We start from the raw sequence: 57671 nt of genomic DNA, 5'->3' as shown, positions 1-57671 counted from the left end.
ATCTCGAGAGACTTGGTGTAACCCACCGTCACCCCGATGATCTGGTTTGCGATCAGCGTGCGAGTCAGTCCGTGCAGCGAACGCGAGTTGCGCTCGTCGTTCGGGCGTGTGACGACGACGTGGCCGTCCTCGATCTTGACCTCGATGGGGTTCGCGACGGTGAGCGCGAGCTCGCCCTTCGGACCCTTGACGTTGACGCGCTGGCCTTCAGTGGCGACCGTGACATCCGCGGGAATCGGGATGGGAAGTCTTCCAATACGTGACATTGTCGGCTACCACACGTAGGCGAGAACTTCTCCGCCTACGCCCTTCTTCTCAGCCTGGCGGTCGGTGAGCAGACCGCTGGAGGTGGACAGGATGGCAACGCCGAGACCACCGAGAACGGTGGGGATTTCGGTCGACTTCGCGTACACGCGCAGGCCGGGCTTGGAAACCCGCTTGATGCCGACGATGGAACGCTCGCGGTTCGGACCGAACTTGAGGTTGAGCGTGAGGGTCTTGCCGACCACTGCATCCTTGACATCCCACGCCGAGATGTAACCCTGGGCCTTGAGAATGTCTGCGATGTTCGCTTTGAGCTTGCTGTGCGGCATGGACACGGTGTCGTGGAACGCCGAGTTAGCGTTGCGCAGTCTGGTCAGCATGTCTGCGACCGGATCTGTCATTGTCATTTGTGGTGCCTTTCTCGCCTGGTTTCGTTCATCCGTTACACGGGTGACGACCTTGGTCGTGGTGGGGCTGGACGGTTGTCCAGCCCCGGATTTGTACTACAAGAGCCAAAGAGCTACTTTACTTGGTGTTTTCGGCCGTCTTGAACGGGAAGCCCAGCGCCTTGAGCAGCGCGCGGCCTTCTTCGTTGTTCTTGGCCGTCGTCACAACCGTGATATCCATACCGCGGATACGGTCGATCCGGTCCTGGTCGATCTCGTGGAACATGACCTGCTCGGTGAGACCGAAGGTGTAGTTACCGCTGCCATCGAACTGCTTGTCGCTCAGACCACGGAAGTCGCGGATGCGCGGAAGCGCCAGGCTCAGGAGCCGGTCGAGGAACTCCCACATGCGGTCACCACGAAGTGTGACGTGCGTGCCGATGGGCTGTCCTTCACGCAGTTTGAACTGCGCGATCGACTTACGGGCCTTGGTGACCTGCGGCTTCTGACCGGTGATCTTGGTGAGGTCGGAGACGGCGCCATCCATGATCTTGCCGTCGCGTGCTGCCTCGCCGACACCCATGTTCACAACGATCTTGACCAGGTTCGGAATCTGGTGAACGTTGGTGAAGCCGAGGTCCTTGCTGAGCTGGGCCATGATCTCATCGCGGTACTTCTGCTTGAGACGCGGCAGGGCGGCCTCAACGGGCGCTTCTGCTGCTGCAACTGAAGTGTCGGTCATCAGAGGTCCTTCCCTGACTTCTTGGCGTAACGGATGCGGACTGTCTTGGTGACGCCGTCTTTCGTTACTTCTTCGAGGCGGAATCCGACGCGAGTCGGCTTCTTGGTCTCCGGGTCGACGAGGGCCACGTTGGACACGTGAATCGGCGCCTCCATGGTCTCGATGCCGCCGGTCTTGGTGCCGCGCTGGGTCTGGCCCACGCGAACGTGCTTGGTGACGAAGTTGATGCCCTCAACGAGGACCCTGTTCTTCTCCACCAGGATGGCAATGACCTTGCCCTGCTTGCCACGGTCTCCGCCGCGGGCCTGGGTGCGGCCGGTGATGACCTCTACGAGGTCACCCTTTTTGAGTCTGGCCATGATTTAGATAACCTCCGGTGCCAGCGAGATGATCTTCATGAACTTCTTGTCGCGAAGCTCGCGACCGACCGGTCCGAAGATTCGGGTGCCGCGGGGGTCACCTTCGTTCTTCAAAATCACTGCGGCGTTCTCATCGAACTTGATGTACGAACCGTCTGAACGACGGGTCTGCTTTTTGACGCGAACGACGACGGCCTTGACGACGTCGCCCTTCTTGACGTTGCCGCCCGGGATCGCGTCCTTGACCGTGGCGACGATGGTGTCGCCGAGGCCTGCGTAGCGACGGCCGGAGCCGCCGAGCACGCGAATGGTCAACAGCTCCTTGGCACCCGTGTTGTCGGCAACCTTGAGTCGTGATTCTTGCTGAAGCACTTTTTATACCCTTCTATCAAGTAAGCGCGAGGCTTACTTGGCCTTCTCGAGGATCTCGACCAGGCGCCAGCGCTTGGAGGCGCTGAGCGGACGGGTCTCACTGATCAGGACCAGGTCGCCGACGCCGGCGATGTTCGCCTCGTCGTGAGCCTTCAGCTTGGACGTACGGCGGATGACCTTGCCGTACAGGGGGTGCTTCACGCGGTCTTCGACCTCGACAACGATGGTCTTGTCCATCTTGTCGCTGGTCACGTAACCACGCAGCGTCTTGCGGTAGCCGCGAACGAGAGCCTCAGCCTCGGCAGCGACGACCTTTTCGTCAGTCTTCGCCATGACTAGGCCTCCTTCGTCTGGGCGGCGTCGGCCGCAGCGGAGTCGTCGACGGACTCCACTGCAGGCTTGGCCTTCTTGGTCTTCTTCTCAGCCTTGGCCGGAGCCTCGACTGGTGCGGGAGTCGGACGAATGCCCAACTCGCGCTCACGGAGAACCGTGTAGATGCGAGCGATGTCGCGCTTGACCGCGCGGAGGCGGCCGTGGCTCTCGAGCTGGCCGGTGGCCGACTGGAAGCGAAGGTTGAAGAGTTCTTCCTTCGCTTTCTTCAGCTCATCGAACAACCGCTCGTTTTCAAAAGTGTCGAGCTCGACTGAGGCGAGCTCCTTGGATCCGATCGCCATTATGCGTCGCCCTCCTCGCGCTTGATGATGCGTGCCTTCAAGGGCAGTTTGTGGATAGCGCGGGTCAGCGCTTCCTTTGCGACGATGTCAGTGACACCGCTGAGTTCGAAAAGCACGCGACCGGGCTTGACGTTGGCAACCCACCACTCGACGGAACCCTTACCGGAACCCATGCGGGTTTCGGCCGGCTTCTTGGTGAGCGGGCGGTCCGGGTAGATGTTGATCCAGACCTTGCCGCCGCGCTTCATGTGACGGGTGATCGCGATACGAGCGGACTCGATCTGACGGTTGGTCACATAGGCGGGCGTGAGGGCCTGGATGCCGTACTCACCGAACGACAGCTCGGTACCACCGGTTGCGTGGCCGGTACGGCCCGGGTGGTGCTGCTTGCGGTGCTTGACTCTGCGTGGAATCAACATGGTTATGCCTCAACTCCTGCTGCAACCGGTGCCGCTGCCTCTGCACGGGGCGCACGACGCGGTCGGTCGTCACGACGCTCGGGGCGGGTCGACTTAGCGTTGGCCTGCTCGCGAGCGAGTTCCTTGTTGGTGATGTCGCCCTTGTAGATCCAGACCTTCACGCCGATGCGGCCGAAGGTGGTCTTGGCTTCGTAGAACCCGTAGTCGATGTTCGCGCGCAGAGTGTGCAGGGGCACACGGCCTTCGCGGTAGAACTCCGAACGGCTCATTTCGGCGCCACCCAGGCGACCGGAGACCTGGATGCGAACACCCTTGGCACCGGCGCGCTGGGCACCCTGCAGGCCCTTACGCATCGCGCGGCGGAATGCCACGCGAGCGGAGAGCTGCTCGGCGATGCCCTGAGCGACCAGCTGAGCGTCGACCTCGGGGTTCTTCACCTCGAGGATGTTCAGCTGGATCTGCTTGGCGGTGAGCTTCTCGAGGTCGGAGCGAATGCGCTCAGCCTCCGCGCCGCGGCGACCGATCACAATGCCCGGACGGGCGGTGTGGATGTCGACGCGAACGCGGTCACGAGTGCGCTCGATCTCGATGCGGGACACGCCGGCGCGGTCGAGACTGGTGCTCAACAGGCGGCGGATCTTGACGTCTTCAGCGACGAAGTCGCTGTAACGCTGGCCCGGCTTCGTGCTGTCAGAGAACCAACGCGACACGTGGTCGGTCGTGATTCCCAGACGGAAGCCATAGGGGTTTACTTTCTGACCCATTACTTCGTACCCTCCTCAGGAGTGGCGAGCACAACCGTGATGTGGCTCGTGCGCTTCTTGATCTGGAATGCGCGACCCTGTGCACGGGCCTGGAAACGCTTGAGGGTCGTACCCTCGTCAACGAACGCCTGGCTGACGAACAGGTCCTGCTCGTCGAGGAAGGTGTTGGCTGCATCAGCCTTGACTCGCGCGTTGGCGATTGCCGAGGCAACCAGCTTGTACACCGGGTCGCTCGCGCCCTGCGGCGCAAACTTCAGAATTCCCAGGGCCTCGAAGGCCTGCTTGCCGCGGATCAGGTTGACAACGCGACGAGCCTTCTGGGGGGTAACGCGGATGTGACGCACGCGTGCGATCGACTCCACCATTTCTTATCCTCCTTCACGTCCCCGCGTTAGCGGCGACGGCCCTTCTTGTCGTCCTTCACGTGTCCACGGAAGGTGCGGGTGGGCGCAAACTCGCCGAGCTTATGCCCGACCATGCTCTCGGTGACGAACACCGGGATGTGCTTGCGTCCGTCGTGCACGGCGATGGTGTGCCCGAGCATGCCGGGGATGATCATCGAACGGCGCGACCAGGTCTTGATTACGTTCTTGCTGCTGGCTTCGTTCGCCTTGACAACCTTGCGAAGCAGGTGGTCGTCAACGAACGGGCCTTTCTTGAGACTGCGTGGCATCGTCTACTCCTACTTACGCTTCTTGCCGACGGTACGGCGACGAACGATGAGCTTGTCGCTTTCCTTGTTCGGGTGGCGGGTACGCCCTTCTTTCTGGCCCCAAGGGCTGACGGGGTGACGTCCACCGGACGTCTTACCCTCACCACCACCGTGCGGGTGGTCAACCGGGTTCATGGCGACACCACGAACGGTCGGGCGAACGCCTTTCCAGCGCATCCGGCCGGCCTTACCCCAGTTGATGTTCGACTGCTCGGCGTTGCCGACCTCGCCGATCGTGGCGCGGCAGCGGGCGTCGACGTTGCGGATTTCTCCGGACGGCAGGCGCAGCTGGGCGTAGATGCCATCCTTCGCAACGAGGCGAACGGATGATCCGGCGGAGCGGGCCATCTTGGCGCCACCGCCCGGACGCAGTTCGACCGCGTGGATGATGGTACCGGTCGGGATGTTCTTCAGCGGCAGGTTGTTGCCGGGCTTGATGTCAGCGCCGGCGCCCGACTCTACGATGTCGCCCTGGTTCAGCTTGTTCGGGGCGATGATGTAGCGCTTGGAGCCGTCCATGAAGTGCAGGAGCGCGATGCGCGCCGTGCGGTTGGGGTCGTACTCGATGTGAGCAACCTTGGCGTTGACGCCGTCCTTGTCGTTACGACGGAAGTCGATCAGACGGTACTGGCGCTTGTGTCCACCACCGATGTGACGGGTGGTGATGCGACCCTGGTTGTTACGGCCACCGGTCTTGGACAGGGGGCGAAGCAGGGACTTCTCCGGCGTGGAGCGGGTGATCTCTGCGAAGTCTGCAACAGATGAACCGCGACGACCGGGAGTCGTGGGCTTGAACTTACGAATAGCCATTTCTTATTCCTCTAGTCCGCGCCGCTTAGCCGACGGCCGTGAAGATGTCAATGGAACCGGACTTGAGCGTGACGATGGCACGCTTGGTGTCCTTGCGCTTGCCCTGACCGAACTTCGTGCGACGCGTCTTGCCGATGCGGTTCATGGTGTTGATCGAAGCGACCTCCACCTTGAAGATCTTTTCGATCGCGAGCTTGATTTCGGTCTTGTTCGAGCGCGGGTCCACGATGAAGGTGTACTTGCCTTCGTCGATCAGGCCATAGCTCTTCTCAGAGACGACCGGAGCGATGATGACGTCGCGGGGATCCTTGTTGATCGGGGTAGCCATTATGCGGACACCTCTTCCTTCTTGGTCTTGCTCGCCACGAACGCGTCGAACGCGCCCTTGGTGAAGACGATGTCGTCGCTGACGAGAACGTCATAGGCATTCAGCTGGTCCCACGGCAGAACGTGCACCGTCGGCAGGTTGCGGATGCTGCGCAGCGTCAGTTCGTCGGTGCGCTCCAGGACGACCAGCACGTGCTTGCTGCTGGCGATCTGGCTGAGCAGCTCGATGGCGCCCTTGGTGCTGGGCGTCTCGGCACTGAAGAGTGCGGTCACGACGTGCAGGCGGTCGCCACGGGCGCGGTCGGAAAGGGATCCACGCAGTGCTGCCGCGATCATCTTCTTGGGGGTGCGCTGTTCGTAGTTACGCGGGGTCGGTCCGTGGACGATTCCACCACCGGTCATCTGAGGGGCGCGGATCGAGCCCTGACGAGCGCGACCGGTTCCCTTCTGCTTGAACGGCTTGCGGCCGGAACCGGAAACCTCGCCACGACGCTTGGTCTTGTGAGTTCCCTGACGTGCGGCAGCGAGCTGCGCGACGACGACCTGGTGGATCAACGGGACGTTGGTCTGAACGTCAAAGATTTCGGCGGGCAACTCGACGGAGCCGGCCTTCTTACCCTTGGCGTCGATGAGATCGAGTGAGGTAGTCATACGACTAGGCTCCCTTCACTGCATTGCGGACGAATACGAGGCGGCCCTTGGCGCCGGGAACGGCACCCTTGACCAGCAGGAGGCCCTTCTCGGCATCCACGGCGTGAACCTTGAGGTTCAGCACGGTGACGCGCTCGCCACCCATACGACCGGCCATGCGCATGCCCTTGAAGACACGGCTCGGGGTCGAGGAAGCACCGATGGAACCGGGCTTGCGGTGGTTGCGGTGCGAACCGTGAGAGGAGGAAACACCCTTGAAGTTGTGACGCTTCATAACACCGGCGAAACCCTTGCCCTTGCTGGTGCCCATGACGTCGACCTTGGTACCGGCAGCGAACACACCGTCAACGGTGAGCTCCTGACCCAGGGTGTAGTCAGCGGCATCCGCAGTGCGGAGCTCGGTGAGGTGGCGGCGAGGCGTGACGCCTGCCTTTTCGAAGTGTCCGGCGGAAGGCTTGTTGACCTTGCGCGGATCGATGGCCCCGGCAGCGATCTGGACGCCGGCGTAACCGTCGATGTCCTTGCTGCGGATCTGGGTGACAACGTTGGGCGAGATTTCGATGACGGTGACGGGAACGAGCTTGTTGTTCTCATCCCACACCTGCGTCATGCCGAGCTTCTTGCCGAGGAGACCCTTGGTGGTCTTGGTATCTGAGTAAGACATCGCGGGCCCTAGAGCTTGATCTCGATGTTGACGTCGGCCGGCAGGTCGAGACGCATGAGCGAGTCGACAGCCTTCGGGGTCGGGTCAATGATGTCGATCAGACGCTTGTGGGTGCGCATTTCAAAGTGCTCCCGGCTGTCCTTGTACTTGTGAGGGGAACGGATGACACACACCACGTTCTTCTCGGTCGGAAGCGGCACGGGGCCGACGACAGTCGCACCCGCGCGGGTCACTGTGTCGACGATCTTGCGCGCCGAGATGTCGATGACCTCGTGGTCATACGACTTAAGTCGAATGCGGATTTTCTGTCCCGCCATGTCGAACTCGCTTTCTTGTCAAGGCTTCGTACATCCCGAGGGGCTGCATTGGACGCCGTAGTAGCACTGCTGCTGTCGCACCACTGTTCATCTGTCAATTTCGGCAGGGCCGCGGAGCGGTCATGCCGAGCCAACCCGCTTCTCCACACTCGCGCGTGGGGGAAGGCATGGATTTACCCAGCTGTCCCGGCTGTTGGTTTGAGCTATGTTCTGCTACCCGCGGCCTAACTGTGCACCTGGCGCCTTTTACGGCGAACGGCACAAGCTATGCACTGCCTGGCAGTGATCCCGACACCGCGTGCAGCGCGGCAGTCGAAAGTGTTGAACTAGAAGAGTCTGCCACAGGGTTGGGTCATTGTGCAACCCGGGCGTGTCGCGGGCGGCGTGTCGCCACATCCGCGTCGTTCCGCGGCTCGGCCGGCTCTCGCCCCGGGCGCGTCGCCGCCGCCATTCACGCCTCGCGCGAGTGCTGCGCCGCTCCGCGCGGGGCACGCCACCAGCGCAGCGGCGCAACACCCGCGCACCACCGGCACCTCACCGAAACTGGAGTCGCGGGCGCCCGAACGGCAGCCCCAACTGCAGCAGCCGAGTGCGCAGCCGACTCTGACTCATCCCGACCGGGAAGTCCCACCGGGTGAACGCGTGCACCTGGTGCCGCACGCCATCGTCACGGCGTTTCTCGTCGTAGAACACCTCGGCGGTGGTGCGATCGCCTCGCAACACGGGGTCGAAGTATTTGCCCTTGCCGTCGGCCTCCCCCACCGAGTTCTCGTCGATCCAGTAGAAGTCCGTGAAGACGGTCTTGCCTTCGACGACGAACGGATGCTGCAGCACCGGCTCCGGAAATCCGTTCAGCGCCACGTTGACGCGGCTTCCGGACACGTTGGGGGAACCGGACAGCGTCGAAGAGAAGTCGATCACGGCCCGCGCCCGCACGGACACGCGGAAGGGAAGCAACCCTTCCCAGGTCTCAAGCAGCCTGGCTCTGGTGGTCAGAGGCAGAATGCGCCCCCTGCGATCCACCGCAATGGAGCGGTCGGCCATGGCGACCGCGGACTTCAGATCCAGAGTGGCGGCGAGGTCGACGACCGTGCGTTCGACGCTGGTGACCGGGAGTCCGTTCACCACGGCGATATCCCGCGTGTCGAGTCCCAATGCATGCTTGCGGATACCCGGCGTCGAGCGTCCGCCGCGGGTGCGTTCGGGGAGGGACTGGACCTCGGGCGGTCAGCCGGCGAGAGTGGGGAGTCCCCACAGGACAGCCGCGGACCCGTTCGCAGGTGGCATGCCACGCGCGAACCGGCGCACGACCCGCGCCACGGTGCGCTCGGTCACCGAAGTGAGCTCGACCAGCGGTTACCTGCCGTCGGGGCCAGTGCCTCGAGCGTCGCGGTCGGTCGGACCGTCCCCGCGACCGAGGTGTTTGTCCGCCGCCGCTCGGGCATCCTTGATCTTGTCGGCGTGCTTGTTGCCGGTGACCTTGTTCGCGGCGGCGGCGCCCCCGTCGAGAATCTTGTCGGCGATCTTCTCGCCCTTCTCTGTTTTGAGGAACTCCTGCGCTTTGCGGCTGATGTCGTTGAAATTCACGGGGTGCTCCGATCTGGGGCTGTTGAGGTTCATGTCAAGGCTAGTTCCTGGGCGATTCGGGATCAACTGGCCCCGCAAGTCGGGCACGAAAAAAGGGCCGGCCCCGAAGGACCGACCCCATTTTCTGAAGGGGACTACTTGACGATCTTGGTCACCGTTCCGGCGCCAACGGTGCGGCCACCTTCACGAATGGCGAAGCCGAGGCCCTCTTCCATGGCGATCGGCTGGATCAGCGCGACGTTCATGTCGGTGGTGTCGCCGGGCATGACCATCTCGGTGCCCTCAGGCAGCGTGATGACGCCGGTGACGTCCGTGGTGCGGAAGTAGAACTGCGGGCGGTAGTTCGCGTAGAACGGGTTGTGACGCCCACCCTCATCCTTGGACAGGATGTACGCGGTGCCCTCGAAGTCGGTGTGCGGCGTGACCGAACCCGGCTTGACGACAACCTGGCCGCGCTCGACGTCTTCGCGCTTGGTGCCACGAAGAAGAAGGCCACAGTTCTCGCCGGCCCATGCCTCGTCGAGCTGCTTGTGGAACATCTCGATACCCGTGACCGTGGTCTTGATGGTCGGGCGGATGCCGACAACCTCGACCTCGGAGTTGATCTTGAGGGTTCCACGCTCGGCGCGGCCGGTGACGACGGTTCCACGACCGGTGATCGTGAAGACGTCCTCGATCGGCATCAGGAAGGGCTTGTCCTTGTCGCGGACGGGCTCCGGGAAGTAGTCGTCGACAGCCTTCATGAGCTCAAGGATGTTGCCGACCCACTTCTCGTCGCCTTCAAGCGCCTTGAGTGCGGAAACGCGCACGACGGGAGCGTTGTCGCCGTCGAAGCCCTGGGCGGAGAGGAGTTCGCGAACCTCGAGCTCAACGAGCTCGAGGATCTCTTCGTCGTCAACCATGTCGGACTTGTTCAGTGCCACGAGCAGGGACGGCACGCCGACCTGCTTCGCGAGCAGGACGTGCTCACGGGTCTGAGCCATCGGGCCGTCAGTAGCGGCAACCACAAGGATCGCCCCGTCCATCTGAGCAGCACCGGTGATCATGTTCTTGATGTAGTCAGCGTGGCCCGGTGCGTCTACGTGCGCATAGTGACGCTTTTCGGTCTCGTACTCAACGTGCGAGATGTTGATCGTGATACCGCGCTGGCGTTCTTCCGGAGCAGAGTCGATCGACGCAAAGTCGCGCTGAACGTTCGTCTTGGACGGATACGTGTCGGCAAGGACCTTGGAGATCGCTGCAGTCAGCGTGGTCTTTCCGTGGTCAACGTGACCGATCGTTCCGATGTTTACGTGCGGCTTGGTCCGCTCGAACTTGGCCTTGGCCACTGTGGGTCCTCCTCAGGACTCATGGCTCCATCGACCGCTGGTTTGCGGCCGGTGAAACTGCTGGATTTGTGTACTTATGCTACTCGGGCCGGGAGGCCGAAGCGATTTCGGCCCGAAGGCCCGGAGAGACCGGAAGCCTCAGGCTATTCGCCCTTGTTCTTCTGGATGATCTCTTCGGCCACGGCCCGGGGGACCTCCGCGTAACTCTCGAAGGTCATCGAGTACACCGCGCGGCCCGAGGTCTTCGACCTCAGGTCACCGATATATCCGAACATCTCCGACAGCGGCACGTTGGCGCGAATTACCTTCACGCCCTGAGCGTCCTCCATGGTCTGGATCTGTCCACGACGCGAGTTGAGGTCGCCGATGACGTCGCCCATGTACTCCTCGGGCGTACGAACCTCGACGGCCATCAGCGGCTCGAGCAGAACAGGGTCAGCCTTACGAACGGCTTCCTTGAAGCCCATCGAACCGGCAATCTTGAACGCCATCTCCGAGGAGTCGACGTCGTGCGCGGCGCCGTCAAGCAGGCTTGCCTTGACGCCCACCATCGGGTAGCCGGCCAGGACGCCAACGTGCAGCGCATCCTGGATTCCTGCGTCCACCGAGGGGATGTACTCCCGGGGGATGCGGCCACCCGTGACCTTGTTGACGAACTCGTAGCTCTTCTCGGCAGTGATCTCGAGCGGCTCGATCGCGATCTGAATCTTCGCGAACTGCCCGGATCCACCGGTCTGCTTCTTGTGCGTGTAGTCGTGACGCTCGACCGCCCTGCGGATGGTCTCGCGGTAGGCGACCTGAGGCTTGCCGACGTTGGCTTCGACGTTGAATTCACGTCGCATCCGGTCGACCAGGATGTCCAGGTGAAGTTCACCCATCCCCTTGATGACCGTCTGACCAGTTTCCTGGTTCTGCTCGGTGCGGAAGGTCGGGTCTTCTTCGGCCAATTTCTGGATCGCAAGACCCAGTTTTTCCTGGTCCTGCTTCGTCTTCGGCTCGATCGCAACCTCGATGACCGGGTCAGGGAACGTCATCGACTCGAGCACGACCTGCGCGTTCGGGTCGCACAGGGTGTCACCTGTGGTGGTGTCCTTGAGGCCGATGACCGCGTAGATGTGACCGGCGGTCACGAAGGCCACCGGGTTCTCCTTGTTGGCGTGCATCTGGAAGATCTTGCCGATGCGCTCCTTCTTGCCCTTGGTCGAGTTGACGACCTGGGCGCCGGAGTCAAGGTGACCGGAGTACACGCGAACGTAGGTCAGACGACCGAAGAACGGGTGAACGGCGACCTTGAACGCGAGGGCCGTGAACGGCTCCGTCGCGTCGGGGTGACGCATGATGACCTTTTCCTCGTCGCGCGCGTCGTGGGCTTCGATGGCCGGCACGTCGAGCGGGGTGGGGAGGTAGTCGACGACTGCGTCAAGCATCGGCTGAACGCCGCGGTTCTTGAACGCGGAACCGCAGAGGACCGGATAGATCTCGCTGGAGACCGTGAGCCCCCGAATCGCGTGCTTGATCTCGGAGACGGTGAGCTCTTCGCCGGAGAAGTACTTCTCCATGAGGTCGTCGTCGGTCTCGGCGACGGTTTCAAGGAGCAGCTTGCGGTATTCCGCGGCCTGCTCGGCAAGGTCGGCCGGGATCTCTTCGATGGCGTATTTGGAGCCCATCTCGACGTCACCCTTGGAGTCGCCGCGCCAAGTCAGTGCACGCATTTCGACGAGGTCGACAACACCTTCGAAGGTGTTCTCGGCGCCGATGGGCAGCTGGATGACGAGCGGCTTCGCACCGAGGCGCTTGACAATGGTGTCGACCGTGTAGAAGAAGTCGGCGCCGAGCTTGTCCATCTTGTTGACGAAGCAAATGCGGGGCACGTCGTACTTGTCGGCCTGGCGCCAGACGGTCTCCGACTGGGGCTCAACGCCCTCCTTGCCGTCGAACACTGCGACGGCGCCGTCGAGGACGCGGAGCGAACGCTCCACCTCGACGGTGAAGTCGACGTGGCCGGGGGTGTCGATGATGTTGATCTGGTTTGAGGCCCAGAAACAGGTAGTCGCGGCAGACGTGATGGTGATGCCACGTTCCTGCTCCTGCGCCATCCAGTCCATGGTCGAGGCGCCGTCGTGCGTCTCGCCGATCTTGTGATTGACACCCGTGTAGTACAGGATGCGCTCAGTGACGGTGGTCTTGCCAGCATCAATGTGAGCCATGATGCCGATGTTGCGGACCTTACTCAGGTCGGTGAGCACGTCAAGTGCCACGGGGGTCCTCCGGAAGTTTGCTTGTGGATCTTGGGGCGAAACAGGGCATCCGGTCGCCGGGCCCATCGAGATCTGCTCTCGACAAGCCCGGATTCCGGAGCGCGACTACCAGCGGTAGTGAGCGAAGGCCTTGTTCGCCTCGGCCATCTTGTGCGTGTCCTCGCGGCGTTTCACAGCGGCGCCGAGGCCGTTGGATGCGTCGAGAATTTCGTTGGTGAGACGCTCGGTCATCGTCTTCTCGCGACGAGCCTTGGCGTAGCTGGTCAACCAGCGCAGAGCCAGGGTGTTGGCGCGGTGCGGCTTGACTTCGACGGGCACCTGGTAGGTGGAACCACCGACGCGGCGCGAACGCACCTCAAGGGTCGGGCGCACGTTGTCGAGTGCCTTCTTCAAGGTGACGACGGCATCCGCACCGTTCTTGGCAACGACGCCTTCGAGTGCATCGTAAACGATGCGCTCGGCGAGGCCCTTTTTGCCGTCGAGGAGGATCTTGTTGACGAGCTGGGAGACGATGGGGGCGCCGTATACCGGGTCAGCGATAACGGGACGCTTGGGCGCTGGGCCTTTACGAGGCATTACTTCTTCTCCATCTTGGCGCCGTAGCGGCTACGAGCCTGCTTGCGGTTCTTGACGGCCTGGGTGTCCAGTGCGCCACGAACGATCTTGTATCGAACACCGGGGAGGTCCTTCACACGACCACCGCGGACGAGCACCATCGAGTGCTCCTGCAGGTTGTGACCCTCGCCGGGAATGTAGGCGGTGACCTCGGTACCGTTCGACAGCTTGACGCGGGCGACCTTGCGGAGGGCCGAGTTCGGCTTCTTCGGCGTGGTCGTGTAAACACGGGTGCACACGCCGCGCTGCTGGGGGTTGGACTTCAGGGCGGGCGCCTTGGTCTTGGTGACCTTGGGGCTGCGGCCCTTTCGTACCAACTGCTGAATGGTGGGCACTAATTACTCCTTGTTTTTGCTGCACGGTGACAGCTCATTGATGGTTAGCATTCGAATCGCTCCGTTTCCGGCCCGATCGAGTTCATCTGGACCCACCGAAACACGCGGAATGAGTTACGCGGGCCGTAGTGGGTATGCCGTGGGGGCTGCTCGGAGAGCACACCCTGTGTGAGTGCCACATCAAGGCGCCTAAGGTGCGGCACGACAAGATCGCGGTGGCATGACTCAAGCGCACGACAAAGCGCACACGTACAAAGGATATCCCGGAGGTGACCGCTGGGTCAAATGGATCACGCGGCCCCAGGGGTTCGTTCAGGTGCTGTTCACGGGCCGCGCGGCCAGAGCGGGGAATCGAGCGCGGTATCGAGGTCGGCGAGGAGAGCGAGCACCCAGGGTTCGACGAATTCGGTGACGGCGCTGCGCATCCGTTCACGGTGCCGGGACAGTTCGGCGCAGACCCGACCGCCGACCAGCGCCGCGTGTTCGTCGGCGCGTGTGACCTCGGCGCGGATGGCCGCCTTCTCCTCGTCGGTCAAGGGAGGCGGGTCAACGGGCAGGGCCACGGATGCCTCGGGCCGGGCGAGTTCGGCGAAGGTGAAGAGGTAGGGGGCGTCGGGCATGGCCGGCGGGTCGAGGTCGAGGCCGGTGTAGGCCGGGTCGAGGCCCTCAGCGGGGCGGTAGGTCAACGCGGCCTGCTTGCGCTCCTCGTTCAGGCGGATCTCCCGGAGCAGCAGGGGGAGGTGCGTCTCGGTGAACTCGTCGACCTCGGCGTCGATCAGGTGCTTCAGGCGCATGGCGAGGGCGTGCTGCACGGCGTGCGGGACATCCGTGGCGAGGCCGGCGGCGGCGATGACCGGCGACCCGAAGCAGGTGCGGCAGAGGCGTGAGCGGCCGCGATGCGTGCCCGGGCGCCAGCGAGGCAGCCAGTTGAGCCAATCGTCAACCTGTTGGCTGACCCGCAACTCGATGGAACCGCCCATGAGAGTCAAGGGTACCCGATCGGAGTGCTCCGCAGTCAGCGACTTTCAGGCCGGCGGGGTTTCAGTCTTCGCCTTGCTCCCACGGCCACTTCGGGGGGCCGCGTTCGGGCATCCGTGAGGCGAGGACCAGCGAGTAGAGCAGGGTGACGATGAAGGAGAGGATGCCGGTGGTCACCGCGAACGGGCCCAGCAGCACGGAGGCTGCGAACCCGACGCTGTCGCCCGGGAGCCCGGCGGTGTCGGTCGGCACCCCGGTGCCGAGCGCGTAGAGCACCCCGCCCACCAGAACGAAGACGACAAGCGCGGCGACCCCGGTGCCGAGGGAGTACCCGACGGCGATCCGCTGGTTCTCCGGTCTGGTGCGCAGCCCGAGCAGCAGCATCAGGGTGAACACCAGCACCACGGCGGCGGCGGTCATGAACGGGCCGACGAGAGGTCCGGCGTTGGGGTCACTGATGACATCCGTGTCGGTCAGCAGGCTGATCATTCCGAAGGCGGCGACGAGGAGCGCGGCAAGGAGCACTGCCGCGAAGACGGCGACGACCGTCGCGTACTTCTGGTAATTTCGCATCGCTCCCCCTTGATGGCGTACCTGCTGGGGCCCGGCACGCTGAGCGCCGGGCGTCGACCGACTAGTTGCTGCGGATGCCCTGCGGTCCGGCGGCGAGGACGCGGTCGTATTCGGCCTTCGCTGCAGCGTTGCGTTCGGTGACGGCACGGCCGTTGCGGGCGATCCAGGCGCCGGCCCAGATCGGCACCTCGCGGGCGACGACCGCAGCGGCGATGGCCCCCGGGTTCAGCCACTGCTGGCTGATGAAGCGCGCCGCCTGGTCGGGCGTGAAGTTCCAGGCCTGCACGCTCAGCAGCGCCGCCCCGATGTAGGAGAAGTAGACGACCACGGCCACCAGGAAGCCGAAGAGCACGTAGGCCCACCAGCCGCCGCGGTTCACGATCAGCACCAGAAGGGCGAACGCGACGAAGAAGAAGAAGACCGGCACGTAGAAGATGGGCAGCACGATGAAGTCGGTGAACTTCGAGGCCGTGTCCGCAATGGACAAGCTGCCGATGCCGGACAGCACGAACGCGACCACGGCGTAGAGGGCGGCGAAGATGACGGTGGAGAGCAGGGCGATCAGCACGCCGGGGCCGCGGTTGCTCTTGTAGCGGGGAGCGGTCGGCGCCTGGATGTAGACGGGGGGCTGCGCCGTGGTGTTCGTGGGGGCATAGGCCTCGGCGGGCGGGGCCTCTGATGGGGTCGCAGTCGGGTTCTCGCCGGGCTCGATGCGCCGGGTCTCGGCGGTGGTGTTCACCGGGGCGATGTTCACGGAGGCGGCGGGCACGTAGGTGGGCGTCGCGGGCTCGCGGGAGGTCGCGGGGGTGTCATAGGAGATCGGCTCGCCGACGGGGGTGGCCGGGTAGTGCGCCGGTGTCTCAGCGGCAGCATCGGTCGCGTCGCCGGACTCGGCCGGAGCGGAGTGGGAGCCGGTGCCGGTGTAGTCCGGGGCATCCGTGCGCTCTTCATGGCCGGCGTAGTCGACCGGTTCAGGATTCGAGTCGTTGTTACGGTTGCGGTTGCCCTCAGGGGACGATGTGTCGCTCATGGTGCGCTCCTTGTGGCCTAGGCCGTGACTGTCAGATGCAACTGTAGCAACGACGGTGCCCGGAACTGCAGACGGCGCGTCGGGCGGCGCGACTAAGCCGCGGGGGTCGGGGCCACGGCAATGTCCTCGGCGTTGAGGAGCACGTAGACGAACGCGGAGATTGTTGCGGTGACGTTGCCGGACTCCGCGGGCGTTGACGTGGTGAACGTGGTTACCATGACCAGTCTTTCGCCCTTCTGGACGCCCTCGATGAAATTGAGCACCTCGTCATAGCCCCCATCAACGGCGAGTGTGATTGGCACCGCGACGAAGTTCGCAGCGGTAATGAGGTCATTCACCACAGGAGCAGCGGCGGCAGGTGTCGCGGGGGCAACAGGAGCCGCTTCGACTGTCGGCGCCGGCTCGGTTCCGGCTGATGCTGCTCCCTCGATGGGCGCTGCGTCGACCGGGACTGGGGCCACGACCGGCGCATACGGTTGCGCATCACTGACGGTGATCGCGGTCAGAGTCACACCATTCAGCGCTGCAATCTCGTCGAGCTGGCCGACGAGGACGGGAATGTCTGCTCCTTGTGGAACCGCTCGACGTAACTGTGCCAGGTCTTCCTTCAGGTCGCCGATGCTCTCGAACTGTTCCTTCAACACAGAAAGCTGGAGTTCGAATCCAGCGTTCTGTTCCTCGACGGAAGCTCGTTCCGCCTTCGTTGCGGAAACTTCATTCAGCTTGGGCGAGATGCCCAACGACCAGCCAATGACCACCGTGATGCCCATTACCAGGATCGCACCGAGCACCCACAACCTGTTCTTGTCCATGGCTACTTCTCCTCCGTGCTAATCACAAAACGGTTGGAGTACGCGCTCTCGTTGATGTGCAGAGTCAGGTCCACCAAATACGCTCCAGTATCAGTTCGCGTTATCGAGCCGGGGTTGCCGTCCGCGAAGCCTGGCAGCGTCCCCATGGCCTTGAGCCACTCCGGCACGGTCGGCAGGTTCGGGCTGGTCATCGAGATCATGATGGTGGCGACGCGGGAAGCCTGCAGCGGGACGGTTGGCTGCTCGTACAGCACGAGCGGTGAGGCAGAGTCGATATCGACCGTGTCGATGGTGACGTCTGCAGGGAGCACTTCCCGCACATCCTGGAGATAGGCCCTCCAGTCGATCTCGGTCGATGCCCCTACCTCGCGCGCAGCAAGGGACGTGGCGAGCTCGTCTTGCACGCGGCGCACCTCGATGTATTTCGTCTGTTCCGCCAGCAGGTCCCCGGTTCGAGTTTGGGCGACCGCGAGTTCCGACCGTCCCTGAGCCGCGCCCCAGGATGCGGCGGCAACCCCCGAGCCTACGAGCACTACCACTCCAAGCATGCCTGCTGCAAGGCCTCGCCGCAGGATCTTGCCCTTCTGCCTGGCCCTGACTTCGGGAGGGAGAAGATCAACCCGGGGTTCCCCGCCGACGACCAGATCGTCGATCTTGCTCGTTCGACTCATGCTTTTCTCCCAAGGGCGAGTCCCAGCGCAACCAGGAAGGCGCCACGGGTCTGTTCGAGCGCGTCTGCATCGACGCCGCGTCCGAGTACGACCGAACTAGAAGTCAGGGGCGCCAGGACCCGAAGTCTTGTCATCTCCCCAAGAGCGTCGGCGAAACCGCCCAACCGCGATCCGCCACCGGTCAACACTATTCGGGTCACCGTCACGTTGTGGCGGGTGTTCGTAAAGTAGTTCACGGTATTCCGCAGGCTGCTGAGCAGCTCGGTCGTGACCTCCCGAATGACAGTTATCGCAGCCTGGTTCTCAAGTGTTGGTTGTGCCGAGAGACCGACGGATCGCTTCAGCGCCTCAGCCTGCTCGGCATCAACGGCCAGTCGCAGAATTAGCGCCTGGGTGAGGTCCTCCCCGCCGGTCGGAATGAGACGCACGAATTGCGGCACGCCCGCGATCGTGATGACGACGCTCGTGGTCCCCGCGCCGACGTCGATCTGAACGAGCGCGCCATCCGTACTTGATCCGTCATGAATTGCTCGAGCCAGTGCAAAGGGAATGAGGTCCACCTCGACCGGGGTCAGTCCGGCCAATTCGACGGCCCTGACGTTCCCTAACACGGCCTCCTTGACCGCGGCGATCAGCAGCCCGTTTATCTGCGGCCCGGTGTCGCTCTCGCTCTCGGAGATCGGATAAAAATCGAGGAGGGCGTCAGCCACCGGAACGGGAAGCATGTCTTGCACCTGGAAGGGCAGCGACTCCCTGATGCGCTTCATCGACGCTTTCGGCACCGCGAGGTCCCGAGCGAGGACGCGATGGTTTCCCATGCCCAAGACGACGTTCTTGCTCTTGAACCCCCCCACGGACCACAGTTCCTTGAGCGCGTTCGCGACCGTATTCGGTTCGAGCACTTCTCCGCGGCTCACGGCTCCCTCTGGGAGCCGAACCTCATGGAAGCGCGCGAGGGTCGGCATCGCCTTACCCGAGTCGCTCACTTCGACAGCGCGCAAGGCGGCCCTGCCGATATCGATTCCGACGACACTTGCAGTCATTGCTTCTCCCCTACTCGCCGTGCCGTCATGCCAAGCCAAAAAGTGAAAGATAGCGGATGGCTATCACCTCGCCGCAAAAAATCCCCAGCCACGCCCCAACCAGCATCCAGGGGCCGAAGGGTATTCCGCTCTTCCGGTTTGCTTTGCGCGTGATGACAAGCACAAGACTAAACAGTCCGCCGAGCAAGAACGCGCTGAACGCGCCGACTACCAGCGGCGCCCAGCCAAGCCAGCCCAGATACAGGCCCAGCAGCCCGGCTAGTTTCACATCGCCGAGCCCCATGCCGCCCGAGTAGGCGAGGGCGAGGATGAGGTATAGGCCGAAGAGTGTCGCCGCACCCACTAGTGCCGTCAGGAGTCGCCCAGGAGATTCTGTAAGCAGCGCACCGCCCGCGAGCAGCACCGCCGCGACCGGGTAAGCCGGCAGCACGATCCGGTTCGGCAGCGTGTGCGTGTCCAGGTCGATCATGGCAAGGGCAACGCTCACGGAGGCCAGGTAGAGAAATGCCACCAGCGTGACTAGCAGCCCGCCAGTCGCGGAGGGCCCACCTGTCCCGACCACTACCCCGCCCGACAACACCCACCAGGTAACAACGGCGAAAGACACCGCCGTCCCCAACTCAACCAGCGGATACCGAATCAAGATCCCTGCCGCACAATCCCGGCACCGCCCCCGCAACCACAGCCAGGACAGCACAGGCACATTGTCCCACGGCCGGATACGACCCCCGCAACTCCCGCACGCGCTCGGCGGGGCCACGATCGAGCGCCCGGCGGGCAGGCGAAAGATCACGACATTGAGAAATGATCCGATGAGCGAGCCGAGGACCCCCGCCACACCGGCCAGAGCACCAACCATCAGCTGCTCAGGTCGCGGAAACTCGTTCGGCTCCCTAAGTGAGCGCCGGAGGGGGGCGTCGGCGCTGGTCCTCCGAGGTTCACGCCTGGGATACCCACCGGGGCAAAATTCATTTGGGCCTGCTGGTTGAACTGAACCTTTGCCCCGTAGAGCTGGCCGCGCCAGTTATTGCGGTCGATCAGGATATTGCAGGGCGTGTAGACCATCACGGACAGAGTCGGGTCGGTGTTCGTCTCGTTGTTGAGGTAGATGTCCCCCGGTGGCACGCAGGTCGGGGCGTGGTTGGCGGTGTTGTCGGGCACAACGAGCCAGAGCTTTCGGTTGCCTCCCGACCCGGTGGCCTCGAGCTTGGTGATCGTGAAGCTCTTAGCGATGATGGCGACATTGGCGTGCAGGGCGATGGGCTTGATGCTGCTCTCTGTTGTGATCCCGTTCGGGCAGTTCAAGGCGTTCACCACCGTGGGTACGACAATGTCCTCCATCCACGCGGCTTCAAGGCCTTTGACCGAACAGCTGGCGGGCGCACCAGCCCAGGGGATCTCCACATACCCCTGACCCTTCCAGGTTGAGGAGACGAACCACGCCGCCGAGGCGGGAGAGGGGTAGGGGTACGGCACATCCACCCAACTGGGAATAACTGGTACTGGCGGCGCTGTCAGACCCCCCACACCGGTGCGCACGGTGCCCTGCACCGCGCCGGTCGCAACGGTGGCCGTGCCGCTCGAGAGCACGTCCCCCATGACCGCGGACCCCGTGGTCACAGTCGCATTGCTTGCGGCGGTGCCGGCCACAATGATCGTCTGCTTCACCGTGCTGCCGGTCACCGTTGTGTTGCCGCCCGACCAAACGCTGCCATTGACGGTGCCGCCCACTGCGACCGATCCCGCCGCGATCACGTCGCCAGCGACGGTCCCGCCGGAGAGAGTGACGTTTTTCGACGAGTGAATGGACCCAGTGACGTTGCAGTTCTTCAGAATGACGGACCCGTTACCGGTCATGACGCTGCCGGCGATTCCACCGTTGGTCTTACAGTCGATGTCGATGTCACCTTGCCCGACCTGGACGTCCGCCAGGATGCTGTCCGTGATGATGGGGTCGACAAGGCCGAATTGGTTGTGTGTGGCCGCGAAAGTTTCCGCGTAGATCGCCGCGCCCGTCAAACCGATCTGCGGAATGCCGGGGTAGGCCGGAATGTAGTCGTACAGGGCCTCGACCCGTTCGGAGTCGCCCGATGTCGCACCCGCGACACCTCTCGCCTGAGCATCCCCCGTAGAAATGATGCGAACCTTCGAGCTGGTCGTGGTGGGGCAGCCGGCTACCCAGCCGCCGCCGGCCTGGTACTCGATCGTGGCCCGGTAGCTCGGCACCGCGCCGACCGCGGACTTGTACACATGGCCGACCGCTGCGCAGCTGCCCGTCGTCTGCAGGCCGGCCACGGCGACATCCACGCCTGCCTCGGCCGCCGCACGCGCCTGCACCGAGGCCCTGCTGCTGCTCGTCACTCCGAGTCCGTTGACCGTGGCGGCGGTGATGGTCATCCCGATCACGATGGTTACCGCCATGACGCCGAGCACGGCCATCAGGGCACTCCCGCGCTCGTCGTTCCGGAGATTGCGCATTCCTGGACTTAGAAACATGGCAGGCTCACTTCCACTCCGGTCGCCGGCACGGGCTGCCGGCTGGTTGACGAGGTGCTGATGCGCACGGGTTGGCCCTCGCCGGTGTCGACGTCGACGAGGAGAGCTGCGCTACGGCCTGCCTTGGTGAAAACCGGGGAGCCCGAGACGGTCTCCATTCCACCACCCAGGAGAGTCCAGGTCGCGATATCGGCCGCCGTGGTCGGGATGAGCCCCGTGGCCGTCCTGGTGCGAATCTCGCCGTCATCAAAGGACCACGCCTGGCACGACCAGCTCGGGGTGACGCCGGAACCGGCGGTTCGAACGACGAGCAGTTCCGGTTCGACGCCGGCCGCGCTGTGCCAAATAGCACTTGCATTGCGTACGCCGTGACCGACGGACTGAGAAACAAGCTGACCGGCACTGCTCGCCTGTGTGGCGTCACGCACGGTGCGCTGAGTGGTCAGTGAATTGATAAGCAGCCCACCCACAATCAAGAGCACGACGACAGCGAGAACCATGTAGATCAGCAGTTCGACAAGAGTCATGCCGGCCTCAAAGCGTTCGCGCCTCTCCGGCACCTTGTGCTCAGCCATCAGGGAGCCCTCAGATAAACCAGCGTTGTGGCTGTGACGGGCGAAGTGGGCGACCCCGGCACGGACACCGATACCGATACCGATACCGATACGCTCACCGTTCTGGGGTAGCCGGTGGCCGCTGTCGGGCACGAGGCCACGGTGCGTGCCGGCTGGTAACGTGTGCCCCTGGCGTCGGTCACCGATGCAAGGGTGGCACTGCCGTAGGTGCTGAGGGCAGTGCAGGTGTTGCCGGCCGCACGAGCCTGCTCCATTTGCTGGTTGACCAGCTGGGTTGCGGTGGCAATGGTGGAATTCCGGACAGTAGTCTGCATTGACGTGATGAGGAGCGGGAGGAATGCGACGGCGAGGAGTCCGAGGAGGAACATGGAGATGACAATCTCGATCAGGCCGAATCCCGAATCCCCGAGCTCGAGGCTGGCTTGGTCCTTCGTCATCACTGGCGCCTTTCGCGGGGACTGTGTGCCACAGACGAATGCGGATAGGGAGTCGCCATTCACGACGCCCCATCCGCACTCAGCTTCAGCTAAGCGGGAGGAGCGGTAGGAGCGGTAGCCTTGAAAGCTCCGCTGCACGTTCCGACGATAACTCCACTGGAGTCGTCAGCTGCGAATGACTTCACGGTCGTGCCCGACGAGAAGACCTCCGAGTGGCTGCCCGCGATGCAGAATGCCCCTGCTCCGCCCGTGACGGCAAGCGTGATTTTCGTGTCGCCGCCCTTCGCCGCGGTTGCGATTGCTCCGAGTGCTGTTGCATCAGGAAATACGCCCTTCTCGGTGACCGAGGCGACGACCTGGATCTTGGCGTTAGCGATCGCCGACTGCACAGCGCTGCCCTTGGCCTGGGCCTGCTGGCCGAGGAAGATCGGGATGGCGATCGCGGCGAGGATGCCGATGATGATGACGACGACGAGAAGTTCGATGAGCGTGAAGCCCTTTTCCTTCTGGCCGAACTCCGAACGCTTGTGGGCGAGCGCCCCCGAGATACTTTTGATCATGTGAGAAGTCCTTTTCGATGTGGGGGGACAGTGCAGGTTTTCGGCCTTCGGGTGCCTGATTTGAGCTTATGGGTCAGGGAACACAGCGGCATCCCACATACAGGGGTATCCTGAGCGATTCATGACCCCAGTCAGGGGGTTATTTGATGTACTCGAAGATGCTGAACATGGGCATATAGAGGGCGACGATCATGCCGCCCACCACCACCCCGATGAAGGCGATCATGAGCGGCTCGATCAGAGCGGTGAGCTGCTCGGCGGTCGCCTGCACCTCTTGGTCGTAGAAGTCCGCGATCTTGGCGAGCATGGTCTCCAGGGCTCCGGCGTCTTCACCGACAGCAATCATCTGGGTCACCATGGCAGGGAAGACCGGTTCGAGGCTGAGGGGGCCGGCAATCGATTTGCCTTGTCGCACCGACTCCTGCACCTTACGCAGGGCCGACTCGATCACCCAGTTGCCCGAGGTCTCTCCGACGATGTTAAGCGACTGCAGGATGGGCACGCCGGCCCCGATCATCGTCGAGAAGTTGCGCGTGAAGCGCGCGATGGCCAACTTGGTCATGAGTGGCCCGAAGACCGGTAGCTTGAGCTTGAGCGGGTCGACGACCTTGCGCACACGCTCGGTGTTCTTGTTCTTCTTCCACCACACCGTGAACGCGATTCCACCGACCACGAGCACGGGCAGCAGCCAGACCATGGCCTTCGAGAGGAACACAAGCACCATGGTGGGCGCCGGGAGCTGGCCCCCGAAGCCAGCAAACATCTTCTCGAAAACGGGCACGATGAAGGTGAGCATGCCGATCACGGCGACCACAGCCATGATGAGCACGATAGTCGGGTAGGCCATCGCCGATTTGATGGTGTCGCGCAGCTTTCCCTCCGCCTCGAAGTTTCCGGCCACCGAGTTGAGCGACCCCTCAAGGAATCCGCCGGTCTCGCCGGCCTTGACCAGGTTGATCATGATCGGGGGGAACACGATGGAGTGCTTCTCCATCGCGTCCGACAGTGAGATACCCGTCTCCACGTCATTACGGATGGTCGTGAGGATCTTGGCGAGTTCCTTGTTCTCGGTCTGCTCGGCGAGGATGTTCAGGGTGCGCAGAAGTGACAGACCGGCCGACGTCATCGTGGCCATTTGGCGGCTCATGATGGCGAGGTCTTTGAGTCCGATCCCCTTGCTCATGCCGGGGATCTTGATCTCCGTGCTGAGCCCGGTGCCGACCGACACCTCGGACACCGAGATCGGCGACAGCCCCATGGCGCGCATCCGAGCGGTTGCCGCCGCCTCCGAGGCCGCATCGAGGCGCCCCTTGACGAGCTTGCCGGCGGTGTTGCGGCCCTTGTAGGCGAAGGCCAGGCTCGTGGGCATCTACTTCCCCCGGGACGAGAAGGCGTCGCCGAAGTCGATGCCGCTGGCTTCCATCGGATCGGACGGATCAACCCGGCGGATGAGCTGCGCCAGTCCCTCGAGGTCCTGCGCCTTCTCTTCCGCCGAATGCCGGGTGATCAGGCCCGCGTTCACCAGCTCGGCAAGGTGCTGGTCCATGGTGTGCATGCCCAGCGCACGACCGGCCTGCATCGAGGAGGCGATCTGGTAGGTCTTGCCCTCGCGGATCAGGTTGGCGACGGCCGACGTGGTGACGAGCACCTCAGTGGCGACGACGCGACCGCCACCGATCTTCTTGACGAGGGTCTGGCAGACCACACCCTGCAGGGTGGCGGCAAGTTGTGCACGCACCTGGCCCTGCTGGTGCGGCGGGAACACGTCGATCACGCGGTCGATGGTCTGGGCCGCCGACTGGGTGTGCAGGGTGGCGAAGACGAGGTGGCCGGTCTCTGCCGCGGTCAGGGCGACCGAAATAGTTTCCAGGTCACGCAGCTCGCCGATCAGAATGACGTCGGGGTCCTGGCGCAGCACGTGCTTGAGTGCGGAGGCGAAGCTCTTCGTGTCGTGGCCGACCTCGCGCTGGTTGACCAGCGACTTCTGGTGCTTGTGCAGAAACTCGATCGGGTCTTCGACCGTGACGATGTGGTCGGCACGGGTGCGGTTGACCAAATCGATCAGTGCCGCCAGGGTGGTGGACTTGCCCGAACCGGTGGGGCCGGTCACCAGAACCAGGCCGCGAGGAAGCTTGGCGAATTGACCGACCGTCTCAGGGATGCCGAGGTCTTTCAGCGGCTTGATCTCGCGCGGGATCAGACGGAACGCCCCTCCGATCGAGTTGCGCTGGTAGTAGTAGTTCACGCGAAAGCGCGCGCCGCCGGCCGTGTAAGCGAAGTCGAGCTCGAGCTCCTCCTCGAACTGCGCACGCTGCTTCGCCGAGAGGATGCTGTAGAGCGCAGAGGTGACCTTGTCACCCATCCACTTGCTCGCGCCCTCAATCGGCCGCAGGCCGCCATCGACGCGGATGCTCGGCGGCGCTCCGACGGTGATGTGCAGATCGGAGGCGTTCAGGTCGAGAACCTCGGCCAGGGCGTTCAGCAGGTCAAGGTCGGAGACCTCGTTGTCGCCGGTGCGGTTGGCGCGGGCGCGGCGCCCGGTCGTCTCGACCGTGCCGGTGTCCACCGGGAGGACCGTTGTCGGCGGCTGTGCGGCATCCGTCACATTGACGATATCGAACTCCGCCGAGTCAGGAGCGGCCGGCGCGGCATCGTGCTCCGTCGGTTCGGCACCACGACGCTCGGGATCGCCGAGGCTCCAGCTGCCCCCGGCGGCCCCAGGAGGCGTGACCGGAATTTCATAGATGGGCTGGCTCATGCAGATATCCCCTTTTGCACTATGCGACCACTCGCAAGATTTCTTCGATCGATGTCAAACCCATTTGGGCCTTGGCCCAGCCATCCTCGCGGAGGGTGATCATGCCCTGTTCGCGCGCCACCCGGCCGATTTCGGCGCTCGATGCTCGGGCCACGGCGAGCCGCTCGATCTCCTCGGTCACGGTCATCACCTCGTGCACGGCGATGCGCCCCCGGTAACCGGTCTTCGAACACTGCGTGCAGCCGACCGCCTCGAAGATCGTGGGCAGCGGGCGCTCCGGGTCGAACGCGAAGCGGAGGCGCGTCAGGTAGTCGACGGTCAGCACGGATGGCGTCTTGCACTTGTCGCAGAGGCGCCGCGCCAGGCGCTGGGCGACCACGCAGTCCAGGGCGGAACCCACCAGGAAGGGCTCGATACCCATTTCCGTCAGCCGGGTGATGGCGCTCGGCGCGTCGTTGGTGTGCAAGGTGGAGAGCACGAGGTGGCCGGTCAGCGAGGCCTCGATGGCGATCTGTGCGGTCTCGTGGTCGCGGATCTCACCCAGCAGAACGACATCCGGGTCGCTTCGCAGGATGGAACGCAGCGCACTCGCGAAGGTGAGACCTGCCTTCGGGTTCACCTGCACCTGGTTGATGCCGGCCATGCGGTATTCGACCGGGTCTTCGACCGTGATCACGTTGATCTCGGGGCGAGCGACCGCACCCAGGGTCGTGTAGAGCGTGGTGGACTTGCCCGAGCCGGTCGGACCGGTGATGAGGATCATGCCGTAAGGCTTGGAGTAGGAGGTCTTGTAAGCCTCGAAGTTGTGCTCGAGCAGGGCCAGCGCGCGCACGTCGAGAGTCGTGTTCGAGTTGTCGAGAATTCGCATGACGACCTTCTCGCCCCACACGGTGGGAAGAGTCGCAACGCGCAGGTCGATCTGACGGCCGGCATGGCGCACGGTCATGCGGCCGTCCTGCGGTTTGCGCCGCTCGGCGATGTCGATATCGCTCATGATTTTGAGCCTGGAGATAACACCGTTCTGGATGCTCTTGGGTGCGGTCTGCATCTCGTGCAGCACGCCGTCGATGCGGTAACGCACCCGCAGGCTGTGCTCGCCGGGTTCGATGTGGATGTCCGAGGCCAGGTCCTGGATGGCCTGGCTGACCAACAGGTTCACGAACCGCACGATCGGGGCATCGTCGTCGATGGAGTCCGAGACTCCGAACGAGGAGCTCTCCGTGGCGGCGTTCTCTTCCTCGAGTGTGGAGGTGAGGTCACTGAGCTCGTCGTCGGCGCGGTGGTAGCGGGTGATGGCGGCGAGCAGATCGCTGCGCTCGGCGACAACCTGGGTGACGCGCATCCGTGATGCTTCGCGCACGTCGTCGACAGCGAAGACATTGCCAGGGTCGACCATGGCGAGGATGAGGCGGCCGTCGTCGACGGCGATCGGGAGCACTTCGTGGCGTTTGCAGACGGCCACCGGCACGAGAGCCACGGCCAGGCGATCGACCGGGTAGTCGATCAGCTCGACGAAGGGCAGGTTGGCTTGCTGGGCCCGAGCCTTGGCAAACTGAACCTCGGTGATGACGCCCTTGGCGACGAGGGCGCGGACGGCGCTCTCATCGGCGGGGTCGCCGGCCATGAGGTGGTCGAGCTCCTCGATCGGCAGCAGACCGTGCAGGATCAAGATTTCGGTGAGGCTGGCCACGCGATCCTCTCGAACAGGCTCGGTAAGTAAGTAACGGACAACGCTATCTCGGGGGCAGGGAATCCGGCCAGACCCACAATGAGGGGGACACGGTTCGAAAAATGCCTCTGTTCAGTGATCCTAACGGGGCGGGGCTTCGACCCGACATAGACACGGCATCGACCCGGCTTCGACCCGGTTGCGGCCCGGCATCGACACGGTTGCGGCCCGCAGAACGGCAGGCGGAATACGGCCGCTGCTGGGCGATGCCCGGGCCGGTCTCGGCCTGCTCGAAACGGTCTAGACACCCATCCAAAGGTTGTCGATGATGTTCTGTGTGTAGCCCAGCGGGCCGGCATTCGTGTACTTCGTGGCGAGCCAGATGCCGCCCCTCAGAAAGTGGGACTCACCGAAAGCGCCGTCTGCCGTGTTCGTCTGGATGATCCAGCGGCGGCCCTCCGACTGGGTGAAACACTCCAGTCCGTTTGCGACGAGCCGGGCCTCCACCGCGACGGTCTGTTCCAGGGTCACCCAGACCACAGTGGTGATGATCCCGGTGTCGGATCCCCCGTACGGGCTCGCCCAGACGCAGGTCAGGTGGTCGAGAGCGTCGATCTGGACGCGCAGCTCGGCATTGTCGGTGCCGTGGGACACGCCGGCATCCGGGTCCTGGCTCCAGACGGGATTCAGGGTCAGGTCGCCGAGCGCCTCGACCATGGCCGGGCTGTAGAGCTGCGTGCACGCGGTTGAACGTGGATCGCCCGGCGCCGCGGTCTGCCCGGGTGCGGATTGCGTCGGCTTGAGGGTTGCCGGGGGCGTGGTGGTGGTCGGAGAATCTGTAGCGGTGGGTGCGTTGGTCGGGGCGGGCGTCACGGTGGCGGTTCCGGTGGTCTCGCCTGCGCCCGGGAAACCTTCACCGCCCCGGGGTCTCCATTGAGGCAACCGGCGGCCTTGGACGGCTTCGGAGCGGCCGGATTTGCTCAGAGATAAATTCGATTATTCTCTTAAATTGTGTGAGTAACTCTCGACACTGGGTGCGAGTTGAGGTATTCTCGTAACCTGACCAACCTCGCGGAAGACCTCAGGCAGGCGGCCGATTCCGTGGCCCTGCTGGGCTCGTCATGCGCTGACTTCTCGGCCCTTCCTGATGCCGAGGTGTTGGCCGGTCAGAAGCGAATCGCTTCGATCCGCCGTCTCGTCGATACCTATGCTGCCTGGATGGCGGCGACCATCGCCAAGCGTTCCCGACCGGAGCTCGGGCACTCGGGTTTGGCGGCGCAGCAGGGGTATCTCTCCCCGGAGGCCCTGATTCAGAACTCGACCGGCTCGTCGAAGGGCGACGCGTACAAGCTGGTCGCAGTCGGCACCATGATGGCCGATGCCGAGGCGGCCGACAGGCTCGTCGAGGCGGCGCTGTCCTCGCCCGACGCGGATGCCGCCGAGGTCGCCGAGGTCGAGGCGAAGGTGCCCTGGCAGGCGCCGATCGCCCGGGCCGTCACCGCCGGCACGCTCTCGGTTGACGCGGCCGAGTCGATCCGGGCCGGGCTCGGCCAGATCGATGCGGCAGTTACCGCGGAGAAGCTCGGGGTGGCCCTGGCGGCGCTGCTCACCGAGGCGTCGTCACTGAATGCCGATCAGGTGTTCAAGCAGGCGAGACGGATGCGCGACCGGCTCGATGAGGCCGGCATCGCCGCCCGCGAGAAGCAGGCCTACGACGACCGCTACCTGCGGGTCTACCGGCTGGGCAACGGCACCGTACGACTCAGCGGGCTGTTCGCGCCCGAAGACGGCGAGTTCGTGCTCTCCACCTTCGACTCGATCACGGGCCCGCGCCGCGGCGGGGTGCGATTCGTGGACGCAGAGCGGGCAGCCTGGGCAAAGAAGATGCAAGACGACCTCCGCACGACCGAACAGATCGCCGCGGACTCCCTCGTGCAGCTGCTGAAGATCGCCGGCGAGGCCGACCCAGGCCGGGTCTTCGGCGGACGCCGACCCTCGGTGCGCGTGATCGTGACCGAGAAGGCGCTCAAGCCGGAAGCAGCCGCGCAGGAAGCAGAGGCGCGGCAGCCGGCCGCACCGGTCGCTCACGGGCAGATCGAGGGCAACCCGGTCCCGATCTCGCAGGAGACCATCGACCGACTCCTCTGCGACACCGGAACCCGCGGCATCAAATTCGACGCGGACGGCCAGATCATCAACGTCGGCCGCGACGAACGACTCTTCACCGAGCACCAGCGCGCCGCAATGGCAGTACGCGACGGTGGATGCCTCTGGATCGACTGTGACAGGCCACCGGCGTGGACTGAGGCCCATCACGTCAACGAATGGTTGAAGGAAAACGGGTACACCGATCTGGCCGACGGAGTGCTGCTGTGCCATCCGCACCATTTGCTACTGCACAACCAGCACTGGACGTTCATTCGCACCGGAACGCGGTACTGGCTGAGGCCACCGGTCGAGGTCGATCCAGAGCAGACGCTGGTGGCGTTGCCGAGTAAGAGGTCGGGGCTGTAGTCCAGTCACACTTCTCGACGACGGACAATGCGTCAACATCGGCCTCGCGCAGCACCTCATTCACCGAGAAGCAGCGCGCGGGGATCGTGGCCCGCTACGTCGGATGCCGCTGGCTCGGCTACGAACGCCCGCCCGCCCGGACCGAAGCCCACCACCTCGACCAATGGCTCGCAGACGCCGGCGGCCCTGCCCGGCAAGAACGCCCTCCTGCAATCACCAAAACCCCCGGGAAACCGAAAATTCTGATGCTCACCGAATCTGAACCAGCACTGCTAGGTTTTCCCTAGGAACGACCAGGGGGCTGCAAGATGATTGAAAATTGGTACTGGATGCTTGTCTATCCGGCCTTGATACTGGTCGTGATGGAAACGCTTTGGATCGGTTCACGCCGGCGCCCCGGCTTCGGGCACAAGACTGCCATCGTGATCACCATTGTCGTGCGAATCATCTACCTCACGTGGCGCGTGTTGTTCACCATCCCGTCCGACGCCTGGTGGAACACTGCGACCGGCATTCTGCTGTTAACGGTCGAAGTACTCGGATTCGCACAATCGCTGGCGGTGTATGTCACCCTCTGGACCCCATACGCCGGGCGCACTGTGCCGTTGCCGCCAGCAGACGAGCTCCCGCGGGTCGACGTGTTCATTGCCACCTACAACGAGCCCGTGTCAATGCTCCGGATGACCATTGCCGGCGCCGTGGGCATGCGCTATCCGACCGACGGCGTTCGCGTTTTCGTCTGCGATGACGGCGCGCGTGAGGAAGTGCGCCAACTTGCCGAAGAGTACGGGGCCATCCATCTCATCCGGCCTGACCACGCTCACGCCAAAGCCGGCAACCTCAACAATGCGCTTGGGCGGAGCGACGGGGACCTGATCGTGACCCTGGACGCGGACATGGTTCCCCGGCCGGACTTCCTGGAGCGCACCGTCGGTCGTTTTCAGGACCCCGAGCTGGGCTTCGTCCAGGCGCCCCAGGCGTTCTACAACGAGGACCCGTTCCAGTACAACCTGTTCTCCGGTCAGGCTTTGCCGAACGAGCAGGACTTCTTCATGCGTACCCTGCAGGCAGGCAAATCACGCTTCAATGCGGTGATGTACGTGGGGAGCAACACGATGTTCCGCCGCTCGGCTTTGGAAAGCGTGGGCGGATTTGCAGTGGGTGTGATCACGGAGGATCTCGCCACGGGCCTCCTGATCCAGGGGGCCAAGTACCGGACCGAATTCGTGCCGGACATCATTGCGGCCGGGCTGGCCCCGGAGAACCTGGCCGACATGCTCAAGCAGCGTGACCGCTGGTGCCGCGGCAACATCCAGACGGCCCGCAAGTGGAACCCACTGACCCTGCCCGGACTCACACTGATGCAGAGGTGGCTCTATTCCGATGCGGTCGTCTACTGGTACTTCGGGGTTTTCAAGCTGATCTACATCATTACCCCGCTGCTCTTCCTCCTCTTCGGGGTGGTCGCCCTGGACACGAGCGTGGAGGCCCTGCTTATCTTCTGGCTGCCCACCTATCTCTGCGTGATGCTGTGTTTTGCCATCATCGTCGGACGTCGCCGGAGCCATTCCTGGAGCAACATCTACGAATTGGCTCTGACCCCCGCCATCGCGCTCTCCGCGGCAGCTGAGACGCTGGGCCTGCGAGTCAAAGCCTTCAACGTCACCCCCAAGGGCGTTGGCCTGAAAGAACAGGTCTTCCACTGGCGAATCGCGCTCCCCCACCTGGTGCTTCTGACCCTGGCGGCCGTCGGCCTGGTGCGAGGAATCTTCCTCAGCCCGGAACTCGCCAACACGAGCGCGCTGTACATCAACGTCTTCTGGTGCCTGTACTTCGTGGTCGGCCTGGTGCTGGCCGTCACTCTGTGCGTTGAGCGTCCACGCCTCCGGTCAGCCGAGCGCACGCCGATGAGTACACCGGTGACCGCGGCCTTCCAGAATTTTGGCGCTCACCCGGGTGAACTCGTCGACCTGAGCCTGATGGGGGCACGCATATCCATTCCCTGGTCGGAGCGGCTCGACCCGAAGGGCTTCGCCTCCAAGGCATCGTCGGTCACCGCTCTTCAGATCCCTGAGGTCGGCGAACTGCCCGGAATAGGCAGCTGGATCGTGAACTCCTCGGACGGTGTGACGATCGGCTTCCGTTTCGATCCGCTCACCCCAGAGCAGACCGTGGACCTGGTACAGGTGATCACCGAATCACCGAGCTGGGTCCGGGGAGACGAGGAGGAGAAGGCCTACCTCGCCACTGCCGGCTGGCGTGCAGTACGTGGGGCCACAACGCCCACGCTTCCCTGGCGGCGCGCCCAGGTTCGGATGGCTACCAACTCGTCGGCTGTTTTGCATCCCGTCACCCTCTTCGAGCGCGGCCCAGCTCTCGAACTCGCCCGGGAACGTGAGGCCGCGTTCGCCGTCGACCGCGTGCCCACCGCCGCGGCGGGAGGGCTGGCACTCGACGTCGTCGATCATCCGGAAGCGGAATCCCTGGATCGGGATCCCGGGGCGCTCACGGCAGCGGTCGAGGACATCGGCTTCGGCGGGTGCCGCCTATCGCTCCGCCACCGACTGGAACCGGGAGCGCTCGTCATCGTCGAGATCCCCGGAAGCCTGGCACAACCGGAGGTGGCCGAGGTGCGGTGGGTGAAACGACGCTGGGTGGGCTACGAGGCCGGCCTTCAATTCGACCGGGCGAACCCGACGGGATAAGGCCGAGCGGTGGCACTCTCATAGGGCGGCTGCGACATCACCCTCCGCCCCGGGCACCGCAGAGCGCCAGGGCTAGTGGGCGAACTGCACTTCGGGATGCACGGACGGCGTGGGCTTGGAGAAAAGATAGCCCTGGCCGAAGCGGCAGCCCATGGATCTCAGCAGGTCCCGCTGGCTCGTCGTCTCGATGCCCTCGGCGACGACATCCAGGTTCAGGGAATCGGCCAGACGCAGGATTCCCTCCACGATCGCGCGATCGTGATCGGAGCTCTCGACGTCGCGAATGAACGTCAGGTCGATCTTGAGCAGGTCAACCGTGAACGCGCGCAGGTGCGTGAAAGATGAATACCCCGTGCCGAAGTCGTCGATGGCCAACCGCACGCCCAGGCTCCGCAGCTCCTGGAAGGTCCGGGCCGCGGAATCGATGGCGTCGAGCACCGCGCTCTCGGTCAGCTCCAGCCAGAGCTGTTCCGGCGGCAGACCCGACTCGGCGAGGGCCCGCTTGACGACGTCACCGAAGTCATCCTGCACGAATTGCCGCGCGGACACGTTGACGCTGACCGCCACTCCCTGAGCCAGCCCCCTGGCCGCCCGGCACGCCTGGCCGAGCACCGTCGATCCGATTCCCTTGATCAGACCCACTTCCTCGGCGAGAGCAATGAAGTCACCCGGCATCACGAGCCCGCGCTCGGGCCTCCGCCAGCGTGCCAAAGCCTCGGTCGCCACCACCTTGTGGTCCTGCAGATCCACGATCGGCTGATACCAGGATTCGATCTGGCCCAGTTCCACCGCGTCGCGCAGGGCCAACTCGCTGTCGAGCCGCTGATGGATGCGGTACCGCAGGTCGTCGTCGAAGACCTCGTAGCGGGCGCGCCCGCGGTCCTTCGCCAGGTACATGGCCTGATCCGCATTGCGCAGGAGCAGTTCGGCATCGTCGTGCCCGAGGCCGAAAGCAATCCCGATGCTGGCGTCGACGGATGCCGACTGGTCGCCGATCGTGATCGGCCGCGCGATGGCCGCCTGGATCGAATCGGCAATCCGGTGCACATCCTCGCTGCCACCGACATCCGGGCAGATCACGACGAACTCGTCGCCTCCGATCCGGGACACCGTGTCGCCGGCCCGGATGCTTTGCCGGAGGCGGATGGCAACCTCGTTCAGCACTGTGTCACCGGCGTGGTGCCCAAGGCTGTCATTGACGAACTTGAACCGGTCGAGGTCGATGAATAGCACCGCAACGCCGCGACCCTGGCGCGACGCCTGCAGAAGCGCCTGCTTCAACCGGTCGAGCAGGAGCAGACGGTTGGGCAGGTTCGTCAGCGGGTCATGGAATGCCAGGTGCTCAACCCGCGCCTCGGCCAGGCGTCGGGCGGTGATGTCCTCCAGCTGGTACAGCAGTCCCCCGGCCTGGTCGCCCTCGAAGATCTCGGCGATGCTGACCTTGACCCAGGTTTCCTGATTGCCTTCGTGGCGCATCCGCCGGTCGATGCGTTGTCGGGTCGACGGACCTTCCAGGCCAGCGCTCTCCATCTCCTCATCGTCAGCGTCCTCAGCCGGCATGAAGATCGTCTCGATATGGGCGCTGACAAGCGGGTTCTGGTGACCCGCCAGTTCCAGGAGCCGCCTGTTGGCGGCCACTACCTGTCCGTCAAGCGTCACGATGGCCGTTCCCAACGGCGAGGAAGCGAAGGCAGCCTCGAACCGGGCCGCGGCGGCCGTGGCCGCGTTCTCGGCCTCACGCTGCGCGGTGACATCGGTGACGCTGGCCAGGTGCCCGATGATGCCCTTCTCATCACGCATCGGAGCGGTGTTCACCTGCACCCAGTTGATGTGGCCCTCAGGGGTGCGAAACCGCAGGGTGGTTTCGTAGGGCTCGCCGGCTGCGGCGCTCGCTTCCCAACCGAGGAGCACCCGTTCTGCGTCATCCGGATGGAGCGCGGTGGCCCAGCCGTCGCGGCGCGACTGACTCTTCGTGAGGCCGCTGAGTGCCAGCCACTGGTCGTTGGCGGACACGAGCCCGCCCGCGGCATCCATCTGCACGATTCCAACGGGTGCGATCTTGATGAGGGTGTGCAGCGTGTCGGCCGTCTCCGCGAGCTGGCGGGTTCGGTTCTCGACCGTCGCCTCCAACGTGTGGTTGGCCTCAGCGAGAGCCTGCATCGCGCCATCACGCTGACGATCGAGGTCACGCAGCCGGCGGGCAGCGACCCACGCCAGCGCGCAGCTGAGCACTGTCATGCCGAGGATCAGGATGGCGACGCCGAAGGCCGTGTCGTACCAGCCCTGGCGCTGTCCCCACAGCCGCAGCCAACCGAGGATGAACGGTCCCAGAACTAGGAATGGAATGACCTGGCGGAGGAGCCGACCCGCACTGCCACCGTCTCGGAAGAGGCCGATCAGACCGGCATTGGGGCGCTGAATCAACAGGGCCGTGGCGAGGATTCCGACGCCCAAGGCCGTCTGCCAGGCCATACTCGTGTAGCCGCCCAGCGAATACAGCGAGGAGACGCCATAGGCATAACCCAGGATCGCGACCAGGCTGACGCCCAGAGCCGCGAATGCGAAGCCGAGCATCACGGCGGATCGAGCGGCCCGGCTTGCGATGACGGACGCACCGAGCAGGACCAGCGCCAGCGACGTGGACGGCGCCATCCGCTCCGACCGCCCGCCGAACTCGATTCCCGGCAGGAGCACATCGATGCCGAGTGATCGGCCGACGACGAACTCCGCGATCGTGAGAGCGCCGATCATCAGTGCCAGCAGACCCAGGGTCACGGTCAGCCTGCGACGATCGACGGCCAGCACGGCAACCGCCACCAGCACGAGCCCCAGGGCTGCCATCGGCTTCATCGCCAGCAAGTCGCGGAGCACGGGCGGCAGGGCGTCGACTCCGACGTACCAACTGACCAGTACCAGGAGTCCCATGGCACCGACTAGCGCCCCACCGAGCTGCCCGACCAACCGCATACTGTTCCTCTGCTTCCGAAAAGCAGGTCTGCCGGTCGTTGCTTCTACCCTACTTTGTGCGCGGATTGCGGATCTCCCCGGCGACTACTCGTCGGCCCACACGTTGGCGATGATGTCGTGCGTGTAGCCGTCCGGTCCGGTATTGACATATCTGGTGGCCAGCCAGATGTCGTCGCGCAGAAAGTGCGACTCACCGACGAGTTCACCATCCTTCGTTGTCTCGATGAGGCAACGCATTCCGCCGAGTTCCTCGTAGCAGTTCATACCTGCGGCGGTCAGCCGGCTTTGAATCTTGGTCGACTGTTCCGGGGTCACCCACACCAGCTCCGTGGTCAGTCCCAGGCCGGACCCGCCGTTGGCGTTCGCCCACACGCAGGTGAGGCGCTCCCCGGCAGCGTCGATCAGGGCGATCAACTCCGGGTCCCCGGACCCGCGGTTGACGTCCGAGTTCTCGTCAGCGACCCAGGCCGGGTTGAGCACCAGGTCATCGAAAGCGGCCACGATCGCCGGGCTGTAGAGCTCATCACAGGTCGACGGATGCGGCCCATCCGTCGTGGCCGTCGGAGCAGGCACACTCGCGAGGGCCAGGGGCGCAGGGGACGAGTGCGGCTGCGGCCGCCCGACCGCCTCTCGCTCCGGCGCGCCCGCGCCGCCCCGCCAGACAATGAGCAGGACAATGAGGGCGATGACCAGCATGGAGCCGACGGCGCCGAGGAGCACCCACATCCGTCGACGCGTCATTGCCGAAGCGGACACCGGACCTGCACCCATGCGATACCCCCAGAAAGATTCTGGACCAGCCTATCGCGGGTCTCGACAGGCTCGGGTTTCGACAGGCTCGACCAGCGGAGGCGAACGGGCTTAACCGAGGACGGCCCCCTGCCGAGGCAGGAGGCCGTCCGTGGAACCTATCGCTAGTGACTAGTTGTAGGTGCCGGGGGTGAAGTCATCCGACGAAAAGCTGTCGAAGTCGACGAAGCTCAGGTCACCCTCGTTGAACGCTGCATCATCGGTGAAGATGCGGTTCGGGTAACGCTCAGCCTTGGCTTCATCCGTTGCCTCGACGGTGACGTCGCGGTAGCGGGGAAGACCGGTGCCGGCCGGGATCAACTTACCGATGATCACGTTCTCCTTGAGGCCCATCAGCGGGTCGCTCTTGCCTTCCATGGCCGCCTGGGTCAGAACCCGGGTGGTCTCCTGGAAGGAAGCGGCCGACAGCCAGGATTCGGTCGCCAACGAGGCCTTGGTGATACCCATGACTTCTTGACGAGCCGACGCCGTCTTCTTGCCCTCGGTGAGCGCGGTGCGGTTGAGGTCGTTGTACTTCAACCGGTCAACGAGCTCGCCGGGGAGCAGGCCGGTGTCGCCGTGCTCGACGACGGTAACCTTGCGCAGCATCTGGCGAACGATGACCTCGATGTGCTTGTCGTGAATCGGCACACCCTGCGACCGGTAGACATCCTGCACGCCACCGACGATGTGCTTCTGCACGGCGCGAACACCCTTGACGCGAAGAACTTCCTTCGGGTCGACGGCGCCGATGATGATCTGCGTGCCGAGCTCGACATGCTGGCCATCCTCGACGAGGAGAGTGGAGCGCTTGAGCACCGGGTAGGCAATCGGCTCATCGCCGTTGTCGGGGGTCAGGATGACCTTCCGGCTGCGGTCGGTGTCCTCGATGGTGATGCGACCGGCGGTGTCGACGATCGGCGACGCACCCTTGGGGGTACGCGCCTCAAACAGTTCCTGCACACGAGGCAGACCCTGGGTGATGTCGTCGGCGGATGCCGATCCACCGGTGTGGAAAGTACGCATTGTGAGCTGGGTGCCCGGTTCACCGATGGACTGTGCGGCGATGATACCGACGGCCTCACCGATGTCGACGAGTAGCCCGGTGGCGAGCGAGCGGCCGTAGCAGACCGCACACACTCCGACGGCCGACTCACAGGTCAGCACCGAGCGCACCTTGATGGTCTCGACACCGGCCTCGACCAGCTTGTCGATGAGCACGTCACCCACGTCGTCGCCGGCGTCAGCCACGATCTCACCCTTGGCGTTGACCGCCGGGGTGGCCAAGCTGCGAGCGTAGACCGCGTTCTCCACGTTGGGGTGGCGGACGAGATCGCCCATCGGGTTGACCTCGGCGATCGGCAGTTCCAGGCCCTTGGTCGTGCCACAGTCGTCTTCGCGGATGATGACATCCTGCGAGACGTCCACGAGACGACGCGTGAGGTACCCGGAGTCGGCGGTACGCAGAGCCGTGTCGGCCAGACCCTTACGAGCACCGTGAGTAGCAATGAAGTACTCGGCGACGGACAGGCCTTCGCGGTAGCTTGAAATGATCGGGCGAGGAATGATCTCACCCTTCGGGTTGTTGACCAGGCCTCGCATACCAGCGATGTTCCGCACCTGCAGCCAGTTACCACGGGCACCAGAGGTAACCATGCGGTTGATGGTGTTGTCGGCCGGGAAGTTCTCCTGCATGGCCGCGGCAACGTCTTCGGTTGCCTTGGTCCAGATCTGGATGAGCTCCTGGCGACGCTCGAGGTCGGTCGTGAGACCCTTCTCGAACTGCGACTGCACCTTGGCGGCCTGCTTCTCGTAGCCGGCAACGATCTGCGGCTTGTTCGGCGGGGTCAGGATGTCGCTGAGCGCCACGGTCACACCGGACCGGGTGGCCCAGTAGAAACCGGCGTCCTTGACGCGGTCAAGCGTCGCGGCGACTTCCACCTTCGGGTACCGTTCGGCGAGGTCGTTGACGATCGCCGAGAGGGTGCCCTTGTCGGCGACCTTTTCGAAGTACGGGTAGTCAACCGGCATGGCCTCGTTGAAGATCGCGCGGCCGAGCGTGGTGGTCACCAACACGGTTCCGACGGCCTGGCCGTTGACGAGTTCGACGCCTTCGGGCTGCGTGCCCTCCTCGAAGTACTTGTCGGCCAAACGGATGCGCACCTTGGCGTTCAGGTCGAGGCCCTGGTTCGCGTCCTTCTTCTGGTCGAAAGCGAGAATCGCTTCCGCGATCGAGGAGAACGCCCGGCCCTCGCCGATGACGCCTTCCTTGAGCGTGGTCAGGTGGTGCAGACCGATGATCATGTCCTGGGTGGGCAGGGTCACCGGGCGACCGTCAGACGGCTTCAGGATGTTGTTCGAGGCGAGCATCAGGATGCGCGCTTCGGCCTGGGCTTCCATCGACAGCGGCAGATGAACTGCCATCTGGTCACCGTCGAAGTCGGCGTTGAACGCGGCACAGACGAGAGGGTGCAGCTGGATCGCCTTACCCTCCACGAGCTGAGGCTCGAACGCCTGGATGCCGAGGCGGTGGAGCGTCGGTGCCCGGTTCAGCAGCACGGGGCGCTCGCGGATGATCTCCTCGAGCACGTCCCAGACCTGCGGGCGTGAACGCTCGACCATGCGCTTGGCGGCCTTGATGTTCTGAGCGTGGCTCAGGTCGATCAGGCGCTTGATCACGAACGGCTTGAACAGCTCGAGTGCCATCTGCTTGGGCAAACCACACTGGTGCAGCTTGAGCTGCGGGCCGACGACGATGACCGAACGGCCGGAGTAGTCGACGCGCTTGCCGAGCAGGTTCTGACGGAAACGACCCTGCTTGCCCTTGAGCATGTCGCTCAGTGACTTGAGGGCGCGGTTACCGGTACCCGTGACGGGGCGGCCACGACGACCGTTGTCGAAGAGTGCGTCAACGGCCTCCTGCAGCATCCGCTTCTCGTTGTTCACAATGATCTCGGGGGCACCGAGGTCAAGCAGACGACGCAGGCGGTTGTTGCGGTTGATCACGCGACGGTAGAGGTCGTTGAGGTCGGAGGTCGCGAAGCGGCCACCGTCGAGCTGCACCATCGGGCGCAGTTCGGGCGGGATCACGGGGACGACGTCGAGCACCATCGCGGCCGGCGAGTTGCCGGTGATGATGAACGCGTTGACCACGCGGAGGCGCTTGATCGCACGGATCTTCTTCTGGCCCTTGCCCTCGGCGATCTGCAGGTGCAGGTTTTCGCTCTCGGTGACCAGGTCGAAGGCCAGCAGGCGCTTCTTGATGGCTTCGGCGCCCATGTAGGCCTCGAAGTACATGCCGAAACGGTCCTGCAGCTCGTGGAAGACGGAGTCTTCGGGCTTCAGGTCGCCGACCTTGAGGGTGCGGAAGTCTTCCCAAACGCGCTCGAGGTGAGCGATCTGCTCGTCGAGAGACTTGCGGACCTGGCTCATCTCCTTTTCGGCGGCGTCCTTGGTGCGCTTCTTCTGGTCGCTCTTGGCACCTTCGGCCTCCAGTGCTGCGAGGTCGGTTTCCAGGCGCTGCAGACGGTCAGCGATGCGGGAATCGCGCTGGCCCTCGATGGTCTTGATCTCGAGGCGGAGCTCGTTCTCAAGGCCGGGCATGTCCTGGTGGCGGCCGTCTTCGTCAACCGTGATGACCATGTACGCGGCGAAGTAGATGACCTTTTCGAGGTCCTTCGGAGCCATGTCCAGCAGGTAGCCGAGACGCGAGGGGACACCCTTGAAGTACCAGATGTGGGTGACCGGGGCGGCGAGCTCGATGTGGCCCATGCGCTCACGGCGCACCGACGACTTCGTGACCTCGACGCCGCAGCGCTCGCAGACGATGCCTTTGAAGCGCACTCGCTTGTACTTGCCGCATGAGCATTCCCAGTCCCTGGACGGGCCGAAGATCTGCTCGCCGAACAGGCCGTCTTTTTCCGGCTTGAGCGTGCGGTAGTTGATTGTTTCGGGCTTCTTGACCTCACCGTGAGACCAGCGACGGATGTCGTCGGCGGTCGCAAGGCCAATGCGAAGCTCGTCAAATGTGGTTACGTCGAGCAATTTCTCTCCTTGGAAAGTATTCGAAGTGTTCGTCATCGGCCGGGCCTAGATGTCGTCGATCGAAGACGACTCAAACCGGGTGGAAATGTTGATGCCGAGTTCTTCCGCAGCGCGGAACACCTCGTCATCCGTGTCGCGCAGGCTGACGGCGGTACCGTCGCTCGACAGCACCTCGACGTTCAGGCACAGCGACTGCATTTCCTTGATCAGAACCTTGAAGCTCTCGGGGATACCCGGCTCCTGAATGTTCTCGCCCTTGACGATGGCCTCGTAGACCTTCACCCGGCCGAGGATGTCATCGCTCTTGATGGTCAGGAGTTCCTGCAGGGCATAAGCGGCTCCGTATGCTTCGAGCGCCCACACCTCCATCTCACCGAAACGCTGTCCGCCGAACTGCGCCTTACCACCCAGCGGCTGCTGCGTGATCATGGAGTAGGGGCCGGTGGAACGGGCGTGGATCTTGTCATCGACAAGGTGGTGCAGCTTCAGGATGTACATGTAGCCCACGGAAACCGGGTTGGGGAACGGCTCGCCGGAGCGGCCGTCGAACAACTGGGTCTTACCGGTGCGGTCGATCAGGCGGTCGCCGTCACGAGTCGGGGTCGTCGAGTCGAGAAGACCCTCGATCTCGACCTCGAGCGCGCCGTCGAATACCGGGGTCGCGACCTTGGTGTTCGGAGCTGCGCTGTGCGCGGCCTCGGGCAGACGGCCGGCCCACTTGGGCTTGCCTTCCACCTGCCAGCCCTGCTTGGCGATCCAGCCCAGGTGGGTTTCCAGAACCTGACCGAAGTTCATTCGGCCCGGGATGCCCAGCGGGTTGAGGATGATGTCGACCGGGGTTCCGTCGGCGAGGAACGGCATGTCCTCGATCGGCAGGATGCGAGAGATGACACCCTTGTTGCCGTGACGGCCGGCGAGCTTGTCACCCTCGGTGATCTTGCGCTTCTGCGCGATGAAGACCGCGACGCGCTGGTTGACGCCCGAGCCGAGCTCGTCGTCGCCGTCCTGCGAGTCGAAGACTTTGACACCGATGATGGTGCCGCGCTCACCGTGGGGAACCTTGAGGCTCGTGTCGCGAACTTCGCGGCTCTTCTCGTTGAAGATGGCACGCAGCAGGCGCTCCTCGGCGGACAGCTCGGTCTCGCCCTTGGGCGTGACCTTGCCGACGAGGATGTCGCCGGGGCGAACCTCGGCACCGATCCGGATGATGCCGCGTTCGTCGAGGTCGGCGAGCAGATCAGGCGACACGTTGGGCAGGTCGCGGGTGATCTCTTCCTTGCCCAGCTTGGTGTCGCGAGCGTCAACCTCGTATTCCTCGATGTGAATCGACGAGAGGGTGTCGTCCTTGACCAGGTTCTGGCTCAGGATGATCGCGTCCTCGAAGTTGTAGCCTTCCCATGGCATGAACGCGACGAGCAGGTTCTTGCCTAGAGCGAGTTCTCCGTTTTCGGTGGCGGGGCCATCGGCGATGACTTCGCCGACTTCGATCCGCTCGCCGGCCTGCACGATGACGCGGTGGTTGTAGCTCGTGCCCTGGTTGGAGCGCGCGAACTTGCGCAGGTAGTACTCCTGCGTGCCGCCCTCGTCGAGCTGAATGGTGACGACGTCGGCCGAAACCTCCATCACCACGCCGGCCTTGTCGGCGGTGAGCACGTCACCGGCGTCGATGGCCGCAAAGACCTCCATGCCGGTACCGACGAGCGGGCTCTCGCTCATCAGGAGCGGGACGGCCTGACGCTGCATGTTGGCACCCATGAGGGCGCGGTTCGCATCGTCGTGCTCGAGGAACGGGATGAGCGAGGTGGCGACGGACACCATCTGGCGAGGCGAAACATCCATGTAGCCAATGTCTTCCGCGGGGAAGAGGTCGACCTCTCCACCCTTTTTGCGGGCGAGAACACGGGCGTCGGCGAAGTGCCAGTCCTTGGTGAGCGGGGCGTTCGCCTGGGCGACGATGAACTCGTCTTCTTCGCTGGCGGTGAGGTAGTCGATCTGGTCGTTCATGACCTTGCCATCGACGACGCGGCGGTACGGGGTCTCAATGAAACCGAAGGCGTTGATCCGCGCGAACGAGGCGAGCGAACCGATCAGGCCGATGTTCGGGCCTTCCGGGGTTTCGATGGGGCACATGCGGCCGTAGTGCGAGGGGTGAACGTCTCGCACCTCGACGCCGGCACGGTCACGGGACAGACCACCCGGACCCAGCGCGGACAGGCGACGCTTGTGCGTCAGTCCGGCGAGCGGGTTGTTCTGGTCCATGAACTGCGACAGCTGGCTGGTACCGAAGAACTCCTTGATCGCGGCGACGACGGGGCGCACGTTGATCAGGGTCTGCGGGGTGATCGCTTCGATGTCCTGCGTGGTCATGCGCTCGCGAACGACGCGCTCCATGCGGGACAGGCCGGTGCGCACCTGGTTCTGGATGAGCTCGCCGACGGCACGGATGCGACGGTTGCCGAAGTGGTCGATGTCGTCGATGTCGATGCGGATGTCGGTCTGCTTGCCGTCGCGGACGCCGGCGATCGTGGTCTGGTTGTCGTGCAGCGCAACCAGGTACTTGATCGTGGCCAGGATGTCCTTGAGTGTCAGCACGGAGTCGCTGAGCGGCGCTTCGAGTCCGAGCTTGCGGTTGATCTTGTAACGACCGACCTTGGCCAGGTCGTAGCGCTTGGAGTTGAAGAAGAAGTTGTCGAGGAGCGCACGCGCGGCCTCGGCGGCAACCTGCTCGCCCGGACGCAGCTTGCGGTAGATGTCCTTGAGGGCTTCTTCCTTGGTGAGGATGTTGTCCTTCTCCAGGGTGAGTTCGATCGACGCGAAGCCCTTGAACTCCTCGAGGATCTCTTCGCTCGTGAGGCCGAGGGCCTTGAGGAAGACGGTGACGGACTGCTTGCGCTTGCGGTCGATGCGAACGCCGACCTGGTCGCGCTTGTCAATCTCGAATTCGAGCCAGGCACCGCGGCTCGGGATGACGCGAGCGGAGTAGATGTCCTTGTCGGACGTCTTCTCCTGCTGGCGGTCGAAGTAGACGCCCGGGGAGCGGACCAGCTGTGAGACAACGACGCGCTCGGTGCCGTTGATCACGAAGGTGCCCTTGGGGGTCATCAGCGGGAAGTCACCCATGAACACGGTCTGGGTCTTGATCTCACCGGTGAGGTGGTTCATGAACTCAGCGTTCACATAGAGAGGTGCGGAGTAGGTCTTACCCTTTTCCTTGCACTCGTCAATGGTGTACTTCTCCGGCTCGAGTTCCGGGTTTGTGAACGACAGCTGCATCGTTTCGCCGAGGTCCTCGATGGGTGAGATCTCTTCGAAGATCTCGTCGAGCCCGGTGCGAGTCGGCAGGTCCTGTCGACCGGCCGCCTGGCCTTCTGCGACACGCTGTTTCCAGTTGTCGTTACCGACGAGCCAATCGAAGCTCTCGGTCTGCAAAGCAAGCAGATCCGGAACAGTCAGATTGTCGGTGATCTTCGCGAACGAAAGACGGCCAGCGGCGCGTCCGTTCTTGGGTGAGTTGGTGGTTGCGTTGCGCGCAGCAGCCAAGGAAATAACCTCCGTGGACCCCGTCAGGTCTAGTCACTGTTAGTAAGGAATACCGAGTACGAACTCCTCAGACCCTCGCGTTCTGAAATTCCGGTGTTCTGAAATCCTGGAACGAGGTATGCGTCAAGGTGGCTTGAGCACGCAAAGCCGACCGCAATATGAAGGCAGAGTTTAGTCTGGGAGCGCAAAGAACAACTATATGCCGGTTAGTTCACCATGTCCACTCAATTCTTGACGTGCCATAAATTCTCAGGTATAACCCGGTTTCGGGCCGCCCCGGTGCAGACTGCGGAGGGCGCAGACTTGAGGGATGAGCAGGCCTGTAGCGCAACATCCGTCGATCACCTTGAAATTGAGCGGCCACCACGCCGTCATCGAGCCCGACCGATTCACCCCGGGCAGCTTCAACCTGATCGTGGACGGCACGCCGCAGTCGAACGTGAACCTGGACGATCCGGGCGAGCTGTTCTTCGAATACGTGCAGCGGATCGGTCACGTGATCGACCTGATCGGCGAGGTGGGCGAGCCGATCACCGCCGTGCACCTCGGCGCCGGCGCGCTGACCCTCCCCCGATACGTGGAGGCGACCCGGCCGGGCTCCCGCCAGCAGGTCGTGGAGTTGGAGAGCGACCTGATCGATTTCGTTCGCGGCGAGCTGCCCTGGGACAAGCGGGCGCAGCTGCGCGTGCGGCACGGTGATGCCCGCGAGGTTCTGGCCAAGCTGCCGGCCGGGCTGCACGGCGCGGTGGACCTCGTCGTCATCGACATCTTCTCCGGGGCCCGCACCCCGGCCCACGTGACCAGCCGCGAGTTCTACGACTTGGCCGCTCCCCTTCTGTCGCCGCGCGGGGTGCTCGTCGTGAACGTCGCCGACGGGCCCGGTCTGCCGTTCGCCCGCTCACAGGCCGCGACGCTGTCAGCCGTCTTCGGACACGTGCTCGCCCTCGCGGAGACCCAGGTGCTCAAGGGGCGCCGGTTCGGCAATATCGTCTTCGTCGCCGCGCACACCCCCATCGACACGAGCTGGGTGTCGCGGCTGCTGGCGGGCGGGCCGCATCCGTCGAAAGTGGTCGAGGGTGCTGAGCTCACGCACTTCATGGCGACCGCGATGGTGACGACGGATGTGACGGCCACCCCGTCCCCGCTGCCCGGCCGCACGGTGTTCCAACTCGGCAGCTGAGCCGCGGTTACGCCGGGGGTCACGGGTTGGGCGCCGCGCGCCGGGGGTCACGGGTTGGGCGTCGCGCGCCGGGTGATGTGTGGCCAACTCAGGAGATCCGGGGCCAAGGTGCTGCGGGCATCCGTGTTCATGCGGCTTTATGTGCTCACGCGCTGGGATCTCCTGAGTTAGCCACGTGTGCGGCTCGCGGCGGGGGGACGAGGGCGACGGATGCCGGTGGATCAGGCCGGATCGGGGACCAGCCCGGCCCGGCCCGGCTACGCTGGTTGGGACCACGTTTACTCCGCGGCATGTGCCGCCTTCGCCTCAGGACCACACCCTGCCCATCATCATTGGCTATGACGCCGTCACCCTGCGTGAGAAAGTCGACCTCTCTGCTGCTGAGCTGCGCCTCGAAGAACTCGGCGAGCTTCGCAGCCTGTCCGCCCTCAACGAGAAGGTCGTGCTATTGCGGCTGACCGGCCGGATCGACGAGGCCTGGGACATGGCGAACACTGCGCTGCGCCAGTCCCGGTTCACCGGGTCGCGGGAAGAACTCGCGTTCAGTCGCATCCGTCGCGCCCAGGTACAGCAGTACCGAGGCAAGCTCGACGAGGCGGTGACCGAGCTGACCCATTGTGTGCTCGAGTCCGAGACGCACGAGTGGGGCGCCGTCGCGGCGTTCGCCCGGGAAAGCCGCGGCAAGGTTCACTTCGAACAGGGCGACCTCGACGCCGCCCTGGCAGACTTCACGGCCTCGGTGACGCTGCGGGAGCAGGCCGGCGCCACACCCGCCCTCCTCGAGAGTGCGCTCGTCGCCGTTGCGGTGGTCGAGTCATTCATTGCCGAGCGGCGACAGTCCCGCTTACAGCAGTAGCGCGTCGGCACCGCGGGGCGCCGGCCGGCGATTGACCGGCCGGCTGCATCCGGACATCGATTTGCAGGAGCTACGCACGGAACGGGCCACTCACCACGAAGCAGAAATTCGGGGCATGCTGGACACAGCGCCGGCGAGCGTGCCGGTGCGAAGGAGGTGGAAGATGAGCGGGCGGATGCCACCACGCAGCGGCGCGGCCGGGGTGCTGGCCCTGGGCGCGCTCCTGCTGCTCAGCGCGTGCACGGCGACCGCGCCCGGGCCCGCGGCAGAAACCTCGACCCCCGCCCGGCCGGTTCCGTCCGACACCGTTGCACCCGGGCCGACCGGCACCGCCGGGCCATCGGTGCGGCCGGTCGACGCCCCGGTCGTGATCGCATCCGGGCTGGATGCCCCCTGGTCGGTCCTGCGACTGCCGAACGACGGCACCCTGATCAGCGAACGCGACACGACCCTCATGCGCGAACTCCTGCCCGACGGCAGCCTTCGCGACGCCGGCCGGGTCGCCGAGGCGAGCCCGGGCGGTGAAGGCGGGCTGCTCGGCCTCGCTGCACTGGCCGACCCGGTCGCACCGGGCGGAACCGGGTGGGTCTACGCCTACTTCACGTCCGCCGACGACAACAGGATCGTACGGATGCCGCTGCTCGGCACGGTCGGAAGCCACACCCTCGGCGCATCCGAACCGGTGCAGGGCGGCATCCCGAAGGCCGGTAACCACAACGGCGGTCGGCTCGGTTTCGGCCCGGACGGCCTGCTCTACGCCACGGTCGGCGACGCCGGGAACCCCGAGAACGCCCAGGACCTGGGTTCCCTCGGCGGCAAGATCCTGCGGATGACGCCGACCGGCGCCGTGCCGGACGACAACCCGTTCGGCACGCTCGTCTACTCCTACGGCCACCGCAACCCGCAGGGGATCGCCTGGGACTCCAGCGGCCGACTCTGGGCCAGCGAGTTCGGACAGAACACCTGGGACGAGCTCAACCTCATCACCCCGGGCGGCAACTATGGCTGGCCGATCGTCGAGGGCCGGGGACAGAGCGCAGACTCCGGCTACCTCGACCCGGAGCAGCAGTGGCCCACCAGTGAGGCCAGCCCGAGCGGGCTCGCCATCGTGAACGACACCATCTTCATGGCAACCCTGCGCGGCGAGCGGCTGTGGCGCATCGATCCCTCCACAGGCGAGGTCGATGACTGGTTCGGGAACAGCTTCGGGCGGCTGCGCGATGTAGTGTCTGGGCCCGATGGCACACTGTGGTTCGTGAGCAATAATACGGATGGCCGCGGCACCCCTTCCGCTGGCGACGACCGGCTTTACCAGGTGGCGGTCGCACCCTGATGGCCGACCTCGACCGGGTTCGGCACTGGGCGGAAGCGTTGATCACGCTGCACCTCGATCCCAGCTGGACCTTCGCCTTCGACAACGCGAAGAAGCGAGCGGGGCTTTGCAACTTCACCGTGCGGCGCATCACCGTGTCCCGCTACCTGGCGGCGCGCTACGAAGACGATGACGTGCACCAGATCCTGCTGCACGAGGTCGCGCACGCTCTGGCCGGACCGCGCGCCGGCCACGGGCCGAAGTGGAAGGTGATCGCGCGGAACCTCGGCTATGACGGCAAGAGCACGCACGACGGGGACATCGCCGACGAGCTCGCGCCGTGGGTCGGCACCTGCCCGGCCGGCCACGCGCACTACCGTTACCGACAACCCACCCGGGCGTTCGCCTGCGGGTTGTGCGTGCGCGGATTCGACAAGCGGTTCCTGATCCGGTGGACACGGCGCGAGATCACGGCCGCCGCCCGGCGACAGGCTGCGGGGGCGGCGAAGCCCTAGCGCTGCCCTGTGGTCTCGACAGGCTCGACCACCGATTACCCGGGCCGTCCGTCCGGCCAGGAGCGGTCTACTCGGAGACCTGGACCTCTTTCCAGAAGGCGACGTAGTTGCTGTAGTCCTGGCCGACCCGGTCGAAGGAGGCCGAGGGCGGAGTCGGGTAACTGAAGGCGCGATCCTGCAGCAGAGTCTCACCGTCCTTGACGCTGAAGTACTGGCACGCGCCCTTCCAGGAGCAGGTGTACTGCGTGGGGCTCTCGACGAGGAACTCGGAGTTCACGCTCGCCGGTGGGAAGTACCAGTTGCCCTCGATCTTGAGAAGATCTGCCTGCGGTGCTTCGGCGATGACGGTGCCGTTGAGTACTGCCTTCATGGGAGTTGCTCCTTCAGTGAGATTCAAACGGTGAGGGTGAAACGAGGGGTTCGGCTCAGAGACCGCTTTAGGAACAACCTCAGCCCGGAAAGGCGAATTCCCGCAATCGGGAGATTCCCGGGGAGCGCGCCGGGGCATCCGTCGCCTGCACCTCGGCCGACCGCCCCTCGGCGACGAGCGCCTGGGCGGTTTCGGACGCGGTGACCAGGTGCCGCACGGCCCGCGCGAGACCCGCGAATCCCGCGGCGGCCGCGGCCGCCTCCGGCGAGCAGTGGTCGATGCCGCGGGCGGCGAGGGCGTCGATCACGGCGCCGGCGGCGAGGAAGTCCTCCACCGCGAACCGGGGGGTGCCGCCCTGGCGTTGCTCGCCCACGGCGATCACGGCCACGGAGAACCGGTCTCCCTTCTCCGCCTGGCGGGCGAGCACCCAATCAGCCACGCTCTCGCGATTGGCGAGGTTCGCGGCGATGACCTGGTGCTCGTGCAGGGCAGTCGGGAGAACGATCTCGGAGCCGGGCGACGGCAAGGCGTCGGCCAGGATGACCACGTCGGCCTCGGCGGCCAGAGCCTGGAACCCGGCCAGGCCGACATCGAAACGGACCTGGTACTTCTGTTGGGGCGCGTCTTTGTTCACTCCCCAAGGGTAGCGGCGGCGCTACCGGTCGTCGAAGCGGGCGAGCGCGTCGGCATCCGTGGCATGGGTCATCGCGCTGCGCGCGGTGTCCAGTGCGGACACCGGGTCGGCCTCCGAAGCCGCCAGGCTCAGCTTGCGTTCGGCCTCCGCGAGGCGGGTGCGCGCCACAGCGCCCACGCGGCCGGAATGCGCGGTGATGAAGTCGCGGGTCACGGTGATCTGGCTGCGCGCGGCCAACAGAGCGCCGGTCAGCGCGCCGCGGGCGTTGTCGAGCCGCAACTGGCGGTTGCGGGCCTCGGAACGGATCAGGTCGAGACCGTCCATTGCCGTGCGCAGTCGGGACTGGTCAGCGGCAGGGTCGCTCAAGCGCGACGGCTGCCGCAGCTCGCCGACCACCCGGTCGGCCTCCGCAATAACGCGGTTCAGTTCGCCGCGGGCCGTGGTCTCCTCGTGGGTGTCGCGCAGGGCGCGCACCTCGGCCAGCTCGGCGTCCGCCGCGTCGAGCGCTCGAGCCAGGGAGGCGAATCCGACGTGCAACTGGTCTTCGCCCTGTTCGATCGCGTCGAGCAGGGCGCCGGCGCGGTGCAGGGCCTGCTCGGCCGCGAGCAACTGGTCACCCACGGGGTCGGTGGCTTCGCGGGAGAGACGGGCGGCCGCGGCATCCGCTGCCCGGCGGGCGTCATCGACGGCCTCTTCGGCGCGGGCGACGTTGCCGCTGATCGGGGCCAGGGCGTGCGCGGCATACGTGCGGCTGAGCCGGGAGAGGCTGGCGGTGCCGGCCGCGACGCGGTCGGCGACCCGGTCGAGGCGACGACGCAACTTCTCAAGCAGCAGCGGGGCATCCCGTTCGACGCCGCGCCGGGAGTCGAAAGTGCGGGTCTGCGCGCCGAGGCGCTTGACGGCCTCGTCGGCGAGCACGATGATCTCCTCGGTCCAGCGGCGACGCTCACCCTCGGAGTCGGGCACGCTGTCGTCGAGCTTCTGCTGCAGCAGGAACGCGTCACGCACCTGCCGCCGGGAGGCGTCGAGCGCGGCGGCGAAGTCGCTGGTGGCGTTCTCCCCGAACTGGGCGACCGCGAAACCGAGCTCGTCGGTGGCGACCTCGATCAGGTCATCCGCACGCACGAGGGCGATTGCGGCGGCTCGGGTGCGCTCCGCGGCCAGAGCGAGGTCGACGCGCGCGCGCGCCCGGACCCGGCGCCGCATGATCATCACGATCACCACGACGACCGCTGCCGCCCCACCGAAAACGACGGCCGAGGGCACCCACCAGAACTCGCCAGTCATGCCTTCAGTGTACCGAAAGGATGCGCCTCACCCCGGCGCCGCACCCGGTGGCACGTCCTCGAAAATCGCCGATCCCACCCACAATCGCCGCGGAGACGGGTCGCCTCGGCAGCATCTGCGAAGAACGGCTGGTACCAGCGCTACTCCCGGCGCATCTGCCGCCGGATCACCTCGAAGTCGTGCCGGGAGATCTCGAGCAGCCCCCGGCGCAGCTGGTAGCCCCAGTCGGGGTTGCTGCGGGTGAACTCGAGCACCGACAGGAGCGGGCGAATGGAGGCGGCCACGACATCCGTTTCGTAATCGATGTGACGTCGCCACGGGCGGTACGAGCTCGGGGCGGCGGACTCGCCTTGATGCACGATTCCGGGGGCGATGCGACCGATCGCGGTGAACTCGCGCAGCGTGTCGCCGTCGATGTTCGTCTTCGGGGAATAGTAGACCACCCCGTCGGACTCGCCCATCTGCTCGAGCGCCACCCGGGCCCCGTGGCTGGCCTGCACAAGCCCCACCGCGACGGCGCGCAGCACGTGTTCGCGTGAGGCAACGCCCAGCCAGTATCGAATTGCCACCCTCTTAGTTGTACTGCATGCCCCAGCACCACAGACTGGGGTCATGCGTGTTCTTCTGAAAGAGATCCTCGACTGCTCCCCCGATGCCGCCTGGCGCGCCCTGCGGAGTCCTGCCGTGTTCCGCGAGGTAAGTTCGCCCGTGGTGAGCGTCGAATCGCTTGAGATGGATGGGTTCCCCACCATCTGGGAGCCGGGTGAGCATCCGGTCAGCTTGACTGCGCTCGGCCTGGTGCCGATGGGCGACCAAGTGATTCGCCTGACCATGGCGACCACCCGGAAGGATGGCGTGCGCATCCTGCGTGACACCGGCCGCGGGGTATCGGGGCCGCTCGCCTCGGTCACCCTCTGGGACCACCGGATGGCCGTGTCTCCCGACCCGGCCGGCACCGGCAAGACGCTTTTTCGAGACCAGCTGATCTTCCGCACCGGCGCGCTCACCCTGGCCAGCTGGCCCGTTTTCTGGGCGCTCTGGCAGTGGCGGCTGCACCAGCTCAAGCGCCTCGCGCCGAACTGGAGCCTCGACCTCGGCGTCGATGAGTCCGGCGCGAGCTCGTGAGCACCACCCTCGGCGCCCTGCAGGTGGCCGACTGGCGTCGGCGCGTGTTCGGGCTGTACGGCGGCGTGCGCCAGCTCAGCGCGCACGACCCGGCCGCCGGCCACGAACTGTGGCGGAGCGGCAGGGACGACCTGTTCGGCGGGCATTCGGCGTCGCCGTTGATGCCCGACGACCGGGCCGGCTTCACCGGGCTGCCGGTCGCCGCCTACGACCCCGACTGGCGGTTCGAGGCCGAGGTGCACCGCGCGGAACATCCGATGCGCATCTCGGTTGACACCGGCACCGACGGGAAGGTGCAGTTCGACCTCGTCGGCACCGTGCGTTTGCCCTACCTGGGACCAATCGACCTGTGGCGGCTCTCCAACTACGGCGGCGGGCTCTTTCTGCCTGTGCGCGACGGTCTGGCCGGCAAGCCCGGCGGAACCTACGGCGGCGGTCGCTACCTGCTCGACACGATCAAGGGCGCCGACCTGGGCGCCGGGACCGACGACGACAGCATCATCCTCGACTTCAACTTCGCCTACAACCCGTCCTGCGCGTACGACCCGATGTGGGCCTGTCCGCTGCCCCAGGCCGGCAATACCGTGGCCGCGGAGGTGCCCGTCGGCGAGCTGACCCCCGGTGCGGAGCGGCACCCCACGGCTCCCGTCGGGCGGGCGTTCGACCCTAGGGCTTGACAGCATCCGCTACGATAGAAGCTTGCGGGTGCGTAGTTGCGCCCGCTGCGTCGTAGAACGCCTCTTCTTATTGCGGCAGCCCACCAGGGCCGGCCCGATTTTTCGAATTAAACCTTCTTACGGCGAACGGATGTGCCCATCGGCACCTTCGCCATGCGAAACCTCTGAGGCTCCGAGTTGCCGCCCGTGCGGAACAGATGCCCGAGGAATCTGATGCCCGAAAGGCACCATTTTGTCTGAAACTTCCTTTAGCGCGCTCGGCGTGCCGGCCCCTCTCGTTGCCATCCTGATCGAGCAGGGCATCGACAGCCCGTTCCCGATCCAGGTGGACACGCTGCCCGACACCCTCAACGGCCGCGACGTGCTCGGCCGCGGCAAGACCGGCTCCGGCAAGACCCTCGCGTTCGCACTGCCCATGGTGTCGCGCCTCGGCGGCAAGCTCGCCGGCGGCCGACGTCGTCCGGGCCGCCCGCTCGGCCTCATCCTCGCCCCGACCCGCGAGCTGGCCACGCAGATCACCAACGCGCTCACGCCGCTGGCCGAGGCGTACGGCCTCAACACAACCACGATCTTCGGTGGCGTCTCGCAGGGCCGCCAGGTCTCCGCACTCAAGGCCGGCGTCGACATCGTCGTGGCCTGCCCGGGTCGCCTTGAGGACCTCATGAAGCAGGGCTTCATCAGCCTGGACGCCGTCGAGATCACCGTACTCGACGAGGCCGACCACATGGCGGACCTGGGCTTCCTGCCCGTCGTCACGCGCATCATGGACAAGACGCCCAGCAGCGGCCAGCGCCTGCTGTTCTCGGCCACGCTCGACAACGGGGTGGACAAGATCGTGCGCCGTTTCCTGCACAACGAGGTCATGCACTCGGTCGACGAGGCCAACAGCCACGTCTCCGCGATGACGCACCACGTCTTCGAGATCGACGGCGTCGAATCGAAGAAGGCGCTCGTCGAGAAGCTCGCGAGCGGTTCCGGCCGCCGCATCCTCTTCATGCGCACCAAGCACCAGGCCAAGAAGCTCGCCAAGTCGCTCACCGACGCCGGGATCCCCTCCGTCGACCTGCACGGCAACCTTTCACAGGTGGCCCGTGACCGCAACCTCGCCGCGTTCAGCGCCGGCGACGTGAAGGTTCTCGTCGCCACGGATGTCGCCGCCCGCGGCGTGCACGTCGACGACATCGAACTCGTCATCCACGTCGACCCGCCGGCCGAGCACAAGGCGTACCTGCACCGCTCGGGCCGGACCGCCCGCGCCGGCAGCGCCGGCGACGTCGTGACTCTGGTTCTCCCCGAACAGCGCCGCGACACCGACGCGCTGCTGCGCAAGGCCGCCATCAAGGTGACCCCGCAGCGCGTGACCGCGTCCTCCCCCGCCGTGGACGCCCTAGTCGGCGACGTCGCAGCGTACGTCAAGCCGCTCCCCCGCGTGGAGCAGCCGCACGGCCAGTCCCAGGGCGGCCGCTCGCAGGGCGCCAACGCCCAGCGCAAGCGCGTCAACCGCGATGAGCGCGACTCCGGCTCCCGTGACTCCGGCGCCCGCGCCGGTGGAGCACGTGGCAACCGCGGACACCGCGGCAGCGACGCAGTGGCACCCACCGGCGGAGCGCGCCAGGAGCGCTCGGGCCGCCCCGCGGCATCCGGTCGCAGCCAGGGATCGGGCAACGCCCAGAGCCGTCCGGCCCAGGGTGGTCGCTCCGGCGGCCTCCAGGTCGGAGGCCTCGTGCGCGGCGCCGGCGCCACCGGCGGCGCTCGTCGCTCGGCCCCGCGCCGCGCGCAGGGCTAGTCGCTCGGCAGCATCTGCACGTTAGTTCCACTGTGAACGGGCCGGCCTCTCCCGAGGCCGGCCCGTTCTGCGTTGTCGCCAACTCAGGAGAAACATGCCCGTGACGGATGCTCGGCCCCGGAATCACGTGGCGCCGCACCATGGCGCCACCGGATCTCAGGAGTTAGCCACTTGTTATCCGACTCATCGGCGGGGTCTGGAGCCGCCGTAGACCGGGAAGTCGCGGGTCGGACGGGAGCCGTCGGCGCAGTGACCACGGGCAGAACCCGGCAGCGTCAATCGGGTGCCTGCGGCTGAGCTAGTCTCGGGTCATGGCCACCACAGCAGTACTTCGTCCCGTCGCAGAAGCAGATGCCGACAGCCTCGGCCGCGTGCATGCCACCTGCTGGCACGAAACCTACGACCAGTTGCTCAGCGAGGCCGCCCTTGAGCAGCTGCAGCCCGCACGCCTGGCCGCCATGTGGCGCCGGTTCAGCGCCCAGGGACCGAACCACCGCCAAATTGCGGCCCTCGTCGACGGCGAGATCGTCGGATTCGCCGGCAGCGGGCCGTCCCGCGACGCCGACAAACCGGCCCCGATGGAGCTCTACTTCATCTACCTGCTCGACGCCTACCACGGCACCGGCATCGGCCAGCAGCTCTTCGACGCCGTCGTCGACGAGGGCCCATCCTACCTGTGGGTCGCCGAAAACAACCCCCGCGCGCACTCGTTCTACAAGCGCAACGGCTACGCCCCCGACGGCCACGAGCAGGATCAGGAAGTGCTCGGCGAACAGCTCCACGAAGTGCGCCTGGTGCGACCGCGCTCGCTCGCGCGTCGTCTGTCACTCGTCACGACCGAGTAGCTCGCAGCGGCGGCCCGCAGGATCGGGCCGCCATCAGGCGGCTTAGCGCAGCTCGCCAACCGAGGCGAGCGCCATGCGCAGCAGCGCCCCGCGCCCGCCCTCCATCTCGGCTGCCACCGCGTCGGAGGCAGCCTCCTTGGGGGTCATCCAGGTCAGTTCGAGGGCGTCCTGGCGCGGGTCGCAGGTGCCGGTGACGGGAACGACGTAGGCCATCGAAACGGCGTGCTGGCGGTCATCCGTGAACGCGGTGATGCCCGGCATCGGGAAGTATTCGGCCACCGTGAACGGCACCGGGCTCATCGGCAGCTGCGGGAAGGCCATCGGGCCGAGATCCTTCTCGAGATGCCGGAAGAGGGCGTCGCGCAGGGTCTCGCCGTAGAGCACGCGGCCGGACACGAGCATCCGGGTCATCTCGCCGGTCGACCGGGCGCGCAGGAGCACGCCGACCTCCACGACCTGGCCGAGGCCGTCGACTCGCACGGGCACCGCCTCGATGTAAAGGATCGGAAGTCGGCGCCGCACTTCGGCCAGCTCGACGTCGCTCAGCCAGCCCGGGTTGGTGTGGGGCGGCCCCGCGCCCTCGGGGCCAGGCGTCCAGTCCGGATCGGGGTCAGGTGTGCGCACGCTCATGAGGCTATTCTGTCTTACCCTGCGCCCGGATACGCCATGGGCACCCCGCTGCGGGTCGGACGGAACGGGCGCGGTCCGGCGCGCGTGCGGCGACGGTCTGCGCATGGTGAGGCAGAGAACTGCGGCGGCGCGCCACGACCGCGCGCTCGGCGCCTTCACCGGCTGGCCCTCGGCGATGCACTCGGGATGCCGACGCAGGACCTATCCCGGGCTTAGATCGAGGCCGACTACGGCGCCAGTGAGGGGTTTCGGGACCCCGGACAGCACCAGCCGATCGCCGTCGGGATGCCCGCCGGGTCGATCACGGATGACACGGAGCAGGCCAGTCTGCTGGCCCGCTCCTGATCGATTGTCACGGCCAGGGCGACCCCGGCGTCTTCGCGAAGCAGCTTCTCGACTAAGTGAAACGGGCGCGGGCGCGCGGCTCCCTCGATCTGCTCGGACCCTCGACGACGACGCTTGAGCGCCTGCGATCCGGCGTGTCATCCCTCGAGTCCGGGCGCTTCGGCACGACCAACGGCGCGGCCATGCGCATCACCCAGTGGGGATCTCCTTCGGCCTCGCTCCCCTCGCCGGGTTCATCGACCGAGTGGCCCGGGCCGGCGCAGTCACCCACAACACCGGACTGGGGTTCGCCGGCCGTCTCTGGTGGGCGACGGGCCGCCTCGCGGGCCTCACTCCGGCGGCGCGGGGCGAGGCGGCGGACCAGCTGATCGGGACATCCGTCGCCGGTCGAGCAGGTGGCGACGGATGCTCGGGCTGGCCAGGGCAGGCCAGGCGGGGCGAGTGAGGTGAGGCTGACTCAGGAGAAACGGGTGGCTGGCGCGGCCGCCCCGCGAAACGACGCGGTAACATGCGGAACTCTGCGGGGGCGCGCCCGCCGCTGCCGGAATCTCCTGAGTTGGCCACGGGGTGCCCGCGGATGCCGCCGCCACGTGGGGAAGTGCCGGCCAGTGGTGCATGACCCCTGAAATTCGGCGGAGCGGTGGCACGGTTCCCGCGAGTACGGGCATCTTTCCGGCTTCTCGCAGCGGATCGCCGGAGTTCTGCACGGGGACGACGGATGCCGACCGATTTTCGCGCGTCCCCGGGAGTGGAAAGATTGACCCGTCGGCGTTTCTCGGTGTCGACCTCGAACAGGAGGACCACCATGGGCCCGAACGACACCAATCCCGGCGGCGACGCCTCCACCGGGAGCGACGACACCACCGAGAGCAGCACCACCGGCGCCGCCGCGGCGTGCGCCGAGCCCATCGACCCGGATGCCGTGCTGTGGAGCGCGTCTGGCGCCGACCGCGCCGGGCGACCGCTTCTGCTGATTCTGCACGGCTACGGTTCGCACGAGGGGGATCTCTTCTCGCTGGCGCCGCACCTGCCGCTGCATCCGGTGATCGCCGCGCTGCGCGCCCCGCTCCCGGCCGGTCCGGGCTGGGCCTGGTTCCCGATCGGGGCCGCCGGCGCCAAGGTCAACCCGGGCTCGCCGAGCGCCGACGCACTGGATGCTGCCGCCGCCGGGGTGCTCGAATGGCTGGACGGCCTTCCCGAGCAGCCCGCGTCCGTCGGACTACTCGGCTTCTCGCAGGGCGGGGCTATGGCGCTGCAGCTGCTGCGTCAGGCACCCGACCGGTTCGCGTTCGCGGTGCAGCTGTCCGGTTTCGTGGGGCGCAGCAAGCACACCGGTGACGAGCGCCTGCGTGAGCGGCGCCTGCCGGTCTTCTGGGGTCGCGGCACGGCCGATCCGGTCATCCCGCAGGATGCCGTCGACCGCACCCGGGCTTGGCTTCCCGAACACTCCACACTTACCGAGCGCATCTACGAGGGCATGGGCCATTCCATTTCGCAAGCCGAACTGGGCGAGATCGTCACGTTCCTGCGCGCGCAGTACGACGCCTAGGAGGCCCGGCACCCCGACCCCTGATACACCCGATACACCCGGCACCCTGACACCCGGCACCCCGCACCCGACACCCGACACAGCAGCGTCTCCCGCCCCGAACGAATTCGACGGAGATTTTGGCCCGAGTTGGCCAAAAAGGCCGGAATCGACGTCCTACAGGCAAAATCTCCGTCGAATTGGTGAGACGACGCGGAGGGAGCGACGTGCGCGCGGGACGGCGGCGCTAGCTGTTGTTCCCACTGACGTTGTGAGCACGGTCGATGGGTGATTTGCCGCCGATGCCGGTATGGGGTCTGTGGTGATTGTAGCTATGGATCCAGTCTTGGTAGGTGGCTGCTCGGGCGGCGTCTGAGTTGTAGTGGTGGGCGTAAGCCCATTCCGCGGCGAGGGTGCGGTGGAATCGTTCGATCTTTCCATTGGTTTGGGGTCGTTAGGGCCGGGTGAACTTGTGCGTAATGTCGCCCAGAGCGTCGTTGAAGAACTTCGACCGGTAGCAGGAGCCGTTGTCGGTCATGACGCGCAGCACAGTGATGTCGTGGGTCGCGTAGAACGCGTTCGCGCGGCCCCAGAAGCCGGCCGCGGTTTCCTTCTTCTCATCGGTCAAGATCTCTGAATAGACCAGCCGGGAATAATCGTCGATCGCGGAGTGCAGAAATGAGTGGCCCACGCCTGCCTGACGGTTGCGTTTGCCGGCTTGGCGGCCGAGAGTGCGATGGCCGCCGCCGTCGGGGATGCGACCAAGTTTCTTCACGTCAACGTGCACCAGCTCGCCTGGGGTTTTCTTCTCGTACCGAATCGGTTTGGGTTTGCGC

General features: G+C 65.2%; 58 protein-coding genes and 2 pseudogenes (1 of these 60 running past the window's edge). 12 read left to right on the top strand and 48 right to left on the bottom strand.

The window, feature by feature from the left end; translation table 11 throughout:
* From rplF to E3T34_RS02805, 38 genes and pseudogenes are all read right to left on the bottom strand, one after another.
* Positions 1-266, bottom strand: the start of a protein-coding gene (gene rplF / locus E3T34_RS02985) for a 50S ribosomal protein L6 (protein WP_104100956.1). It extends 271 nt beyond the left edge of the window; only the first 266 of its 537 coding nucleotides appear in the window; the start codon lies at positions 264-266; the stop codon falls past the left edge of the window.
* 6 nt (positions 267-272) lie between these two features.
* Positions 273-671: a 30S ribosomal protein S8 gene (gene rpsH, locus E3T34_RS02980; protein ID WP_104100957.1), complete on the bottom strand. Its 399-nt coding sequence runs from the start codon at positions 669-671 to the stop codon at positions 273-275.
* Between the two features lie 118 nt (positions 672-789).
* Positions 790-1392, bottom strand: coding sequence for a 50S ribosomal protein L5 (gene rplE / locus E3T34_RS02975; protein WP_104100958.1), 603 nt, complete (start codon positions 1390-1392; stop codon positions 790-792).
* Positions 1392-1751 carry a 50S ribosomal protein L24 gene (gene rplX / locus E3T34_RS02970; protein ID WP_104171759.1) on the bottom strand — a complete coding sequence of 120 codons (360 nt, stop codon included), beginning with the start codon at positions 1749-1751 and terminating at the stop codon, positions 1392-1394. The genes rplE and rplX overlap by 1 nt, the downstream gene beginning before the upstream one ends.
* Before the next feature lie 3 nt (positions 1752-1754).
* Positions 1755-2123 (bottom strand): 50S ribosomal protein L14, encoded by a 369-nt coding sequence (rplN, locus tag E3T34_RS02965; protein ID WP_104100960.1) that lies wholly within the window; start codon positions 2121-2123, stop codon positions 1755-1757.
* Between the two features lie 33 nt (positions 2124-2156).
* A complete protein-coding gene (rpsQ, locus tag E3T34_RS02960) occupies positions 2157-2456 on the bottom strand; it encodes a 30S ribosomal protein S17 (protein ID WP_104100961.1) in 300 nt (99 codons plus the stop codon).
* A gap of 2 nt (positions 2457-2458) precedes the next feature.
* A complete protein-coding gene (gene rpmC / locus E3T34_RS16805; protein ID WP_134342141.1) occupies positions 2459-2797 on the bottom strand; it encodes a 50S ribosomal protein L29 in 339 nt (112 codons plus the stop codon).
* Positions 2797-3216 carry a 50S ribosomal protein L16 gene (gene rplP, locus E3T34_RS02950; RefSeq protein WP_104100963.1) on the bottom strand — a complete coding sequence of 140 codons (420 nt, stop codon included), beginning with the start codon at positions 3214-3216 and terminating at the stop codon, positions 2797-2799. The genes rpmC and rplP overlap by 1 nt, the downstream gene beginning before the upstream one ends.
* Positions 3217-3218: 2 nt before the next feature.
* The gene (gene rpsC / locus E3T34_RS02945) at positions 3219-3980 is read right to left on the bottom strand and encodes a 30S ribosomal protein S3 (RefSeq protein WP_104100964.1); all 762 of its coding nucleotides are present in this window, start codon (positions 3978-3980) and stop codon (positions 3219-3221) included.
* The gene (gene rplV / locus E3T34_RS02940) at positions 3980-4345 is read right to left on the bottom strand and encodes a 50S ribosomal protein L22 (protein WP_104100965.1); all 366 of its coding nucleotides are present in this window, start codon (positions 4343-4345) and stop codon (positions 3980-3982) included. The genes rpsC and rplV overlap by 1 nt, the downstream gene beginning before the upstream one ends.
* Positions 4346-4371: 26 nt before the next feature.
* Positions 4372-4653, bottom strand: a complete 282-nt coding sequence (rpsS, locus tag E3T34_RS02935; RefSeq protein ID WP_104100966.1) for a 30S ribosomal protein S19 — start codon at positions 4651-4653, stop codon at positions 4372-4374.
* Between the two features lie 9 nt (positions 4654-4662).
* Entirely contained in the window at positions 4663-5502 is an 840-nt protein-coding gene (rplB, locus tag E3T34_RS02930) for a 50S ribosomal protein L2 (RefSeq protein WP_104100967.1), read from the bottom strand.
* 25 nt (positions 5503-5527) lie between these two features.
* Entirely contained in the window at positions 5528-5830 is a 303-nt protein-coding gene (gene rplW, locus E3T34_RS02925; protein WP_104100968.1) for a 50S ribosomal protein L23, read from the bottom strand.
* Positions 5830-6480, bottom strand: coding sequence for a 50S ribosomal protein L4 (gene rplD / locus E3T34_RS02920; protein ID WP_104100969.1), 651 nt, complete (start codon positions 6478-6480; stop codon positions 5830-5832). Before rplD ends, rplW begins: the two co-directional genes overlap by 1 nt.
* Before the next feature lie 4 nt (positions 6481-6484).
* Positions 6485-7144 (bottom strand): 50S ribosomal protein L3, encoded by a 660-nt coding sequence (rplC, locus tag E3T34_RS02915; RefSeq protein ID WP_104100970.1) that lies wholly within the window; start codon positions 7142-7144, stop codon positions 6485-6487.
* An 8-nt stretch (positions 7145-7152) separates the two neighbouring features.
* On the bottom strand, positions 7153-7461 hold the full coding sequence (gene rpsJ, locus E3T34_RS02910) for a 30S ribosomal protein S10 (protein ID WP_035834607.1): 309 nt from the start codon (positions 7459-7461) through the stop codon (positions 7153-7155).
* Positions 7462-7995: 534 nt separating this feature from the next.
* Positions 7996-8589, bottom strand: a complete 594-nt coding sequence (locus tag E3T34_RS02905; RefSeq protein WP_134342139.1) for a hypothetical protein — start codon at positions 8587-8589, stop codon at positions 7996-7998.
* Positions 8590-8817: 228 nt separating this feature from the next.
* A complete protein-coding gene (locus E3T34_RS02900; RefSeq protein ID WP_134511889.1) occupies positions 8818-9048 on the bottom strand; it encodes an Rv0909 family putative TA system antitoxin in 231 nt (76 codons plus the stop codon).
* Between the two features lie 134 nt (positions 9049-9182).
* Positions 9183-10376, bottom strand: coding sequence for an elongation factor Tu (gene tuf / locus E3T34_RS02895; RefSeq protein WP_104100973.1), 1194 nt, complete (start codon positions 10374-10376; stop codon positions 9183-9185).
* 143 nt (positions 10377-10519) lie between these two features.
* On the bottom strand, positions 10520-12634 hold the full coding sequence (fusA, locus tag E3T34_RS02890) for an elongation factor G (RefSeq protein WP_104100974.1): 2115 nt from the start codon (positions 12632-12634) through the stop codon (positions 10520-10522).
* A 105-nt stretch (positions 12635-12739) separates the two neighbouring features.
* The gene (gene rpsG, locus E3T34_RS02885) at positions 12740-13210 is read right to left on the bottom strand and encodes a 30S ribosomal protein S7 (RefSeq protein ID WP_066597688.1); all 471 of its coding nucleotides are present in this window, start codon (positions 13208-13210) and stop codon (positions 12740-12742) included.
* Positions 13210-13584 (bottom strand): 30S ribosomal protein S12, encoded by a 375-nt coding sequence (gene rpsL / locus E3T34_RS02880; RefSeq protein ID WP_055811472.1) that lies wholly within the window; start codon positions 13582-13584, stop codon positions 13210-13212. Before rpsL ends, rpsG begins: the two co-directional genes overlap by 1 nt.
* 323 nt (positions 13585-13907) lie before the next feature.
* Positions 13908-14564, bottom strand: a complete 657-nt coding sequence (locus tag E3T34_RS02875; protein WP_134342137.1) for a spermidine/putrescine ABC transporter substrate-binding protein — start codon at positions 14562-14564, stop codon at positions 13908-13910.
* Positions 14565-14625: 61 nt separating this feature from the next.
* Positions 14626-15135 (bottom strand): DUF6121 family protein, encoded by a 510-nt coding sequence (locus E3T34_RS15695; protein WP_166785823.1) that lies wholly within the window; start codon positions 15133-15135, stop codon positions 14626-14628.
* Between the two features lie 61 nt (positions 15136-15196).
* On the bottom strand, positions 15197-16165 hold the full coding sequence (locus tag E3T34_RS02865) for a hypothetical protein (RefSeq protein ID WP_134342135.1): 969 nt from the start codon (positions 16163-16165) through the stop codon (positions 15197-15199).
* A gap of 92 nt (positions 16166-16257) precedes the next feature.
* The gene (locus E3T34_RS02860) at positions 16258-16977 is read right to left on the bottom strand and encodes a type 4a pilus biogenesis protein PilO (protein ID WP_134342133.1); all 720 of its coding nucleotides are present in this window, start codon (positions 16975-16977) and stop codon (positions 16258-16260) included.
* Between the two features lie 2 nt (positions 16978-16979).
* Positions 16980-17648 (bottom strand): hypothetical protein, encoded by a 669-nt coding sequence (locus E3T34_RS02855; RefSeq protein ID WP_134342131.1) that lies wholly within the window; start codon positions 17646-17648, stop codon positions 16980-16982.
* The gene (pilM, locus tag E3T34_RS02850; RefSeq protein WP_134342129.1) at positions 17645-18691 is read right to left on the bottom strand and encodes a type IV pilus assembly protein PilM; all 1047 of its coding nucleotides are present in this window, start codon (positions 18689-18691) and stop codon (positions 17645-17647) included. Before pilM ends, E3T34_RS02855 begins: the two co-directional genes overlap by 4 nt.
* A gap of 25 nt (positions 18692-18716) precedes the next feature.
* Positions 18717-19202 carry an A24 family peptidase gene (locus E3T34_RS16865; protein WP_370327137.1) on the bottom strand — a complete coding sequence of 162 codons (486 nt, stop codon included), beginning with the start codon at positions 19200-19202 and terminating at the stop codon, positions 18717-18719.
* Positions 19203-19286: 84 nt separating this feature from the next.
* Positions 19287-19550 (bottom strand): annotated as a pseudogene (locus E3T34_RS16860) (prepilin peptidase); the annotation flags it as partial.
* Positions 19550-21169, bottom strand: coding sequence for a polymer-forming cytoskeletal protein (locus tag E3T34_RS15690; protein ID WP_166785822.1), 1620 nt, complete (start codon positions 21167-21169; stop codon positions 19550-19552). The pseudogene E3T34_RS16860 and the gene E3T34_RS15690, both read right to left, overlap by 1 nt.
* An 8-nt stretch (positions 21170-21177) precedes the next feature.
* On the bottom strand, positions 21178-21762 hold the full coding sequence (locus tag E3T34_RS02835; RefSeq protein ID WP_134342125.1) for a hypothetical protein: 585 nt from the start codon (positions 21760-21762) through the stop codon (positions 21178-21180).
* A complete protein-coding gene (locus E3T34_RS02830) occupies positions 21762-22199 on the bottom strand; it encodes a prepilin-type N-terminal cleavage/methylation domain-containing protein (protein WP_134342123.1) in 438 nt (145 codons plus the stop codon). Before E3T34_RS02830 ends, E3T34_RS02835 begins: the two co-directional genes overlap by 1 nt.
* A gap of 89 nt (positions 22200-22288) precedes the next feature.
* Positions 22289-22759 (bottom strand): type II secretion system protein, encoded by a 471-nt coding sequence (locus E3T34_RS02825; RefSeq protein ID WP_134342121.1) that lies wholly within the window; start codon positions 22757-22759, stop codon positions 22289-22291.
* A 139-nt stretch (positions 22760-22898) separates the two neighbouring features.
* A complete protein-coding gene (locus E3T34_RS02820; protein WP_134342119.1) occupies positions 22899-24128 on the bottom strand; it encodes a type II secretion system F family protein in 1230 nt (409 codons plus the stop codon).
* Positions 24129-25517 (bottom strand): type IV pilus twitching motility protein PilT, encoded by a 1389-nt coding sequence (locus E3T34_RS02815; RefSeq protein ID WP_134342117.1) that lies wholly within the window; start codon positions 25515-25517, stop codon positions 24129-24131.
* A gap of 19 nt (positions 25518-25536) precedes the next feature.
* Positions 25537-27207 carry a GspE/PulE family protein gene (locus E3T34_RS02810; protein ID WP_134342115.1) on the bottom strand — a complete coding sequence of 557 codons (1671 nt, stop codon included), beginning with the start codon at positions 27205-27207 and terminating at the stop codon, positions 25537-25539.
* Between the two features lie 279 nt (positions 27208-27486).
* Entirely contained in the window at positions 27487-28059 is a 573-nt protein-coding gene (locus E3T34_RS02805; RefSeq protein ID WP_134342113.1) for a hypothetical protein, read from the bottom strand.
* A 168-nt stretch (positions 28060-28227) separates the two neighbouring features.
* Between E3T34_RS02805 and E3T34_RS02800 the strand changes: the two genes are divergently transcribed.
* On the top strand, positions 28228-29700 hold the full coding sequence (locus tag E3T34_RS02800) for a DUF222 domain-containing protein (RefSeq protein ID WP_134342111.1): 1473 nt from the start codon (positions 28228-28230) through the stop codon (positions 29698-29700).
* Between the two features lie 308 nt (positions 29701-30008).
* Positions 30009-32405: a glycosyltransferase family 2 protein gene (locus E3T34_RS02795; RefSeq protein ID WP_134342110.1), complete on the top strand. Its 2397-nt coding sequence runs from the start codon at positions 30009-30011 to the stop codon at positions 32403-32405.
* 72 nt (positions 32406-32477) lie between these two features.
* Here E3T34_RS02795 and E3T34_RS02790 read toward each other — a convergent pair whose 3' ends face one another.
* From E3T34_RS02790 to rpoB, 4 genes are all read right to left on the bottom strand, one after another.
* Positions 32478-35372 (bottom strand): bifunctional diguanylate cyclase/phosphodiesterase, encoded by a 2895-nt coding sequence (locus E3T34_RS02790; protein ID WP_134342108.1) that lies wholly within the window; start codon positions 35370-35372, stop codon positions 32478-32480.
* 84 nt (positions 35373-35456) lie between these two features.
* On the bottom strand, positions 35457-36113 hold the full coding sequence (locus E3T34_RS02785) for a hypothetical protein (protein ID WP_134342107.1): 657 nt from the start codon (positions 36111-36113) through the stop codon (positions 35457-35459).
* A 180-nt stretch (positions 36114-36293) separates the two neighbouring features.
* Complete coding sequence (locus tag E3T34_RS02780) at positions 36294-40205, bottom strand: DNA-directed RNA polymerase subunit beta' (RefSeq protein ID WP_134342105.1); 3912 nt, start codon at positions 40203-40205, stop codon at positions 36294-36296.
* A gap of 45 nt (positions 40206-40250) precedes the next feature.
* Positions 40251-43745, bottom strand: a complete 3495-nt coding sequence (gene rpoB, locus E3T34_RS02775) for a DNA-directed RNA polymerase subunit beta (protein WP_104100993.1) — start codon at positions 43743-43745, stop codon at positions 40251-40253.
* Positions 43746-44055: 310 nt separating this feature from the next.
* Between rpoB and E3T34_RS02770 the strand changes: the two genes are divergently transcribed.
* The 4 genes from E3T34_RS02770 (at position 44056) to E3T34_RS02755 (ending at position 47608) form a co-directional block, all read left to right on the top strand.
* Positions 44056-44925, top strand: a complete 870-nt coding sequence (locus E3T34_RS02770) for a spermidine synthase (RefSeq protein ID WP_134342103.1) — start codon at positions 44056-44058, stop codon at positions 44923-44925.
* Between the two features lie 292 nt (positions 44926-45217).
* Complete coding sequence (locus E3T34_RS02765; protein ID WP_233191403.1) at positions 45218-45781, top strand: hypothetical protein; 564 nt, start codon at positions 45218-45220, stop codon at positions 45779-45781.
* A gap of 163 nt (positions 45782-45944) precedes the next feature.
* Positions 45945-47114, top strand: a complete 1170-nt coding sequence (locus E3T34_RS02760; protein WP_241977322.1) for a sorbosone dehydrogenase family protein — start codon at positions 45945-45947, stop codon at positions 47112-47114.
* Positions 47114-47608 (top strand): SprT-like domain-containing protein, encoded by a 495-nt coding sequence (locus E3T34_RS02755; RefSeq protein WP_104100996.1) that lies wholly within the window; start codon positions 47114-47116, stop codon positions 47606-47608. The genes E3T34_RS02760 and E3T34_RS02755 overlap by 1 nt, the downstream gene beginning before the upstream one ends.
* Positions 47609-47675: 67 nt before the next feature.
* Here the strand turns inward: E3T34_RS02755 and E3T34_RS02750 are convergent, their stop codons facing one another.
* From E3T34_RS02750 to E3T34_RS02735, 4 genes are all read right to left on the bottom strand, one after another.
* Entirely contained in the window at positions 47676-47978 is a 303-nt protein-coding gene (locus tag E3T34_RS02750) for a DUF427 domain-containing protein (protein WP_104100997.1), read from the bottom strand.
* 79 nt (positions 47979-48057) lie between these two features.
* A complete protein-coding gene (locus tag E3T34_RS02745) occupies positions 48058-48612 on the bottom strand; it encodes a 2-phosphosulfolactate phosphatase (protein WP_104100998.1) in 555 nt (184 codons plus the stop codon).
* Between the two features lie 21 nt (positions 48613-48633).
* The gene (locus E3T34_RS02740) at positions 48634-49899 is read right to left on the bottom strand and encodes a hypothetical protein (RefSeq protein WP_134342101.1); all 1266 of its coding nucleotides are present in this window, start codon (positions 49897-49899) and stop codon (positions 48634-48636) included.
* A gap of 140 nt (positions 49900-50039) precedes the next feature.
* Positions 50040-50468 carry an EVE domain-containing protein gene (locus tag E3T34_RS02735; RefSeq protein ID WP_233191404.1) on the bottom strand — a complete coding sequence of 143 codons (429 nt, stop codon included), beginning with the start codon at positions 50466-50468 and terminating at the stop codon, positions 50040-50042.
* A 43-nt stretch (positions 50469-50511) separates the two neighbouring features.
* Here E3T34_RS02735 and E3T34_RS02730 point away from each other — a divergent pair, with 43 nt between their 5' ends.
* The 4 genes from E3T34_RS02730 to E3T34_RS02715 all read left to right on the top strand — a co-directional run bounded on the left by E3T34_RS02730 (position 50512) and on the right by E3T34_RS02715 (position 54332).
* Positions 50512-51024 carry a hypothetical protein gene (locus E3T34_RS02730; RefSeq protein WP_104101001.1) on the top strand — a complete coding sequence of 171 codons (513 nt, stop codon included), beginning with the start codon at positions 50512-50514 and terminating at the stop codon, positions 51022-51024.
* Positions 51021-51701 (top strand): DUF1684 domain-containing protein, encoded by a 681-nt coding sequence (locus E3T34_RS02725; protein ID WP_198412255.1) that lies wholly within the window; start codon positions 51021-51023, stop codon positions 51699-51701. The genes E3T34_RS02730 and E3T34_RS02725 overlap by 4 nt, the downstream gene beginning before the upstream one ends.
* A 232-nt stretch (positions 51702-51933) precedes the next feature.
* Positions 51934-53487: a DEAD/DEAH box helicase gene (locus E3T34_RS02720; protein ID WP_134342097.1), complete on the top strand. Its 1554-nt coding sequence runs from the start codon at positions 51934-51936 to the stop codon at positions 53485-53487.
* 311 nt (positions 53488-53798) lie between these two features.
* Positions 53799-54332 carry a GNAT family N-acetyltransferase gene (locus E3T34_RS02715; RefSeq protein ID WP_134342096.1) on the top strand — a complete coding sequence of 178 codons (534 nt, stop codon included), beginning with the start codon at positions 53799-53801 and terminating at the stop codon, positions 54330-54332.
* Between the two features lie 42 nt (positions 54333-54374).
* Here E3T34_RS02715 and E3T34_RS02710 read toward each other — a convergent pair whose 3' ends face one another.
* Complete coding sequence (locus E3T34_RS02710) at positions 54375-54962, bottom strand: NUDIX hydrolase family protein (protein ID WP_104101004.1); 588 nt, start codon at positions 54960-54962, stop codon at positions 54375-54377.
* Positions 54963-55503: 541 nt separating this feature from the next.
* Here E3T34_RS02710 and E3T34_RS02705 point away from each other — a divergent pair.
* Together E3T34_RS02705 and E3T34_RS02700 are read left to right on the top strand one after the other, a co-directional pair.
* Positions 55504-55752 (top strand): hypothetical protein, encoded by a 249-nt coding sequence (locus tag E3T34_RS02705; RefSeq protein ID WP_104101005.1) that lies wholly within the window; start codon positions 55504-55506, stop codon positions 55750-55752.
* Positions 55753-56112: 360 nt separating this feature from the next.
* A complete protein-coding gene (locus E3T34_RS02700; protein WP_134342094.1) occupies positions 56113-56856 on the top strand; it encodes an alpha/beta hydrolase in 744 nt (247 codons plus the stop codon).
* A gap of 226 nt (positions 56857-57082) precedes the next feature.
* Here E3T34_RS02700 and E3T34_RS02695 read toward each other — a convergent pair.
* A pseudogene (locus E3T34_RS02695) lies at positions 57083-57671 on the bottom strand (IS481 family transposase); the annotation flags it as partial.

It is taken from the genome of Cryobacterium sp. TMT1-62 (genome assembly GCF_004403145.1).
GTDB classification, from domain to species: Bacteria; Actinomycetota; Actinomycetes; order Actinomycetales; family Microbacteriaceae; genus Cryobacterium; species Cryobacterium sandaracinum.
Note: the sequence above shows the minus strand (reverse complement) of the source record. Positions and strands in the feature narration are given on the sequence as shown.

Coding starts and splice junctions, on each gene's coding strand:
- E3T34_RS02770 (WP_134342103.1), top strand. CDS start 44,056: ATGAGCAGGCCTGTAGCGCAACATCCGTCGATCACCTTGAAATTGAGC.
- pilM (WP_134342129.1), bottom strand. CDS start 18,691: ATGACTGCAAGTGTCGTCGGAATCGATATCGGCAGGGCCGCCTTGCGC.
- rpsS (WP_104100966.1), bottom strand. CDS start 4,653: ATGCCACGCAGTCTCAAGAAAGGCCCGTTCGTTGACGACCACCTGCTT.
- E3T34_RS02820 (WP_134342119.1), bottom strand. CDS start 24,128: ATGCCCACGAGCCTGGCCTTCGCCTACAAGGGCCGCAACACCGCCGGC.
- E3T34_RS02730 (WP_104101001.1), top strand. CDS start 50,512: ATGCGTGTTCTTCTGAAAGAGATCCTCGACTGCTCCCCCGATGCCGCC.
- E3T34_RS02750 (WP_104100997.1), bottom strand. CDS start 47,978: ATGAAGGCAGTACTCAACGGCACCGTCATCGCCGAAGCACCGCAGGCA.
- E3T34_RS02755 (WP_104100996.1), top strand. CDS start 47,114: ATGGCCGACCTCGACCGGGTTCGGCACTGGGCGGAAGCGTTGATCACG.
- E3T34_RS02710 (WP_104101004.1), bottom strand. CDS start 54,962: ATGAGCGTGCGCACACCTGACCCCGATCCGGACTGGACGCCTGGCCCC.
- E3T34_RS02795 (WP_134342110.1), top strand. CDS start 30,009: ATGATTGAAAATTGGTACTGGATGCTTGTCTATCCGGCCTTGATACTG.
- rpmC (WP_134342141.1), bottom strand. CDS start 2,797: ATGGCGATCGGATCCAAGGAGCTCGCCTCAGTCGAGCTCGACACTTTT.
- rpsC (WP_104100964.1), bottom strand. CDS start 3,980: ATGGGTCAGAAAGTAAACCCCTATGGCTTCCGTCTGGGAATCACGACC.
- E3T34_RS15690 (WP_166785822.1), bottom strand. CDS start 21,169: ATGCGCAATCTCCGGAACGACGAGCGCGGGAGTGCCCTGATGGCCGTG.
- E3T34_RS02865 (WP_134342135.1), bottom strand. CDS start 16,165: ATGAGCGACACATCGTCCCCTGAGGGCAACCGCAACCGTAACAACGAC.
- rplP (WP_104100963.1), bottom strand. CDS start 3,216: ATGTTGATTCCACGCAGAGTCAAGCACCGCAAGCAGCACCACCCGGGC.
- rplD (WP_104100969.1), bottom strand. CDS start 6,480: ATGACTACCTCACTCGATCTCATCGACGCCAAGGGTAAGAAGGCCGGC.
- rplW (WP_104100968.1), bottom strand. CDS start 5,830: ATGGCTACCCCGATCAACAAGGATCCCCGCGACGTCATCATCGCTCCG.
- E3T34_RS15695 (WP_166785823.1), bottom strand. CDS start 15,135: ATGCGAAATTACCAGAAGTACGCGACGGTCGTCGCCGTCTTCGCGGCA.
- E3T34_RS02715 (WP_134342096.1), top strand. CDS start 53,799: ATGGCCACCACAGCAGTACTTCGTCCCGTCGCAGAAGCAGATGCCGAC.
- rplB (WP_104100967.1), bottom strand. CDS start 5,502: ATGGCTATTCGTAAGTTCAAGCCCACGACTCCCGGTCGTCGCGGTTCA.
- E3T34_RS02860 (WP_134342133.1), bottom strand. CDS start 16,977: ATGGACAAGAACAGGTTGTGGGTGCTCGGTGCGATCCTGGTAATGGGC.
- E3T34_RS02700 (WP_134342094.1), top strand. CDS start 56,113: ATGGGCCCGAACGACACCAATCCCGGCGGCGACGCCTCCACCGGGAGC.
- rplC (WP_104100970.1), bottom strand. CDS start 7,144: ATGTCTTACTCAGATACCAAGACCACCAAGGGTCTCCTCGGCAAGAAG.
- rplX (WP_104171759.1), bottom strand. CDS start 1,751: ATGGCCAGACTCAAAAAGGGTGACCTCGTAGAGGTCATCACCGGCCGC.
- rpsJ (WP_035834607.1), bottom strand. CDS start 7,461: ATGGCGGGACAGAAAATCCGCATTCGACTTAAGTCGTATGACCACGAG.
- E3T34_RS02825 (WP_134342121.1), bottom strand. CDS start 22,759: ATGATCAAAAGTATCTCGGGGGCGCTCGCCCACAAGCGTTCGGAGTTC.
- E3T34_RS02785 (WP_134342107.1), bottom strand. CDS start 36,113: ATGACGCGTCGACGGATGTGGGTGCTCCTCGGCGCCGTCGGCTCCATG.
- E3T34_RS02790 (WP_134342108.1), bottom strand. CDS start 35,372: ATGCGGTTGGTCGGGCAGCTCGGTGGGGCGCTAGTCGGTGCCATGGGA.
- E3T34_RS02740 (WP_134342101.1), bottom strand. CDS start 49,899: ATGACTGGCGAGTTCTGGTGGGTGCCCTCGGCCGTCGTTTTCGGTGGG.
- E3T34_RS02815 (WP_134342117.1), bottom strand. CDS start 25,517: ATGAGCCAGCCCATCTATGAAATTCCGGTCACGCCTCCTGGGGCCGCC.
- E3T34_RS02830 (WP_134342123.1), bottom strand. CDS start 22,199: ATGACGAAGGACCAAGCCAGCCTCGAGCTCGGGGATTCGGGATTCGGC.
- E3T34_RS02835 (WP_134342125.1), bottom strand. CDS start 21,762: ATGGCTGAGCACAAGGTGCCGGAGAGGCGCGAACGCTTTGAGGCCGGC.
- rplV (WP_104100965.1), bottom strand. CDS start 4,345: ATGGTGGAGTCGATCGCACGCGTGCGTCACATCCGCGTTACCCCCCAG.
- rplE (WP_104100958.1), bottom strand. CDS start 1,392: ATGACCGACACTTCAGTTGCAGCAGCAGAAGCGCCCGTTGAGGCCGCC.
- rpsG (WP_066597688.1), bottom strand. CDS start 13,210: ATGCCTCGTAAAGGCCCAGCGCCCAAGCGTCCCGTTATCGCTGACCCG.
- rpsH (WP_104100957.1), bottom strand. CDS start 671: ATGACAATGACAGATCCGGTCGCAGACATGCTGACCAGACTGCGCAAC.
- E3T34_RS02875 (WP_134342137.1), bottom strand. CDS start 14,564: ATGGGCGGTTCCATCGAGTTGCGGGTCAGCCAACAGGTTGACGATTGG.
- E3T34_RS02855 (WP_134342131.1), bottom strand. CDS start 17,648: ATGAGTCGAACGAGCAAGATCGACGATCTGGTCGTCGGCGGGGAACCC.
- rpsQ (WP_104100961.1), bottom strand. CDS start 2,456: ATGGCGAAGACTGACGAAAAGGTCGTCGCTGCCGAGGCTGAGGCTCTC.
- E3T34_RS02760 (WP_241977322.1), top strand. CDS start 45,945: ATGAGCGGGCGGATGCCACCACGCAGCGGCGCGGCCGGGGTGCTGGCC.